General features: G+C 64.8%; 60 protein-coding genes and 1 pseudogene (2 of these 61 running past the window's edge). 39 read left to right on the top strand and 22 right to left on the bottom strand.

All coding sequences use genetic code 11. The features are described from left to right. The 4 genes from LQG66_RS09060 to LQG66_RS09045 all read left to right on the top strand — a co-directional run. On the top strand, positions 1 to 7 hold the end of the coding sequence (locus LQG66_RS09060) for a winged helix-turn-helix transcriptional regulator (RefSeq protein WP_231325582.1). 371 nt of this gene lie to the left of the window's left edge; the window shows 7 of its 378 coding nt (coding positions 372-378); the start codon falls outside the window, past its left edge; the stop codon is at positions 5 to 7. A gap of 57 nt (positions 8 to 64) precedes the next feature. Next, positions 65 to 1459 carry a DegQ family serine endoprotease gene (locus LQG66_RS09055; protein ID WP_231325580.1) on the top strand — a complete coding sequence of 465 codons (1395 nt, stop codon included), beginning with the start codon at positions 65 to 67 and terminating at the stop codon, positions 1457 to 1459. Next, positions 1456 to 2790: a replication-associated recombination protein A gene (locus tag LQG66_RS09050; protein ID WP_231325578.1), complete on the top strand. Its 1335-nt coding sequence runs from the start codon at positions 1456 to 1458 to the stop codon at positions 2788 to 2790. Before LQG66_RS09055 ends, LQG66_RS09050 begins: the two co-directional genes overlap by 4 nt. Positions 2791 to 3013: 223 nt before the next feature. Beyond that, positions 3014 to 3664: an HAD family hydrolase gene (locus LQG66_RS09045; RefSeq protein ID WP_231325576.1), complete on the top strand. Its 651-nt coding sequence runs from the start codon at positions 3014 to 3016 to the stop codon at positions 3662 to 3664. A 53-nt stretch (positions 3665 to 3717) separates the two neighbouring features. Here the strand turns inward: LQG66_RS09045 and LQG66_RS09040 are convergent, their stop codons facing one another. Further along, entirely contained in the window at positions 3718 to 4938 is a 1221-nt protein-coding gene (locus LQG66_RS09040; RefSeq protein WP_231325574.1) for an MBL fold metallo-hydrolase, read from the bottom strand. 182 nt (positions 4939 to 5120) lie between these two features. Continuing rightward, positions 5121 to 6068 (bottom strand): alpha/beta hydrolase, encoded by a 948-nt coding sequence (locus LQG66_RS09035; RefSeq protein WP_231325571.1) that lies wholly within the window; start codon positions 6066 to 6068, stop codon positions 5121 to 5123. A gap of 105 nt (positions 6069 to 6173) precedes the next feature. On the opposite strand from LQG66_RS09035, the gene LQG66_RS09030 reads away from it, so the two are divergent. Beyond that, entirely contained in the window at positions 6174 to 7577 is a 1404-nt protein-coding gene (locus LQG66_RS09030; protein WP_231325569.1) for an RluA family pseudouridine synthase, read from the top strand. Between the two features lie 15 nt (positions 7578 to 7592). Here the strand turns inward: LQG66_RS09030 and LQG66_RS09025 are convergent, their stop codons facing one another. Both LQG66_RS09025 and LQG66_RS09020 read right to left on the bottom strand, forming a co-directional pair. Next, positions 7593 to 7766 carry an RNA polymerase sigma factor region1.1 domain-containing protein gene (locus tag LQG66_RS09025; RefSeq protein ID WP_231325566.1) on the bottom strand — a complete coding sequence of 58 codons (174 nt, stop codon included), beginning with the start codon at positions 7764 to 7766 and terminating at the stop codon, positions 7593 to 7595. A 179-nt stretch (positions 7767 to 7945) separates the two neighbouring features. Continuing rightward, positions 7946 to 8386 (bottom strand): hypothetical protein, encoded by a 441-nt coding sequence (locus LQG66_RS09020; RefSeq protein ID WP_231325564.1) that lies wholly within the window; start codon positions 8384 to 8386, stop codon positions 7946 to 7948. An 87-nt stretch (positions 8387 to 8473) separates the two neighbouring features. Here LQG66_RS09020 and LQG66_RS09015 point away from each other — a divergent pair, with 87 nt between their 5' ends. The 6 genes from LQG66_RS09015 (at position 8474) to LQG66_RS08990 (ending at position 14068) form a co-directional block, all read left to right on the top strand. After that, a complete protein-coding gene (locus LQG66_RS09015; protein ID WP_231325562.1) occupies positions 8474 to 9256 on the top strand; it encodes an ATP12 family chaperone protein in 783 nt (260 codons plus the stop codon). 61 nt (positions 9257 to 9317) lie between these two features. After that, positions 9318 to 10955, top strand: coding sequence for a flagellar hook-length control protein FliK (fliK, locus tag LQG66_RS09010; protein WP_231325560.1), 1638 nt, complete (start codon positions 9318 to 9320; stop codon positions 10953 to 10955). Then, positions 10952 to 11245 (top strand): EscU/YscU/HrcU family type III secretion system export apparatus switch protein, encoded by a 294-nt coding sequence (locus LQG66_RS09005; protein WP_231325558.1) that lies wholly within the window; start codon positions 10952 to 10954, stop codon positions 11243 to 11245. Before fliK ends, LQG66_RS09005 begins: the two co-directional genes overlap by 4 nt. A gap of 100 nt (positions 11246 to 11345) precedes the next feature. After that, positions 11346 to 12170, top strand: coding sequence for a class D beta-lactamase (blaOXA, locus tag LQG66_RS09000; RefSeq protein ID WP_231325556.1), 825 nt, complete (start codon positions 11346 to 11348; stop codon positions 12168 to 12170). Positions 12171 to 12240: 70 nt separating this feature from the next. Next, positions 12241 to 12492, top strand: a complete 252-nt coding sequence (locus LQG66_RS08995; protein ID WP_231325553.1) for an EscU/YscU/HrcU family type III secretion system export apparatus switch protein — start codon at positions 12241 to 12243, stop codon at positions 12490 to 12492. Between the two features lie 457 nt (positions 12493 to 12949). Next, on the top strand, positions 12950 to 14068 hold the full coding sequence (locus LQG66_RS08990; RefSeq protein WP_231325551.1) for a sulfotransferase family 2 domain-containing protein: 1119 nt from the start codon (positions 12950 to 12952) through the stop codon (positions 14066 to 14068). Between the two features lie 45 nt (positions 14069 to 14113). On the opposite strand, the gene LQG66_RS08985 is transcribed toward LQG66_RS08990, so the two are convergent. The 3 genes from LQG66_RS08985 to LQG66_RS08975 all read right to left on the bottom strand — a co-directional run bounded on the left by LQG66_RS08985 (position 14114) and on the right by LQG66_RS08975 (position 16969). Next, the gene (locus LQG66_RS08985; protein ID WP_345778941.1) at positions 14114 to 14599 is read right to left on the bottom strand and encodes a hypothetical protein; all 486 of its coding nucleotides are present in this window, start codon (positions 14597 to 14599) and stop codon (positions 14114 to 14116) included. Positions 14600 to 14713: 114 nt separating this feature from the next. Beyond that, positions 14714 to 15802 (bottom strand): dienelactone hydrolase family protein, encoded by a 1089-nt coding sequence (locus LQG66_RS08980; protein ID WP_231325547.1) that lies wholly within the window; start codon positions 15800 to 15802, stop codon positions 14714 to 14716. Between the two features lie 249 nt (positions 15803 to 16051). Next, positions 16052 to 16969 (bottom strand): AraC family transcriptional regulator, encoded by a 918-nt coding sequence (locus LQG66_RS08975; RefSeq protein WP_231327732.1) that lies wholly within the window; start codon positions 16967 to 16969, stop codon positions 16052 to 16054. Between the two features lie 66 nt (positions 16970 to 17035). Here LQG66_RS08975 and LQG66_RS08970 point away from each other — a divergent pair, with 66 nt between their 5' ends. The 3 genes from LQG66_RS08970 (at position 17036) to LQG66_RS08960 (ending at position 19288) form a co-directional block, all read left to right on the top strand. Then, the gene (locus LQG66_RS08970; protein WP_231325544.1) at positions 17036 to 17770 is read left to right on the top strand and encodes an SDR family oxidoreductase; all 735 of its coding nucleotides are present in this window, start codon (positions 17036 to 17038) and stop codon (positions 17768 to 17770) included. A 179-nt stretch (positions 17771 to 17949) separates the two neighbouring features. Then, on the top strand, positions 17950 to 18891 hold the full coding sequence (locus LQG66_RS08965; RefSeq protein ID WP_231327731.1) for a DUF4253 domain-containing protein: 942 nt from the start codon (positions 17950 to 17952) through the stop codon (positions 18889 to 18891). Between the two features lie 154 nt (positions 18892 to 19045). Beyond that, entirely contained in the window at positions 19046 to 19288 is a 243-nt protein-coding gene (locus tag LQG66_RS08960; RefSeq protein ID WP_231325542.1) for a type II toxin-antitoxin system Phd/YefM family antitoxin, read from the top strand. A gap of 802 nt (positions 19289 to 20090) precedes the next feature. Here LQG66_RS08960 and LQG66_RS08955 read toward each other — a convergent pair. After that, the gene (locus LQG66_RS08955) at positions 20091 to 20522 is read right to left on the bottom strand and encodes a DUF4260 domain-containing protein (protein WP_231325540.1); all 432 of its coding nucleotides are present in this window, start codon (positions 20520 to 20522) and stop codon (positions 20091 to 20093) included. A gap of 125 nt (positions 20523 to 20647) precedes the next feature. Here LQG66_RS08955 and LQG66_RS08950 point away from each other — a divergent pair, with 125 nt between their 5' ends. From LQG66_RS08950 to LQG66_RS08925, 6 genes and pseudogenes are all read left to right on the top strand, one after another. Continuing rightward, the gene (locus LQG66_RS08950) at positions 20648 to 22180 is read left to right on the top strand and encodes an acyl-CoA carboxylase subunit beta (protein ID WP_231325537.1); all 1533 of its coding nucleotides are present in this window, start codon (positions 20648 to 20650) and stop codon (positions 22178 to 22180) included. 89 nt (positions 22181 to 22269) lie between these two features. Further along, positions 22270 to 22533, top strand: coding sequence for a cytoplasmic protein (locus LQG66_RS08945; protein ID WP_231325535.1), 264 nt, complete (start codon positions 22270 to 22272; stop codon positions 22531 to 22533). Positions 22534 to 22673: 140 nt separating this feature from the next. Continuing rightward, entirely contained in the window at positions 22674 to 23123 is a 450-nt protein-coding gene (locus LQG66_RS08940; protein WP_231325533.1) for a hypothetical protein, read from the top strand. Positions 23124 to 23304: 181 nt separating this feature from the next. Further along, positions 23305 to 23994 carry an alpha/beta fold hydrolase gene (locus LQG66_RS08935; RefSeq protein WP_231325531.1) on the top strand — a complete coding sequence of 230 codons (690 nt, stop codon included), beginning with the start codon at positions 23305 to 23307 and terminating at the stop codon, positions 23992 to 23994. Positions 23995 to 24048: 54 nt separating this feature from the next. Further along, positions 24049 to 24364, top strand: a pseudogene (locus tag LQG66_RS08930) (EthD domain-containing protein). 142 nt (positions 24365 to 24506) lie between these two features. Further along, complete coding sequence (locus LQG66_RS08925) at positions 24507 to 24836, top strand: hypothetical protein (RefSeq protein WP_231325529.1); 330 nt, start codon at positions 24507 to 24509, stop codon at positions 24834 to 24836. A 72-nt stretch (positions 24837 to 24908) separates the two neighbouring features. Here the strand turns inward: LQG66_RS08925 and LQG66_RS08920 are convergent, their stop codons facing one another. Together LQG66_RS08920 and LQG66_RS08915 are read right to left on the bottom strand one after the other, a co-directional pair. Next, positions 24909 to 25913, bottom strand: coding sequence for an alpha/beta fold hydrolase (locus LQG66_RS08920; protein ID WP_231325527.1), 1005 nt, complete (start codon positions 25911 to 25913; stop codon positions 24909 to 24911). A 112-nt stretch (positions 25914 to 26025) separates the two neighbouring features. Continuing rightward, on the bottom strand, positions 26026 to 26724 hold the full coding sequence (locus LQG66_RS08915) for a helix-turn-helix domain-containing protein (RefSeq protein ID WP_231325524.1): 699 nt from the start codon (positions 26722 to 26724) through the stop codon (positions 26026 to 26028). 75 nt (positions 26725 to 26799) lie between these two features. On the opposite strand from LQG66_RS08915, the gene LQG66_RS08910 reads away from it, so the two are divergent. Both LQG66_RS08910 and LQG66_RS08905 read left to right on the top strand, forming a co-directional pair. Next, positions 26800 to 27114, top strand: coding sequence for an NIPSNAP family protein (locus tag LQG66_RS08910; RefSeq protein WP_231327730.1), 315 nt, complete (start codon positions 26800 to 26802; stop codon positions 27112 to 27114). 45 nt (positions 27115 to 27159) lie between these two features. Further along, positions 27160 to 27975, top strand: coding sequence for an isocitrate lyase/PEP mutase family protein (locus LQG66_RS08905; protein WP_231325522.1), 816 nt, complete (start codon positions 27160 to 27162; stop codon positions 27973 to 27975). 103 nt (positions 27976 to 28078) lie between these two features. Here LQG66_RS08905 and LQG66_RS08900 read toward each other — a convergent pair whose 3' ends face one another. Further along, complete coding sequence (locus LQG66_RS08900) at positions 28079 to 28393, bottom strand: hypothetical protein (protein ID WP_231325520.1); 315 nt, start codon at positions 28391 to 28393, stop codon at positions 28079 to 28081. Between the two features lie 199 nt (positions 28394 to 28592). Further along, the gene (locus LQG66_RS08895) at positions 28593 to 29003 is read right to left on the bottom strand and encodes a hypothetical protein (RefSeq protein ID WP_231325517.1); all 411 of its coding nucleotides are present in this window, start codon (positions 29001 to 29003) and stop codon (positions 28593 to 28595) included. Positions 29004 to 29158: 155 nt separating this feature from the next. On the opposite strand from LQG66_RS08895, the gene LQG66_RS08890 reads away from it, so the two are divergent. From LQG66_RS08890 to LQG66_RS08880, 3 genes are all read left to right on the top strand, one after another. Further along, positions 29159 to 29803: a trimeric intracellular cation channel family protein gene (locus LQG66_RS08890; RefSeq protein WP_231325515.1), complete on the top strand. Its 645-nt coding sequence runs from the start codon at positions 29159 to 29161 to the stop codon at positions 29801 to 29803. A gap of 315 nt (positions 29804 to 30118) precedes the next feature. Continuing rightward, on the top strand, positions 30119 to 33610 hold the full coding sequence (locus LQG66_RS08885; RefSeq protein ID WP_231325513.1) for an indolepyruvate ferredoxin oxidoreductase family protein: 3492 nt from the start codon (positions 30119 to 30121) through the stop codon (positions 33608 to 33610). Between the two features lie 36 nt (positions 33611 to 33646). After that, positions 33647 to 34246: a hypothetical protein gene (locus tag LQG66_RS08880; protein ID WP_231325510.1), complete on the top strand. Its 600-nt coding sequence runs from the start codon at positions 33647 to 33649 to the stop codon at positions 34244 to 34246. A 51-nt stretch (positions 34247 to 34297) separates the two neighbouring features. On the opposite strand, the gene LQG66_RS08875 is transcribed toward LQG66_RS08880, so the two are convergent. Together LQG66_RS08875 and LQG66_RS08870 are read right to left on the bottom strand one after the other, a co-directional pair. Next, on the bottom strand, positions 34298 to 35275 hold the full coding sequence (locus LQG66_RS08875) for a sensor histidine kinase (RefSeq protein ID WP_231325508.1): 978 nt from the start codon (positions 35273 to 35275) through the stop codon (positions 34298 to 34300). An 88-nt stretch (positions 35276 to 35363) separates the two neighbouring features. Continuing rightward, a complete protein-coding gene (locus tag LQG66_RS08870; protein ID WP_231325505.1) occupies positions 35364 to 36416 on the bottom strand; it encodes an alpha/beta fold hydrolase in 1053 nt (350 codons plus the stop codon). 155 nt (positions 36417 to 36571) lie between these two features. Between LQG66_RS08870 and LQG66_RS08865 the strand changes: the two genes are divergently transcribed. The 9 genes from LQG66_RS08865 to LQG66_RS08825 all read left to right on the top strand — a co-directional run bounded on the left by LQG66_RS08865 (position 36572) and on the right by LQG66_RS08825 (position 46947). Beyond that, positions 36572 to 37102 carry a DUF4262 domain-containing protein gene (locus tag LQG66_RS08865; RefSeq protein WP_231325503.1) on the top strand — a complete coding sequence of 177 codons (531 nt, stop codon included), beginning with the start codon at positions 36572 to 36574 and terminating at the stop codon, positions 37100 to 37102. An 812-nt stretch (positions 37103 to 37914) separates the two neighbouring features. Continuing rightward, positions 37915 to 39063 carry a thiolase domain-containing protein gene (locus tag LQG66_RS08860; RefSeq protein WP_231325501.1) on the top strand — a complete coding sequence of 383 codons (1149 nt, stop codon included), beginning with the start codon at positions 37915 to 37917 and terminating at the stop codon, positions 39061 to 39063. After that, a complete protein-coding gene (locus tag LQG66_RS08855) occupies positions 39063 to 39452 on the top strand; it encodes a Zn-ribbon domain-containing OB-fold protein (protein ID WP_231325499.1) in 390 nt (129 codons plus the stop codon). The genes LQG66_RS08860 and LQG66_RS08855 overlap by 1 nt, the downstream gene beginning before the upstream one ends. A gap of 349 nt (positions 39453 to 39801) precedes the next feature. Then, positions 39802 to 40662: a MaoC family dehydratase gene (locus tag LQG66_RS08850; protein WP_231325497.1), complete on the top strand. Its 861-nt coding sequence runs from the start codon at positions 39802 to 39804 to the stop codon at positions 40660 to 40662. Positions 40663 to 40785: 123 nt separating this feature from the next. Further along, positions 40786 to 41664 carry an SDR family oxidoreductase gene (locus LQG66_RS08845; RefSeq protein ID WP_231325495.1) on the top strand — a complete coding sequence of 293 codons (879 nt, stop codon included), beginning with the start codon at positions 40786 to 40788 and terminating at the stop codon, positions 41662 to 41664. Positions 41665 to 41782: 118 nt separating this feature from the next. Further along, entirely contained in the window at positions 41783 to 42736 is a 954-nt protein-coding gene (locus LQG66_RS08840; protein WP_231325493.1) for a dihydrodipicolinate synthase family protein, read from the top strand. Between the two features lie 2 nt (positions 42737 to 42738). Next, a complete protein-coding gene (locus LQG66_RS08835; RefSeq protein WP_231325491.1) occupies positions 42739 to 43542 on the top strand; it encodes an NUDIX hydrolase in 804 nt (267 codons plus the stop codon). A gap of 111 nt (positions 43543 to 43653) precedes the next feature. Then, complete coding sequence (locus LQG66_RS08830; RefSeq protein WP_231325489.1) at positions 43654 to 46335, top strand: PAS domain S-box protein; 2682 nt, start codon at positions 43654 to 43656, stop codon at positions 46333 to 46335. Positions 46336 to 46485: 150 nt separating this feature from the next. After that, positions 46486 to 46947, top strand: coding sequence for a hypothetical protein (locus LQG66_RS08825; RefSeq protein ID WP_231327729.1), 462 nt, complete (start codon positions 46486 to 46488; stop codon positions 46945 to 46947). A gap of 15 nt (positions 46948 to 46962) precedes the next feature. Here the strand turns inward: LQG66_RS08825 and LQG66_RS08820 are convergent, their stop codons facing one another. Next, positions 46963 to 47346 carry a VOC family protein gene (locus LQG66_RS08820; protein ID WP_231325487.1) on the bottom strand — a complete coding sequence of 128 codons (384 nt, stop codon included), beginning with the start codon at positions 47344 to 47346 and terminating at the stop codon, positions 46963 to 46965. Between the two features lie 241 nt (positions 47347 to 47587). Between LQG66_RS08820 and LQG66_RS08815 the strand changes: the two genes are divergently transcribed. The 4 genes from LQG66_RS08815 to LQG66_RS08800 all read left to right on the top strand — a co-directional run bounded on the left by LQG66_RS08815 (position 47588) and on the right by LQG66_RS08800 (position 49961). Then, positions 47588 to 48259, top strand: coding sequence for a hypothetical protein (locus tag LQG66_RS08815; RefSeq protein ID WP_231325485.1), 672 nt, complete (start codon positions 47588 to 47590; stop codon positions 48257 to 48259). A 285-nt stretch (positions 48260 to 48544) separates the two neighbouring features. Further along, complete coding sequence (locus LQG66_RS08810; RefSeq protein WP_345778940.1) at positions 48545 to 48859, top strand: hypothetical protein; 315 nt, start codon at positions 48545 to 48547, stop codon at positions 48857 to 48859. A gap of 158 nt (positions 48860 to 49017) precedes the next feature. Next, on the top strand, positions 49018 to 49428 hold the full coding sequence (locus LQG66_RS08805; protein WP_231325481.1) for a DUF3775 domain-containing protein: 411 nt from the start codon (positions 49018 to 49020) through the stop codon (positions 49426 to 49428). Positions 49429 to 49514: 86 nt separating this feature from the next. Next, positions 49515 to 49961, top strand: a complete 447-nt coding sequence (locus tag LQG66_RS08800) for a host attachment protein (RefSeq protein ID WP_231325478.1) — start codon at positions 49515 to 49517, stop codon at positions 49959 to 49961. A gap of 85 nt (positions 49962 to 50046) precedes the next feature. On the opposite strand, the gene LQG66_RS08795 is transcribed toward LQG66_RS08800, so the two are convergent. Then, positions 50047 to 50241: a hypothetical protein gene (locus LQG66_RS08795; RefSeq protein ID WP_231325476.1), complete on the bottom strand. Its 195-nt coding sequence runs from the start codon at positions 50239 to 50241 to the stop codon at positions 50047 to 50049. 217 nt (positions 50242 to 50458) lie between these two features. Continuing rightward, positions 50459 to 50644: a hypothetical protein gene (locus LQG66_RS08790; RefSeq protein ID WP_231327728.1), complete on the bottom strand. Its 186-nt coding sequence runs from the start codon at positions 50642 to 50644 to the stop codon at positions 50459 to 50461. Positions 50645 to 51251: 607 nt separating this feature from the next. On the opposite strand from LQG66_RS08790, the gene LQG66_RS37390 reads away from it, so the two are divergent. Continuing rightward, positions 51252 to 51491 carry a GCG_CRPN prefix-to-repeats domain-containing protein gene (locus LQG66_RS37390; RefSeq protein ID WP_425601298.1) on the top strand — a complete coding sequence of 80 codons (240 nt, stop codon included), beginning with the start codon at positions 51252 to 51254 and terminating at the stop codon, positions 51489 to 51491. Between the two features lie 72 nt (positions 51492 to 51563). Here the strand turns inward: LQG66_RS37390 and LQG66_RS08785 are convergent, their stop codons facing one another. The 5 genes from LQG66_RS08785 to LQG66_RS08765 form a co-directional block, all read right to left on the bottom strand. Then, positions 51564 to 51776, bottom strand: a complete 213-nt coding sequence (locus LQG66_RS08785; RefSeq protein ID WP_231325474.1) for a hypothetical protein — start codon at positions 51774 to 51776, stop codon at positions 51564 to 51566. A gap of 136 nt (positions 51777 to 51912) precedes the next feature. Further along, positions 51913 to 52479 (bottom strand): acyltransferase family protein, encoded by a 567-nt coding sequence (locus tag LQG66_RS08780; RefSeq protein ID WP_231325472.1) that lies wholly within the window; start codon positions 52477 to 52479, stop codon positions 51913 to 51915. 71 nt (positions 52480 to 52550) lie between these two features. Then, entirely contained in the window at positions 52551 to 52829 is a 279-nt protein-coding gene (locus LQG66_RS08775) for an acyltransferase family protein (RefSeq protein ID WP_231325470.1), read from the bottom strand. 964 nt (positions 52830 to 53793) lie between these two features. After that, positions 53794 to 54030: a LysR substrate-binding domain-containing protein gene (locus LQG66_RS08770; RefSeq protein WP_345778939.1), complete on the bottom strand. Its 237-nt coding sequence runs from the start codon at positions 54028 to 54030 to the stop codon at positions 53794 to 53796. Continuing rightward, positions 54027 to 54533: the 3' portion of a TIGR02677 family protein gene (locus LQG66_RS08765; RefSeq protein WP_231325468.1), read on the bottom strand. The gene runs 384 nt beyond the window's last position; 507 of the gene's 891 nt are visible here — the last part of the coding sequence; its start codon lies off the right edge, out of view; it ends in the stop codon at positions 54027 to 54029. The genes LQG66_RS08770 and LQG66_RS08765 overlap by 4 nt, the downstream gene beginning before the upstream one ends.

The following is a 54533-nucleotide window of genomic DNA, read 5'->3' as shown; positions in this document are numbered from 1 at the left end:
GGCCTGAGCTTGGCCGCATCGGCCGTTCCGCCTATATCCAGGGCGACTTATTCGAGGATTCTTCATGACGTCGATTCGTACCTTCGCGGTATTGCTGCTGTCCCTGCTGGCCGCCTCTCCCATCGCGGCGCAGGAGCGGCGCGTGCCGCAGTCCGCGGCCGAGCTGCGGCTGTCCTATGCGCCGATCGTGCAGCGGGTGCAGCCGGCGGTCGTCAACGTCTATGCCGCCAAGGTGGTGCAGAACCGCAATCCGTTCCTCGACGATCCGGTCTTCCGCCGCTTCTTCGGCCTGCAGGGCGGACCGCAGGAGCAGATGCAGCGCTCGCTCGGCTCGGGCGTCATGATCGATCCGTCCGGTCTCGTCGTCACCAACGTGCACGTCATCGAGGGCGCCGACGAGGTGAAGGTGTCGCTGTCCGACAAGCGCGAGTTCGAGGCCGAGATCGTGCTCAAGGACAGCCGCACCGATCTCGCGGTGTTGAAGCTGAAGGGGACGCGCGAGTCGTTCGTCACGCTCGACCTCGCCAATTCCGACGATCTTCTGGTCGGCGACGTCGTGCTGGCGATCGGCAATCCGTTCGGCGTCGGCCAGACCGTGACCCACGGCATCGTCTCGGCGCTGGCGCGCACCCAGGTCGGCATCACCGACTATCAGTTCTTCATCCAGACCGACGCCGCGATCAATCCCGGTAATTCCGGCGGTGCGCTGGTCGACATGACCGGCCGTCTGGCCGGCATCAACACCGCGATCTATTCCAAGTCCGGCGGCTCGCAGGGCATCGGCTTCGCGATTCCGGCGAACATGGTGCGCGTCGTCGTGGCGTCGGCCAAGAGCGGCGGCAAGGCCGTGAAGCGTCCTTGGCTGGGGGCGCGGCTGCAGGCGGTGACGCCGGAGATCGCCGAGAGCCTTGGCCTGCGGTCGCCGACCGGCGCGCTGGTGGCCTCCGTCGTGGCCAACAGCCCGGCGGCGAAGGCCGGCATCAAATCGTCGGACCTGATTGTCTCGATCGACGGCCAGACCGTCGATGATCCCAACGCGTTCGACTATCGCTTTGCGACGCGCCCGCTCGGCGGCACCGCGCAGATCGAGCTGCAGCGTGGCGGCAAGCCGGTGAAGGTCGCGATCGCGCTGGAGACGGCGCCCGATACCGGGCGCAACGAGATGGTCATCAACGGCCGCTCGCCGTTCCAGGGCGCCAAGGTCGCCAACATCTCGCCGGCGGTCGCCGACGAGCTGCATCTCGATGCCGACACTGAAGGCGTGGTCGTGCTCGAGCCGGGCGACGGCACCACGGCCGCCAATGTCGGCTTCCAGAAGGGCGACGTGATCATGGCCGTCAACAATCAGAAGATCGCCAAGACCGTTGATCTCGACAAGGCCGCGCGCGAGACCGCCCGCGTCTGGCGCATCACCGTGCTGCGCGGTGGCCAGCAGATCAACGTCACGCTCGGCGGATGAGTCCGAAGCGCCCCCAGCAAGGAGGGCCGAGCCTCTTCGCCGCGGCGGGGATGGAGCAGGATGCGCCGCGGCCGCTGCCGGAGCGGCTAAGGCCGCACAAATTGTCCGACGTCGTCGGACAGGATCACATCCTGGGCCCCGACGGCGCGCTGACGCGCATGCTGGAGACGCGCACGCTGGGCTCGCTGATCTTCTGGGGCCCGCCGGGCACCGGCAAGACCACGGTGGCGCGACTCTTGGCCGACGCCACCGAGCTGCATTTCGAGCAGATCTCGGCGGTGTTCTCCGGCGTCGCCGATCTGAAGAAGGTGTTCGATGCGGCGCGCGCCCGCCGCGAGACCGGGCAGGGCACGCTGCTGTTCGTCGACGAGGTGCACAGGTTCAACCGCGCCCAGCAGGATTCCTTCCTGCCGGTGATGGAGGACGGCACCGTCGTGCTGGTCGGCGCGACCACCGAGAATCCGTCCTTCGAGCTCAACGCCGCTCTGTTGTCGCGCTCGCGCGTGCTGGTGTTCCATTCGCTCGACGCCGCCGCGATCGAGCGGCTCTACAGCAACGCCGAAGCGGTCGAGGGCCGCAAGCTGCCGCTTGACGACGAGGCGCGCGCCGTGCTGATCCGCATGGCCGATGGCGACGGCCGCGCCGCGCTGACGCTGGCCGAGGAGGTGTGGCGCTCGGCGCGCAAGGACGAGATCTTCAATGCGGTGCAGCTGCAGGACATCCTGCAGCGCCGCGCGCCGATCTACGACAAGTCCGCCGACGGCCACTACAACCTGATCTCGGCGATGCACAAGTCGGTGCGCGGCTCGGATCCCGACGCCGCGCTGTACTACTTTGCCCGCATGCTCGACGCTGGCGAGGATCCGCTGTTTCTCGCCCGCCGCATCGTGCGCATGGCGGTCGAGGACATCGGCCTTGCTGATCCCCAGGCGCTGGTGATCGCCAACGCCGCCAAGGACGCCTATGATTTCCTCGGCTCCCCCGAAGGCGAGCTCGCGATCGCGCAGGCCGTGATCTACGTCGCGACCGCGCCGAAATCCAACGCCGCCTACAAGGCCTTCGGCGCCGCCAAGCGGGTCGCGAAAGAGGGCGGCTCGCTGCTGCCGCCGAAGCACATCCTCAATGCCCCGACCAAGCTGATGCAAAGCGAAGGCTACGGTACCGGCTATCAGTACGACCACGACGCCCCCGACGCATTTTCGGGGCAGGACTATTTCCCCGAGGCCCTCGGCCGCCAGCAGTTCTACGACCCGCCCGAACGGGGCTTCGAGCGCGAGATCCGGAAGCGGCTGGATTACTGGGCAAAGCTCAGGAAGGAGCGGGGCGGGTAGTTCTGTTGTCACCACCGTCATTCCGGGGCAAGGCCGAAGGCCTTGAACCCGGAATCTCGATCTTGTTTTGCGTTCATTCCTCACAATCTCGAGATTCCGGGTTCAATCGTCAACACGTAGCCGCTTCGCGCCTCCGCATTGACGATTGCCCCGGAATGACGACAGAAATTCAGATCCTTGTGACGGAGTATTTGGCCGGCAGCGTTGGCCGAACGGATCGAAGATGAGAGCCTATCTGTTTGATTTGGACGGCACGATAGCAGCCAACGAGGTTTTGAAAGCGCGGGCCTTGGCTCAGGCGTGCGCAACCTATGGAGCGAAAGCCGATCACTCGATCTATGCTGACGTCATGGGAGAGGATTGGCCCACGGTCACTGGCCATTTTCTCAAAGCGTACGATCTCAGACCTGCATTAGACGGATTCAATGATCGCTTTCGTGGCTTCTATCTCGACTTCATCGAGACGGAAATATTCGAAACTGACGGAGCCAGACAATTCATTCTTGAAACGCGGACGAGCGGCATCAAGACCGGAGTGGTCAGCTCGGCGGCGACCTGGATGGTCGAGACGGTGCTGGCGAAGCTCGGTCTGCAGGATTCCTTCGACGTGATCATCACTCAGGACCACGTCGCCCATCATAAACCCGATCCGCAGGCCTATCTCTTGGCGCTGTCCCAATTGCAGGTGAGTGCGCGCGATACCCTCGTCTTCGAGGATTCGTCAGCAGGAATGAGAGCAGCGAACGCAGCGGGCTGCGACTGTGTCATCGTTCGCCATGCCTTCAACAGAAAGCACGACTTCTCCGACGCTGTTCGCGAGATTGAGAGCTTCAGCGAGATTCTCGGAGCGGCGGCGAAGGGCTGGCATTCGTAGGGAGCAGGGACCTGTCGCGATGGTGACGTCGCTGCGGCTGCACGGGCACGACGTTAAGCCCTGAAAATGACTCGCGTCCCAGTGTTGATCCGAATGAGCTTGCCCGGCATGTCTTGTTCGACGAGCTTCGCGAACAGATCACCCGTGCAATGCATGGGCAGAACGAAGTCGGGATTGATTTGCTTGATGGCCGCTACTGTTTCTTGAACGTAGCCATCCCTCTCTGGGGCAAGATGGAAGCCGCCCATGACGGCATGGATCTTTTCGACGCCGGTCGCGGCGATGGCTTGCCGCAACGTGTTCACGATTCCTCGATGACCGCAGCCCGTAAACACGACGAGTCCGCGCCCTCTGACGTTGACGCACGGAATCAAGCTGAAGTCATCGGGGATCGACTTCGCCGTGCGCTTCGCCTCGGGCATTTGCTCCGGGAAGCAACCGTAACCGTCGGCGAGGCCCGCGCTCATGCGCGTCGGTGCAGTCACGTGCTCGAAGGTTCGCTGCCCAATGGGGCCTGTCGCAACAATATGACCAGCGATGAGCGTCGGGCGATCGGCAAACACGACCTTCACGCCTGCGTTCTGAAGCGCGTTCCGATCAAGCGCACCAAAGTTGTATGATTGCGGGGGCGTAAGCGGGACGACGATCTCCCGGGTACAGAACGCCTCTTCCCCACCCAAATAGAGCGCAACTCCCGACCTGAATTGCCCTTTGTTGGCGCCCAGAAAACCTGCCATCCCTCCGAAATGATCGTAGTGACCGTGCGTCAGCAACATGGCATCGAGCATGTCGGGCCGAATTTGCAGGAGGGCCATGTTGTTCATCAGTGTTTCCGGGGTATATCCGAAATCCACGAGCACGGAACGCTGCTCTGTCCCGGACTGCGTCTGGAGTAGCGCGGAAACGCCCCATTCGCTTTCCAGGACGTGGCGCGGAGGTTTGTCTGTGAGCCCCAACGAAAACGGCTGCACGTCGACATTTCCGATACGTGCAGGCGCCGCGAAAACCTGCTGAAAACTGTCCGTGATCACGCGAATCGAGAGTGAGTCGACTTCGGGCATTGCTTCGGTGAGCTTTTGAGCACGGGCGGGTCTTGCGCCGCCGATCAAACTTCCGATGGTGGCCCAGAGTGCGGCGGCACCCATCCCGCAGAGCGCATCTCGCCGGTCAACAGCGCCACTCGAACAATCCGGAACGGGGCCTTCGTCGGCACGGAACGGCCCGCGTCCTGTTGTCGAGGGCCAGGGAACACAAGTGCAGCCGCGGAAGAGCATGTCACCCTCCTCGAAGGAGTGCTGTCACCACACGCGCCGAAACGAGCCAGAATATCAATCAACATCGAGGAGAAGTGTTGACCTGGATCAAGGCGTGTCGATCTGGCGCGCATCGACCTTTCCGCAACGGGCAATGTCCGCTGTGCCATGCCGGGCGTCGTCAGCTCTTCATGCTTTCGTTGCTACTTCCCGCCCTGCACGAACTCCACAATTTCCCGCGTCAGCCGGTCGTCGTCGGTGTTGATGGAATAGACCTCCGACATATGACTGTGCTGCGGCAGCATCACGCTGCGGGCGCAGCCCGTGGGCCGCTTGCAGGCGGCCTGCTTCAGCAGGGCGTACTGCTCGACGAAGCGCGGCAGGTCGAGCTCGGCGGAGGCGATCAGCAGCGGCAGGGTCGAGGCCTGTAGGCCTGATAGCGAGGAGCGCTCCTTGAAGCGCGAGGGATCGGTGCCGAAATAGGCCATCTCCTGATCGCCGAGCGGTGTCGCGGTCAGATCGTAGATGCCGGAGACCAGGATCGCGCCGGCCAGCCCGCCGCCGGCGACCTTGTGGAATTCGGAGTGTGCCACGTAGCTTGCGACATGCACGGCGCCGGCCGAATGTCCCATCAGGTAGATGCGCGCGGGATCGCCGCCGTTCTCGGCCGCATGGGCTGTCACCCATTGTACGGCGCTGGCGATGTCCTCGACGCCGGCAGGCCACATGTATTTCGGCGCCAGCCGGTACGTGATGTTGACGCCGATGTAGCCGTTCTTCACCGCCCACAGCATGATGTTGTCGTAGAACGGGCTGTCGGGCGTGCGGCGGCGATCGCCGCCGATGAAGGCGCCGCCATGCACGAAGATCAGGATCGGACGCGGCGCGCCGGCGCTGTCCGGCGTGAACAAATCGAGCAGGTTGCGTTCCGCCGGGCTGTAGCGCACATCGCGCTGGACCGTGACGCCGGCGTAGGGTTCCCTGGCTTGCAGCGGCGCGTAGATCGCTGCGGTCTTCGGCGGGTCGATCGCCCGGCCGATCTCGATCAGCTTCCAGGCGATGTCGTCAGGCATCGGGCTTTGTTGGGCCTGCGCGGCACTCAGCGTCAGCGCGGTCGCCACGATCGTCAGGGCCACTCTCGTCAGCGTCATTCCGTCAGCTCCGATCACGTCCGATTCGCGGGGGCTAGGCCTCGCCGGGCCGATTTATCGCGATTTCGCCGTGACTGGCAGGGCCTTTTGCGATACGCACCTCGCATGAGCCGCCGCATCAAGCGAACCCAGACCAGATCCGACCGCCCGACCGACCGCCGCAACAGCGAGCGGCCGAAGGCTGAGGCTGCCCGCAGCGCAGGCGCGCCGGCGAAGCGTGAGTCTGCAAAGCGTGGGCCGGCGAAGCGTCCGGACGGCGATCGTCCGCGGCGCGAGCGTTTGGCCGGTGAGCGCGAGGCGGGGCCGCGCGGCGAAACCGGGCGTGGCAAGGGCGAGCGCGTGCGCGCCCCGCGGGCCGAGCGCGAGGATCGTCGCGACAGTTTCGAGCCGCGTGAGCGGCCGCAGGCCAAGCGTGCCGGTGGCAGCGGCAGGCCGATGCGCGGTGCGCCCGAGCGCAGCGAACGACGCGAGCCGCCCGCACCTGCCAGGAAGCCCGAGCCCGAAACGCCGGTGCTGCCGACCAAGGTGCAGACCGTCGTCGTCACCGCCGACGAGAACAACATGCGCGTCGACCGCTTCCTCGAAGCGCGTTTTCCCGGCCTGTCGTTCTCCCACATCCAGCGCATCGTCCGCAAAGGCGAACTCCGGGTGAACGGCAAGCGCGCCGACTCGAAGGATCGGCTGGAGGAAGGCCAGAGCGTGCGCATCCCGCCGCTCAAGCTCGACGCGCCCAAGGTCTCCGGGGCGTTGTCCGAGGCCGAGCAGAAGACGCTCGATAGCCTGAAGGCGATGACGCTCTATGAGGACGACGACGTGCTCGTCCTCAACAAGCCGGCCGGGCTCGCGGTGCAGGGCGGTTCCGGCATGACCCGCCACATCGACCAGATGCTGGAGGTGATGCGCGACGCCAAGGGCCAGAAGCCACGGCTCGTACACCGCATCGACCGCGAGACCTCCGGCTGTCTGCTGGTCGCCAAGACCCGCTTTGCCGCGACCCATCTGACCGGCGCGTTCCGCCATCGCTCCGCACGCAAGGTCTATTGGGCGCTGGTGGCCGGCGTGCCCAAGCCCAAGCAGGGCCGCATCTCGACCTATCTCGCCAAGGAAGAGAGCGAGGACGACACCATCATGCGCGTCGCCGCGCATGGCGACGAGGGCGCCAGCCACGCCGTGACCTACTATGCCGTGGTCGAGGCGTCCGCCAACAAGCTCGCCTGGGTGTCGCTGAAGCCGGTGACCGGGCGCACCCATCAGCTGCGCGCGCACATGGCCCATATCGGCCATCCGATCGTCGGCGACCCCAAATATTTCAACATCGAGAACTGGGCGCTGCCCGGCGGCCTGCAGAACCGGCTGCATCTGTTGGCGCGCCGCATCGTCATCCCGCATCCGCGCGGCGGCGTGATCGACGCCACCGCGCCGCTGCCGCCGCACATGCTGCAGTCGTGGAACCTGCTCGGCCTCGAGCACGACCGCTTCGACCCGATCGAGAACGCGCCGGAGGAGTGAGTCGGTTCGGAGCGCTCAGCCTCGCTGTTCGACGAGCTGAATGCCTGCGTCCCGTAGCGCGCAGAAGATGTCTTCGATATCCTCGGGCTGCCTGTCCGACCCGCACAGCGTATTCAACTCGTCGAAGGTAATCTCGCCATCCTGCTCACTCATGGCGATTGCCCGGCGAATGATCTCCGATACCGTCATGCTCATCCTCCTTTTTTGGGGAGCCTCTACCTAAAGGGAGGAGGATCGGTTTCCGCAGCATGTAGCCCGCATGAGCGAAGCGACATGCGGGTTCATTCGTACGGCTCGTGAGACCCCGGATATCGCTCCCGCCTTCGCCCGTTGGGCTGCGGCGTCCGCTCATCCGGGCTACGCGACCCTCAGTTCCGGAACTGCTCCAAAAACAGCCGCAGCGAATCGTGCGGGGTCTCGACGTCGAGGATGACCCAGCCGTCGGACCCCTTGACGACGATGAAGTTCATGGTGACGCGGCGGCCCTGGTTGTCGAAGCTGGCGGCGACATAGGTCTTGTCGAACTGCTTGCGCAGGATCGAGATCGCGACCGGACCGAGCTTCCAGTGCGGGCTCTGCACCAGGAAATCGTACGGCTCGCGCCGCGGCGCCGTCCACGCTTTCGCCAGGCTCGGATCGAAGAACTGCCGTGCCGCCTCCGCCGTCCGCGGCAACCCGCCGGAGAACTCCGGCGCGCCCTGGCCATAATGCGCATAGACGTTGCGCACCAGCGATTCCGGCGAGCCGAAGCCGGCCGCGGCCTCGAGGGTGCTACCGAGCAGGACGAGGGCGGAGAGCAGGGGACGCATCGGCAGCTCGCATTTCGGGCGGACAGGGTCTATCTAGCCCGCAAACAACGGATCCCGTGTGATCATCCCTTGAGAGGGCTGGAATTTATGCGTGAACTTTTCGACGAGGTGGCCGGCCGATCGCCGCTCGATCCGCAGGAATCGGCGCGGCAGGCGATGCGCGCGCCGCTGCGCAAGCGCTTCTACAAGGAGGCCGGCACGGCCGAGGCCGAGGGCGGCTTCCACGTCACGCTCGACGGCCGGCCGATCCGCACGCCCTCGGGGCGCGTGGTCACGATTCCCGCCAAGGAGCTCGCCGAGGCGGTTGCCGCGGAGTGGCAGGCGCAGGGCGAGAGCATCGATCCGACCAAGATGCCGCTGACACGGTTCGCCAACAGCGTCGTGCAGTCGGTCGTCGACCGCGCCGAGCTGGTCCGCGAGGACGTCGCCAAATACCTCCAGTCCGATCTCTTGTTCTATCGCGCCGGCCATCCCGAGGGGCTGGTCGCGCGCGAGGCCGCGCATTGGGACCCAGTGCTGGATTGGGCCCGCGACAGTCTCGGCGCGCATTTCATCCTGTCCGAGGGCATCAGGCACGTGACCCAGCCCGACGCCGCCGTGCAGGCGGCGCGGGATGCGCTGCCGACCGGCGCCTGGACGCTGGCCGCGGCGCATGTGGTGACCACGGTGACCGGCTCCGCGCTGCTCGCGTTGGCGCTGGTGCACGGCGTGGGTGACGCCGACCAGGTCTGGGCGGCGGCCCATGTCGACGACGACTGGAACGCCGAGCAGTGGGGCGCCGACGAGGAGGCGATGAGCCGCCGCGCCGCCAAGAAGATCGACTACCAGGCGGCCGTCCGCATCCTTCGGGACGTCGACGCAGCGCACTGAGGCCGGTTAACGCCGGGTTTAGGGCAGCCCGCTAGGCTATGCACGTAACCCGAGTACGCGCATGGTCCAGAGTGTCACCCCGTCGCCTTCCGTGAGCGCCGTCCGCGGCGTCGGCAGCTCGCCGGCCGGACCCACGCTGCAGGCCGCAACCACGCTGCAGGCCGGTGCGCTGCTCAGCGCCAGGGTGCAGCAGGTGCTCGCTGAGAACCTGGTGCAGGTCGCGATCGGAAACCTGTCGCTGGAGCTGGCGAGCGATCTGCCGCTGCAGGCCGGCCAGAGCGTGCAGGTCGCGGTGTCGCAGACGCCGCAGGGGCTGCAGCTCGCGATCGTCGGGCAGGGCGGTGGCGCTGCCGCCGGATCGACCGGCACCAGCACACCGGCCGCCACCGTCGTCGACGTCACCGGACGACTGGCGCCGGCGCTGCCCCCGCCGCAGGATCCGCTGACCGGGCTGGAGCGCCTCGCGCTGTCGATCGCCAGCGAGGAGGCGGCAACCCGCCAGGGCAGCCAGGGCCAGCTTTTCGCCGATCTGCAGGCCGTCGCAGACTCGCCCAGCCTGCCGCCGGCATTGCGCGCCGCGGTCGCGCAGGTGCTGGCGCAGCAGACGCCGCTGACGCCGGCGCTGACGCCGGAGGATGTTCAGACCGCGGTGCAGAGTTCCGGCCTGTTCCTGGAATCGTCGCTCGCCAATGGCAGCGCGGGTGCCGGCGCGCCGGATCTGAAGGCGGCGCTGATCGTGCTGCGCCAGACGCTCGCGTCGGTGCTGCAGACCGTCGATCCCGGCACCACCGCGTCGACTGTGCCAGCAGCCGGCGGCTCCTACGCCTCGGTGCTGTCCGAGGCCGGCCGCGCCGCCGCCGCCCAGCAGCGGACCGCCGCGCCCTCGCTGGTGCCGGACATCGAGATCGAGCTGCCGCCGCAGCCGTGGCCAACGGGTACGGCATCGGCCAGCCTGACCGGCGCGGCGCTGATCGCGACCCTGACCCAGGCCAAGGCGCAATCGCTAACGCCGGGCGCGGTGCTGGCCGTGCTGCAGGAAGCCCAGCAGCAGATCCCGCGCGCCGGCGGCCTCATTCCCGGACGCGGCATGACGAATGGGCGCGGCGACGTGGTCGTCCGCACCAACACGCCGCCCCCGCCATTCCGCGGCGGCGCGCCGATGCCGCAATCGGTGGCGACGCCGACGCTCGGTCCGGACATGCCATTGTCGGCGATCGCGCACCGCCTGCTCGATGAGACCGATCAGGCGCTGTCGCGCCAGACCTTGCTGCAGGTCGCCTCGCTGCCGGATCGCCCCGACGCGTCAGGCCCCCGCACCGACCCCGCGCAGCCGCGCTGGAACTTCGAGATCCCCTTCGCCACCCAGCAGGGCACTGCGATGGCGCAGTTCGAGATCTCGCGCGATGGCGGCACGCAGTCGCCCGATGCGGCCAAGCGGACCTGGCGGGCGCGCTTCTCGCTCGATGTCGAGCCGGCCGGCCCCGTGCATGCGATGATCAGCTTCAGCGCCGAGCGCACCTCGGTGCGGATGTGGGCCGAGCGCCCCGTGACCGCCGCGCGGCTGCGCGCCGGGCTCTCCGATCTCAGCCAGGCGCTCAGCCGCGCCGAGCTTTCGCCCGGCGATCTCGTGGTGCAGGACGGCGCGCCGCCGGCCGTGATGCCGCCCAAGGCCGGCCATTTCCTGGATCGCGCGCTATGAGCATCGACGTGAAGGCCACAACGAAGACTCAGGCCAAGACCCAGCTCGCCGTTGCGCTGCATTACGACAAGGGGCACGGCGCGCCCCGCGTCGTCGCCAAGGGCAAGGGTACGATCGGCGCCAAGATCATCGAGGTCGCCAAGGCGCACGACATCCCGATCGAGGAGAACGAGGTGCTGGCCGGCGCGCTCTCCAATGTCGAGATCGGTGACGAGATCCCAGAGGAGCTCTACAAGGCCGTCGCCGAGGTGCTGGTGTTCGTGCTCAACCTGTCGCGACCGGCGCGCTGAGCGGCGCGCAGCGCCACAGCCCGATTTTGTGATCTCCGTCATGCTTCGATCGCGATCGCCCTGTGATAGGGAGATCGCGAGACTGACGGAGAGACCCGCAATGCCCCTGATCACCCGCCGTCGTGCGCTCGGCCTCATGGCCGGCGCGAGCATGTTGCCGCCGCGCGCCTTCGCCCATGTCGCGCCTCAGCGCAGCGAGATCCGCGGTGCGCTGGCGAAGTACTTCACCGATGACGGCACCAAGGGGACCTTCGTCGCCTACAAGGTCGAGGACTATCTCGTCATCGCCAGCGACACCGAGCGCTCGGGCGAGGGGAAGCTGCCGGCCTCGACCTTCAAGATCGCGAACTCGCTGATCGCGCTGGAAACGGGCGTCGTCGAAGATCCAGACAAGGACGTGTTCAAGTGGGATGGTGTCGTCAGATCGATCGAGGCCTGGAACAAGGATCACACCTTGCGCAGCGCCATCGCGGTGTCGGCCGTGCCGGTGTATCAGGAGATCGCGCGCCGCATCGGCCCCGAGCGCATGCAGAAATTCCTCGATGAGCTCGACTACGGCAATCACGACATCGGCGGCGGCATCGATCAGTTCTGGCTCACGGGAGCCTTGCGCATCGATCCGGTGCAGCAGGTCGACTTCGTCGATCGTCTCCGCCGCGGCACGCTGCCGATGTCGAAGCGCAGCCAGGATCTGGTGCGCGACATCATCCCGACCGTCAAGGTCGGCGACTCGCTGATTCATTTCAAGTCCGGGCTGCTCGGCGCAGAGCGCGGCGAACATACGCTCGGCTGGATGGTCGGCTGGGTCGACAAATCAGATCAGCCGACCGTGTTCGCGCTCAACATGGATTGTCCGGAGCAGCGTCACGTTGCCGACCGCATGACGCTGACGCAAGCCTGCCTGAAGGACACCGGCGCGCTGTAGAGCCCTGGTGCCGTAAGGTGGGCAAAGGCGCATTGCACGCCTATCGTTGTTGACGGCAGCATCGCGCGCCGTGCCCACCCTACGGAACTGCATTGCGACAAGGGGCAGGGCGCGCCCGCATGTCGTCGCCACGGACAAGGGCACGATCGGCGTCAAGATCACCGAGGTCGCGAAGGCCCACGACATCCCGATCGAGGAGAACGAGATGCTGGCCGGCGCGCTCTCCGATGTCGAGCTCGGCGACGAGATCCCGGAGGAGCTCTACAAGGCGGTCGCCGAGGTCCTGGTGTTCGTGCTCAACCTGTCGCGGCCGACGCGCTGACCGGCGCGCAGCGACGAGCTCGATTTTGTGGCTGCCGCCATGCTTCGATCGCGATCGCCCCGTGATAGGTAGGGCGAAGCACGGACGAAGCGACCAGCAATGCCTCTGGTCAGCCGCCGCCGAGTGCTTGGCCTGATGGCCGGCGCCAGCATGTTGCTCGCACGCGTATCAGCCCATGTCGCGCCTCGGCGCAGCGAGATCCGCAAGTCCCTGGTGAAACGTCGGCGCGCTGTGATGCGACGGTGCTGCTTACGATGGGGGCGTGCATGGCGCGTCCTATCTCCGTCGGCAGAGCCATCGCCTTTTTTGAACTTGATAAGTCATGCGTTCGGCCGATTGCGGCCGACGGCGCGTTCGGACAGGATAGCTGTACTAAGGCCAATGATAGTTCCTCCCGCGTGATCTTGCTTCAGCAGATCGGGTGAAGCGTTGGGAGGCATCGCGTGAGAATCTTGTAATGCGTATTCGCTTGGACGTTCTTCCTTCACTGCTGATAATTATGGTACGGCGCGCCATCCGTCGTCTCAGACGGAAGATCAACACGCTCCGAAACGTGATGGTCAGGTTGGGTTTGGCTAGGACGGACGTAGGTGATGTCCCTCGACGATGGGACAAATACAACACCATCATTGACGCTTTGGCGGCGCAGGTCAGCGATCTTCGAAGACGTTCTGCCGAGCAGAAGGTGGCTTTTGAGGCTCTGGCGGTTGAAGCCACCGAACTCCGCAAGGGGTACGACGGCTACCGTGGAGCCTATGAAAATTGCTGCGGCGAGTTGGCTTTGGCGAAAGATCGGCGGCGGCGCCTGCTGAACAGTCTGGAAAAATCCAGAAACGATGAGCGAATTCTGCCAAACGGCTTGGCGGGGCGTCAGCTCTGTTTCATGCACATCGGGAAGACGGCGGGCACCTCGCTTCAACATGCATTGTTCGAAGCCATGAAGGGCACGGCTATCTTCCACGAATCGTTGGAAAACTTTGATGAAGTTTCATCTTCTGAAATATCGCTCAACGATCTCGTGATCGGACATTTCAACTATCAGCATACGGCTAAATTGCGTCCCGATCGTTTCCTGCTCACGTTCCTGAGAGACCCGGTCGAGCGTGTGATATCAAGTTATTATTTTTTGAGAACGGACTCACCGATATCCTCCTACAGCAGGAGGGCGATCGAAATCGCCCAAGGGACCACTCTGACGGAATTCTTGAAATGCGATGATCCGGCGGTCCGGATGGTGACGGAGAATTACCAGGCCAAGGCCATCGCTCGTGACGTCAGGCCGGAGTACCAAGCTGCAATCCGGGATCTGCGCGGAGAGGCCGAACGAAATTTGTCGAGCTTCGACTTCGTCGGCATCGTGGAACATTTCAATGAGGCCGTAGCCTCCTTGTCGTTGATGGTCGGTATCGATCTGACCGCGAAACGCCTCAACGTGAATAAGATTCGTGCGTCTGCCCCGCCTGTTTCATCGTCTGACATCGAGAGCATCAGGCAATTGAATGCCGTGGATCTGGCGCTGTATGACAAGGCGCGAAGTCTCTTCGAGCGACGCAGGGCTCTTTCTCTGCAGCACTGAGGTGCGTCTCACGGAGATCGGTGCGCGCTGACTTCGGTGCGTCGCTCAGCGCCGCGATAGCTCCAGATCGACGCCGGTGATCTCCGTGCCCGTGGGCCGGATCGAGACCGTCTGACGGCGGCCGCTGGTGGTCAGCGACAGGCCGGCTGAGAAGGTCTGGCCGCGCGCCTGCGCCTCGATGCGATTGCCCGACGCCCGGCCTTCGATCGTGCCCGAGGCATTGTGGCTGGCCTCGGTCCATTGCCCCGAGATCTCGCCGCCGCGATAGGCGACGTCGCTGGAGAGATCGATGTTGTAGCTGTCGCTGGCGCAGCGGATGTTGAGGCGCAGCTGCTCGCCGGCGCCGCCGACGTCGTAGGCGGCGCGGCAGCGCAGCCGCTCCTGGTTGCCGTCGGAGGTGCTCAGCACGCCGCCGCCGGTCCAGGAGCCTTCCAGGCCCCGGAACGGCGAGGCGGGCGCGGCATGGGCCGCGCTCCCCGCGGCGAGGGCGGTCAGCAGGATGGGGATCGCAAGGCGAGAGGCGCGCATCATCGGGCTCCATGTCATCGTTGAAATGTCATCGTCGAAAATCGTGCGACAACGCAGGAACACCTGATACGTTCGATGTGTCACATCAAGAATTGATCCAAATCGTTCTGTTTTTTGTCACGACAATTTGAGCAGCGTGCGCAGGAAATCCGTCACAGCCTGGCGCGCGGCTTCCGCCGTCGCCGGATTGCCGCCGACATGCGGATCGAACTCGACGCAGGCGTCCTGATAGGTGAAGGGCTGCTGCGTCTCGGCATTCATCAGCATGCCGCCGTCGCCTTCCCGAATGCGGCAGTTGCGCACGGTCTGCGCTTTGGTGGCGACGGCGACCATGTTGGCGCCGAGCAGGCCGAGATCGAAGCCGTGCGGCGAGTCCGGATATTCCGTCAGCTCGACGTCGCGCCCGGCTGTCTTCAGCCGCTCGACGAAGGCCTTGCAGGTCCGCACCGGATTGTAGTCGTCCGGTCCGCCGTGGAAGATCCGGATCGGCCGCGCCACCACGTCGGTGTCGCCGAGATAGGTCGTGGCGCAGTCCGGATAGAACGGAATGTAGGCGGCGAACCGCAGCCCCGATGTGTTCCAGCGCTTGTGGAAGCGTTCCAGGCTCGCGTACAGCGCCGCCTGTCCGCCGCGCGAAAACCCCATCAGCACGATGCGCTCAGGATCGACGCGCGGATGCTTCGCCAGCACGTCGAGCGCGTGATAGATGTCAATGATCAGGTTGAGCCGGCCGAGCTGGGCCTGGTTGGTGCTGGTCGCGGTGATGCCGCGTCCGGTGAAGCCGTCGATCACGAAGGTCGACACACCCATCCCGTTGAATGTGCGCGACCAGGCCGCGATGTTGGCGCCGACGCCGCCCGAGCCATGCATCAGCACCACCACCGGCAGCCGTCCGCTACCTTGCGCGACGCGCAGCTCGCCGGCGACGGTGACCGGCTTGCCGTTGTCGTCGCCTGACAGGAACTGCCGGTCGGACAGCGTGAGCGAGGGGATCGGATACATCTCGATCCGCGCCGGGGTGTCCTTGGGGATGCCTTGTGCGACGGCGCTGGTGGCGCTCGACAACAGTCCGAACGTCGCGAGCATCATCACGGCCGCCGCTGCGATCACGCGCAGGGGATGCTGGCCGACGCGGCGTGTTGGTGTCAGACTGAAACGAACGCACGCGGCAAGCACCGCCGGTGCGGCACCAATGTGTCGCTCCATGACCGTCCTCCTGGCTTGCCGCTTGTTGCGCGGCTTTGGAACCGAGTAGAACGAGGGAACGCGATACTGTCAAACGGCCTCGCGCGTTGCGCCGACGGACGTTCGGTGGACAACGCGGAGCATGGTGCGCCGCGGAAGCGAGAGGCGTGCCGAACCTGGTTGAGAACCCCGCACGCTGATCGCGCCGCCTTCACCGAGATTCCTGCCGTTAGCGTCATTCAGGCCGAGGTGGTCGCGGTCGAAGACCGCTCACCTGTGCTCTGCTTTCGGCGAATAGCCGAAGGTCCGTTTGAAGGCATGGCCGAAAGCGCTCTGAGAGAGATACCCGACCTCGCGGGCGACGCTCGCGAGGTTCGTCTCGCGTTCGCTCAACAGCTGCCGCGCCAGCAGCATCCGCCAGGAGGTCAGATAGTCGAGCGGAGGCTTGCCGACGCGGCGCGCGAAGCGAGCCGAGAAGGCCGATCGCGACATGCCGACCCGCGCCGCCAGCGCGGCGACGGTCCATGGATGCGCGACCGCGCCGTGCATCAGTCGAAGGGATTCCCCGATCGGACGATCCGCAAGAGCCCCGATCCAGCCGACGCAGGCCTCGCCGTGCTCGGCAACGTAGGCACGGATGGCCTCCACGAACAGGATCTCGGCAAGTCGCGTGGTGACGAGCGATCCGCCGATATGCTCCCGGCCAGCCTCGGCATCCAACAGATCGAGTGTCCGAGATACGGCGGCGGCCGAACCCGATGTCTTCTCGATGTGCAAAAAGCGGGGAAGCGCGTCGAGCACGAAGCTGGCTTCGGCACTCGCGAAGGTGATGCTTCCGCCGATCATGATGGTGTCATCGCCACCCAATCGGACGACATCGCAGCCAGGCTCCGCGTACAAGGCGGCGCCGTCGGTCGGCTCGATGTCGGGATGGCTCGCCACCGCGTGAGTCGAGCTGCCGATGAGGAAGACGTCGCCTTCCGCCAATCGTCGTGCAGGCTCGCCGGGCAGGATCATCCAGCATGCCCCGCGCAGAACGGCGACGAGCTTCAATCGCTGTCTCTCGGGGAAGGCGAGACCCCACGCACCGGTAGCCTCAAGACGGGTTCGTCCGCCGCTGCGCGCCCCCAGGACGGTCAGCACATCCGATAACGGATCAGCGCGAGATGTGGACGAACGCGACAACATCATGGTCGAATAAGCATAGATCCTCCAGCCCCGATTGCCTAGGTCTCCTCAAACAGGAGGCCAGCCATGAGCATTGCGAACAAAGTCGTCATCATCACGGGAGCAGGCAGCGGGATAGGTCGGGCCACTGCCATTCATCTTGCATCGCAAGGCGCCCGTGTCGTTCTGGGGGCGCGACGGGAACAGCTTATTGCTGTCCTCGTTGCTGACATCGAGGCCAATGGCGGCAAAGCCGTTTATCGCAAGACCGATGTCACGAAGCGCGACGATCTCGTGGACCTCGTCGACCTCGCATGCGAGCGGTTCGGCCGCCTCGATGTCATCATCAACAACGCCGGCGTCGGCCCGCTGTCTCGTTTCGATGCGTTGCGTGTCGACGAATGGGAGCAGATGATCGACGTCAATTTGAAGGGGGTACTGTACGGCATCGCCGCGGCGCTGCCTGTGTTCGGCCGCCAGCAGAGCGGACACGTCATCAATGTCGTCTCCACCGCAGGCCTCAAGATTTTGCCGACGATGGGCGTCTATGCGGCGACCAAGAACGCCGTGCGCACGCTCAGCGAAGCCCTTCGACAGGAGTCGGGACCGAACATCCGGGTCACCGAGGTCTCACCTGGAATGATCCGGACCGACTTCGCCGGCTCGGTGAAGGACGAGGCAGTGCAGGCAGCGCTGCGGGAGCGATTGGCCGCCATCGCCATCCCTGCGGAGTCCATCGCCCGTGCCATCGCCTTCGCCATCGAGCAACCCGCCGACGTCGACGTCGGAAGCATCGTCGTGCGGCCGACGGCGCAGGAATAGCGATTGCGATCCGGTAAGGTCGTGTCTGTGATTGAACCATGCGTCACGGAGCATCGCGGGCGGCAACTGGCGGTTCTGCGCTCTGGAAAATTGAGCGGGCCCTCGCGCGTGCCTCGAAACTGGCTCATAGCGCCTGCCATGATCCATTCAGGTCGGGCAGCACGACGAAGGGCTTGGCGATGCGGCGGCGGGACATCTTGAGAGGGCTGTTCGCCGGAGCGCTGGGGGCGGCCATGCCATGGAGAGCGCGAGCAGTGACACCGGACGAGATCGCACAGAACTATCAGCGACAAGCGATCGAGAGGTTTCCGCTCAAGCTGGTCGAGACCACGGGCGATAATGCGCTGGCGAAATGGCAGGAGCTGAAAGCCGCCGGGCAGGGAATCCCGGTCGTGCTCGGAGGTGAAGACGAGCATCACTCGTTGGGCAATCTCCTGACGCCCTTTGGTCCGAACGGACCCTATGGCCCGCCGCTACGGTCGGTCGAAGAGATCCTGCAAAAAGCAGCAGAGATCAGGTTTCCCGATGATCTCGCCGCGCGCAACGTGGCCGGCCACCAGGCCGCGGTCCAGCACCTGAAGGATCTTCTCGCGGCAAAACCGGACATGCCGCTGCCGGTGATCACCGAGACCAAAGACGGGAAGACCCGAACCCTGACACGCGACGAGACCATCGCGGCGATGGTCAGAGACAGGCATGAGCCTCCGATCGGCGAATGGCCGGACAGGCCGGAGACGGGGTGGGGCTTGTCGGTGGCGGAGGATACTCGCACAGGACAGCCGCTTCAGAAGGTCATCATCGGTCTGGCGCCGACCGATGACTGGACGACCATTCCGGCTCTTCTCCGCTGGGGCGATTGGAACGGCTGCCCCAAGCCCGAAGAACATGTCGCTGCCCTGCGGAGCTGGCGCGACCGCTATGGCGCGGAGCTCGTCGGCATGAGCGCCGACACCATCAATTTGCGGGTGGCAAGCCGGCCGAAGACGCGCGAGGAAGCGCTCGCGCTGGCGCGGGAACACTACGTGTACTGCAACGATATCATCGACCAGGGAGCGGAGACCTTGAGCGCTCTTGCCGCCGCGCTGATGGCGAATGACTGGTGGTACTTCTGGTGGGATTGAGGACAAGCCGCGTGGACTTCGTATGTCGATGACAGTGCACTCAATCGACAGAAGAACCTTGGATCTTCATCGTCAAAGATGGGCCTTTGCGGGGCGGTCTTGCAGAAAGCTGCACTTTCCGTGATATGACTACTGTAGTCACAGTGAGGTGGCCATGCGGGAAATCCAGCTTCGCGAGGCAAAGGCCAGCCCGTCTGCCGTGGTCGATGAGGCCATGGAAGGAAAGCCCTCGGTGATCACGCGCCACGGCAAACGCCAGGCGGTCGTCTTGAGCTACGAGGAGTGGGAGCGGCTTTCCCACGTTCCGACCTTCGGGCGATTGCTGATGGCCGCGCCACTCACGGCCGACGATCTGCCTGAACGAAATCCCGTTCCGGTCCGGGCCGCTAAATTCTGACGCCTTGTACCTCGTCGACACCAACGTCATTTCCGCCGGGTCTCCGGGACGGCCCGTGCCTCCCGCGCTGCTCGCCTGGATGGACGCGCAGTCGGCGTCATTGTTCGTGTCGTATGAATGCGTGCAGAGATCGAACCGAGCGTCCTTGATCTTATCATGAAGTCGTCGATCTGCCCGACGGGCAATCCGTGCATGTCTCTCATACCCAAACTGCTCGTCGTGCCAGTTTGTCGCGGACTCATCACTTGCACCGTCGGGCAAATCAGCTCCACATTTCCGCGCATCCCGGCCCGCCAAGAGGGACGTTTCGCGATCGTCACGAACGTCGGGCCGGGGATGCGGTGGGCGCGTCGCTCTGCAGCCTGGTCTCACGATCGGGCGGACGAACGGAGCGATGCGACGGTGAAATCGTGTGGTCCTGGCCTCCCGATGCTGAGGCCAAGTCGGTGGTGATGATGATCCGCTGACGACGGGGGCAATCAAGCCGGTCCCCGGGGAGAGCACGTATAAGCTGTCAAACCATCGCGCAGGGAAGGCCGGGATGTCCCCGCCGAACCTGTGGTCCTACCCCGTGCTTTTTCACTGCACGGGGGCCATGGGGGCGGCAGGCTCCCGGTCTTCCCTGCGCCTCTTCTTCCGAAGGAGAGGCCGAACTGATGCAAAGCCCGGGCGCAATCGGCCGCGGGATCGCTACGCCATGACCCTTCGCTACGACCTCACGTCTTTGACCGCCAGCCTGGCCGACACGCCGAGCAACGGCCGCCGCCCGGCGCCTCGGCAGAGTCGGCGTCGATCGGCCGGGTCACGCCGCGGCTCGCCCGATCCGGCCGAGATGGGTGAAGCCGAAGCCGTCGACGTATTTCAGTCCGTAGCCGGCGAGCCGGTCGACGCCGATATGGGCGAGCCAGATGGTGGCGATCTCGACGACGAGCGGCTGTCCGGCCACGAGTCCGATCGCGAGCAGGGCGGCGGGTGCGAGCGTGTTGTGGACGGCATTGTAGACCAGGGCGCCCACGCGCGGCCCGCTCAGATACCCGGCGAAGCTGACGTCGGGGGCCAGGAACAGCGCCGCGAACAGCCACCACGATCCGCCCTGGTGGGCATAGAAGGCCGCCGCTGCGGCCGCCAGCACCAGCCCTTCGAGCCGCAACAGCAGGCGCACGCCGCCCAGGACGGCGCCAGGGGATGCGCCCGCAGGCTCAGTGACCAGATTCGGTTGAGTGGCCATATCCATGATTCTGCTTCCAATTCCGAACTGTGGGAGAGCGGCCGGCACTGCCGAAAGCCGCTTTTCGCTTTCGAAATAGCCGTGTTAGAAGGCCGCCAACAGTCACGACATCGGGAACGGGCGGGAAACGCATGAAGGACATCCTGGACACCCTCGAGGAGCGCCGCGCGGGCGCCAAGCTCGGCGGCGGCGAGAAGCGCATCGAGGCGCAGCATGCCCGCGGCAAGCTGACCGCGCGCGAGCGCATCGAGCTGCTGCTCGACAAGGGCAGCTTCGAGGAGTTCGACATGTTCGTCGAGCACCGCTCGACCGAGTTCGGCATGGAGAAGAACAAGATCCCCGGCGACGGCGTCGTCACCGGCTGGGGCACGGTCAACGGCCGTAAGACCTTCGTCTTCGCCAAGGATTTTACCGTGTTCGGCGGCTCGCTGTCCGAGACCCATGCGCTGAAGATCACCAAGCTGCAGGACATGGCGATGAAGGCGCGTGCGCCGATCATCGGCCTCTATGATGCCGGCGGCGCCCGCATCCAGGAGGGCGTCGCCGCGCTCGCGGGCTATTCCTACGTCTTCCGCCGCAACGTGCTGGCCTCCGGCGTGATCCCGCAGATCTCCGTCATCATGGGTCCGTGCGCCGGCGGCGATGTCTATTCGCCGGCCATGACCGACTTCATCTTCATGGTGAAGCACACGAGCTACATGTTCGTGACCGGACCGGACGTCGTGAAGACCGTGACCAACGAGGTGGTGACGGCAGAGGAGCTCGGCGGCGCCTCGGTGCACGCGACGCGCTCCTCGATCGCCGACGGCGCCTTCGAGAACGACGTCGAGACCCTGCTGCAGATGCGCCGGTTGATCGACTTCCTGCCGGCGAACAACACCGACGGCGTGCCGGAATGGCCGAGCTTCGACGACATCGAGCGGGTCGACATGTCCTTGGACACGCTGATCCCCGACAATCCGAACAAGCCCTACGACATGAAGGAGCTGATCCTGAAGGTCGTCGACGAGGGCGACTTCTTCGAGATCGCCGACCTGTTTGCCAAGAACATCGTCACCGGCTTCGGCCGCATCGCCGGCCGCACCGTCGGCTTCGTCGCCAACCAGCCGATGGTGCTGGCCGGTGTGCTCGACTCTGACGCCTCGCGAAAAGCCGCGCGCTTTGTCCGTTTTTGTGACGCCTTCAACATTCCGATCGTCACCTTCGTCGATGTGCCCGGCTTCCTGCCGGGCACCGCGCAGGAATATGGCGGGCTGATCAAGCATGGCGCCAAGCTGTTGTTTGCGTACTCGCAGTGCACGGTGCCGCTGGTCACGATCATCACCCGCAAGGCCTATGGCGGCGCCTTCGACGTCATGGCCTCCAAGGAGATCGGCGCCGACATGAACTACGCCTGGCCGACGGCGCAGATCGCGGTCATGGGCGCCAAGGGCGCGGTCGAGATCATCTTCCGCGCCGACATGGCGGACCCCGAGAAGATCGCCGCACGCACCAAGGAATACGAGGACCGCTTCCTGTCGCCCTTCATCGCCGCCGAGCGCGGCTACATCGACGACGTCATCATGCCGCACTCCACCCGCCGCCGCATCGCGCGTGCGCTCGCCATGCTCAGAGACAAGAAGATGGAGATGCCGGCGAAGAAGCACGACAATCTGCCGCTGTGAGCAGCGGCATGACAGTGAGGGCGGGCCACGCCGTGTGGCTCGCCGACCGAACCTAAAAATTGATGGCAGCAGGAGCTGCCGCATGTCCGATGTCCCATCTGCCCGACGACCATCCGCTGAAGCTGGCGCATCGCCGCTCGATCCGGCACCGCGCCGAGATCGAAGCCAGCCGTCTCTGCGGCTGCTTCTTTTGCGAGCGGATCTTCGTTGCGCCGCTCATCATCGACTGGATCCGTGAGGACGACACCGCGCTCTGTCCGTTCTGTGGAATCGTCAGTGTGCTCGGAGACGCCTCTGGCCTCCCGATCACAGAGGATTTCCTCCAGGAAATGCGGATCGCATGGTTCTGCTAGGCCCGCGGCAATCTGGCACTTGGAGGGGCTGGCGTTAAGCTTACGGCTTAACTAACCTTTAACGATGGGTTTGCGGGAACCAGCCGGCGGGCCTAGCCTTATCGGTGTGCTGGTGGGTCGAGAAGAGTGGGTCGCGTATCATGGCTGACAGGACATCGGCGTTTCGGATTTCCAGAGTTGTCGTCGTCGTCGGGGCGGCCGTTGCGCTGATGCTTTCGGTCGAGGCGGCCGCGGCCCGGTCGGGCGTCGCCGCCGCTGCACCGGGGGTGTCGGTCCATGGCGGACCGCGGGCGCCCGGGGCGCGGCCGTTCATTCACCACCACCGCGGTCACGGCGCCTATCTGCCGGCTGTCGGCGCGTTCGCTTACGGTCCGGACGGCGAGTCGGTGCCGCAGCAGATCCCGGAGCAGACGTCGGCCGACATGCGTTACACCTATACCTATGACGTGCCGTGGGACTGGGCGCATCGCTATCCGCCGAACGTCGTGCCGTCCGACCGTCCGTATGTGTCGAGCTGTCCGATGCAGACCGTCACCGTGCCCGGACGCCACGGCGGCGAGCAGACCGTCAACATCACGCGCTGCTACTGAGGTCTTGAGCCAGCTCAATGCGAGCATCGGGATTGCGCGCTAGATTTTCAAGGATACCGACCGGCCTCGCTCTGCGGGGTCGCGAGGTTACGAGGCCCGGACTCCTAGGCACTCCGGGCCTCGTCGCTTTTTTGCTAGTCTCTCCACCGGCCGACCGCTGAGTCGGCGCTGGGAGGCCAGGATGATCTTACGTGTGTGCCTTGCGCTCATGCTGTCGGCGCCTGCGATGGGCGCCGCATTCGCCGACGAAACCGTCACGGTCGGTGGCTCGCGGGCGGCGCTGATCAGACCGGCCGCGGTGCGCGCCAGCGTGATCCTGCTGCCCGGCGGCGACGGCGCCATCAATGTCGGCGATCACGGCGACATCCATGGCCTGCTCGGCAACCAGCTGGTGCGCACGCGCAACGCCTATGCGGCGCGTGGACTGGCGGTGCTGGTCGCCGATTACGGCACCGATCTGAAGGCGGCGGTCGATTACATGGCCGCGATCAAGCGGCCGGTGACGGTCATCGCGACCAGCCGCGGCACCTTGCGCGCCGCTGAGGGCATCGCACGCGGCGCGCGGCCGGATGCACTGGTCTTGACCTCGGGCTTCCTCAGCCAGGAGTCCGGCAGCTCCTCGAACGCGATGTCGATCCTGGGCTCGCCGTCGGCCTTGCCGCGCACGCTGGTCATTCATCACACCGCCGATGCCTGCAGGTTCACGCTGCCGGCCGGGGTCGCCCCGTTCATCAGATGGTCGGGTGGCAAGGCGCGCGTGAAGTGGCTGTCGGGCGGCGCGGAGCAGGGCGATGCCTGTGAGGCGCGCGGCCATCACGGCTTCAACGGGCTCGACGGGCAGGTGGTCGGGCTGGCCGCAGGATTTCGCTGAGCGGCGGTTGTGGCCAGGTATCCGAACAAGACCAGCATGTCCGGAGGAAACGTGATGCCGTCAGCCGTTTGCGTCGTCCGCGCCACGGTGCCGGATCCTGCGCGACGGGATGCGTTCGATCGCCGGTACCGCGACGTGCATCTGCCCGATGCGATCAGGAGCTTTGGCATGCGCAAGGCGTGGCGGGTCCTGGAGCCTCACGGATGCTGCAGTGCATCAGGCGATGTATCAGTTCGACGACGTCGATGCGGTGGAGCAGGCGGTCAGCGGCGACGAGATGAAGCGGCTGATCGCCGACTTCAATCGCGATTGGCCGGATGTGACGCGCACGCGGGAGAGTTTTGTGCTGGCGCAGGCCGTCGACGGCTGACGCCGCATCGAGAAATGGCAATTATTGGGCGCGCCGCCGCGCGGGCTCCTTGATTTGCCGCGTCGTAGTTCAGCACACGTTCAGGTGAAGGGGCGAATAATTCCTCCGCGATTCTGGTTGGCAGACATCACGGAGGAGCGCGATGGAACGACGATATTTCCTGAAACTGGTTTTGGGTTTCGGCTGCGTGGCTGCGGCAGGTGCGGCGCTCCGTCCGAGGGAGTCGGTTGCCGCGCCGCTGCTGCCGTCGCCGCTGAGCGAAACGGCACCAGCAGCAAGCGGTCAGAAGGTCGAACGCGCGGTCGGCTCGCAGGACGAGGCCGACCGGCTCGCGCCCGAACAGGTGCGCTGGGGTCATCACGGACACCATGGCCATCACGGTCATCATTGGGGCTGGCGCCGGCGGCACTGGGGCTGGCACCATCACCACCGGCACTGGCGGCATCGTTGGCACAGGCGCCATTACTGGTAGCTGCGAGTGCAGCGGATGGTGGGCAGGGATGGCAGCCGTGCCGCGATCCCTGCCGTTGATCTTGTTTGCCCTCTACTTGCCGAGGAAGTCGAGCAGCAGCGCGTCGTACTTGTCCGGCGCGTCGAGGAAGACGAGGTGGCCCGCATTCGGGATCACCTCAGCACGACCATTTGGCATCCGGCTCGCGAGGGTCATCGCCAGCTCGGCGTTCTGTCCCATCATCGCCCTCAGCGCCTCCGGCGCATTGGGGCGTCCCGGCGCATTGTGATCGTCGGCGCCCATGATGAACAGCGTCGGCTGTGTGAGCAGCGGAATCTCGTGCACGACAGGCTCGCGATAGATCATCTGGTAGGAGCTGGCGAAGGCGCGCAGCCAGCGCGCATAATCGGCGCTGCCTTTGAGGTTGAAGCGGGCGTCGATGAACGGCGTGACCTGCTCGGGCGGCAGCTTCAACGCGTAGTTGGTTTCGAGCTGCCTGCGGTAGCCATCCGCCGTGAGCTTGTCCTCGCTCTCGATGATCTTCTCGGACGGGATCGGCGGCACGGAGAGCCGATAGTCTTCGAGGCCGATCGGCGCCGTCAGCACCAGATGCGCGACGCGCTCCGGGTACGCGCGGGCGACGCGCACGGCGAGCATGCCGCCCAGGGAATGCGCCACAACCTCCGCCCTGGCGATGCCGAGATGATCGAGCAGTGTAACCGTGTTGCGCGCCAGCGTGTCGAAATGCAGCTCACCCGACGGCTTGGAGGACTTGCCGAAGCCGATCTGGTCCGGCACCACGACGCGGAAGCCGGCCGCGGTGAGCGTCTTGATCACCGGCGCCCAGTAGCTCGATGGAAAGTTGCGGCCGTGCAGCAGCAGTACGGTGCGGCCGTTCGGCTGCGCCGGCGCGACATCCATATAGGCCATGCGCAGCTGCTCGCCCTCGTTCACCAGCGGCAGCAGGCTGACCGGGTAGGGATAGGGGAAACCTTCGAGATTGATGCCATAGGCTTCGCGCGACGGCTCCGCCGCCGGGGCGACGGCGGGCGCGAGCGCGAGCAGGGCGGCACACAGCATGACAACGAAACGGGACATCGAGACTCCAAGGCGGACGGGAACGAGATGATCGTCAACCGTCTGGCGGTGGCCGTTGTTCGCCTGTCGCGCAAGGCATGAACGCCGCGCTGCGATAAACAGCGCGTGATCGTCAGTCGCCGGCAGGTCCGAACAACGCCGTGAAATGCTTCTCGCCGGCGCGACTGAAGTTCACCACGCGGCTGCCCGGAGCGGAATCGCGCGCCGCCCATTTCAACTCGGCGAAGCGCTTCATCAATGCCGCGCCCAGCGTGCCGGCGAGATGATGGCGCCGCGCGCTCCAGTCGAGACAGGCCTTGCAGACGGGACGGCGGGGGTGGGTCAGCATTTCCGGCGAGATTCGCAGATGCCGCGCCAGGAAGCGCTCGCCTTCCTCGGTCAGCGCGATCTCCTGCTTGCGCCGGCGCACCAGCTTCTGCCTGACCATGCTGTCGAGCATCTGCACGCCGAGATCGCCGGCGAGATGGTCATAGCAGATGCGCGCGCGCCGCAGCTCCGGCTCCTTCGGCCCGGTGCGCACGCGCATGTGGCCGGCGCGCGCCGCAAGCCCGGCGAGCTTCTCGAGCAGGTCGGCGACATCGGGATCGGCGAGGCGGTAGTAGCGGTGGCGGCCCTGCTTCTCCGGCTCGATCAAGCGGCCGAATTCGAGCTTGGCGAGATGCGAGCTCGCGGTCTGCGGGGTCACGCCCGCTTCCTGTGCGAGCTCGGTCGCGGTCAGCGCGCGGCCCGACAGCAGGGCGGTCAGCATATTGGCGCGGGCGGGATCGCCGACCAGCGCCGCAACCATCGCAATGTCCGGGCCAGATTTCATAGTTCGATGCTAGACGAAGCATTCCCTCGGGGCAAGCGGATAGTGTCGATGATCCCAAGCCAACGCGAGGTTGTCATGACCATCACCGTCTTCATCCGTTATCGCATCGATCCGTTCAAGCGGGAGTTGTTCGAGGCCTACGCGCAGCGCTGGCTGTCGATCATTCCCCGCTGTGGCGGCAACCTGCTCGGCTATTTCATGCCGCATGAGGGCACCAACGACATCGCCTACGGCCTGATTTCCTTCGATAGCCTCGCCGCTTACGAGCGCTATCGCGCAACCTTGCGCGCCGACGTGGAAGGGCGAGCGAACTTCGCGCTTGCCGAGGAGCACAAATTCATTCTGGGCGAAGAGCGAACATTTTTGCGCAATGTCGTGGCGGTGCAATGATCGCCGCCTTATGCTGGTGCAACGAAAGACGCATGGGAGGATGACATGACGGTGACGATTGCGGACAAGCGCGCGGCATTTCGCAGGCTGCACGAGGCGGGCTGCTTCGTGCTGCCCAACCCGTTCGACGTCGGCACGGCGAAGATGCTGCAACAGCTCGGCTTCAAGGCGATCGCCTCGACCAGCGCCGGCTTCGCCTGGTCGGTCGGCAAAGCGGACACGAGGGTCGAGCTGGATGAGGTGCTGAGTCACCTGACGGCGCTGTGCGCGGCCGTCGACATTCCCGTCAATGCCGATTTCGAGGGCGGTTTCGCCGATGCGCCGGAGGGCGTGGCAGCCAACGTCACGCGTGCGGTCGCAACCGGCGTGGCGGGTCTCTCGATCGAGGACTCGACGGGCGACAAGGCCGATCCGCTCTATGAGCGCGCGCTTGCGGTTGCCCGCATCCGCGCCGCCCGGCAGGCCATCGATGCGAGCGGCGGGGACGTGCTGCTGACCGGCCGCTGCGAGGCTTTTCTCTGGGGCAAGCCAGATCTTGCCCTCGTGACCGATCGTCTCAAAGCCTATGCCGGGGCCGGCGCAGACTGTCTCTATGCGCCCGGGATCAAGACGATTGAGGAGATCACTGCGGTGGTGAAAGCCGTGGCGCCCAAGCCGGTCAATCTGCTGATCGGCGCCTCCGGCCTCTCGCTGGGGCAGGCCACCGAACTCGGCGTGCGCCGAATCAGCGTCGGCGGGTCGCTGGCGCGCATGGCTTGGGCCGGCTTCATGCGGGCGGCCAAGGAGATGGCCGAGCAGGGCACCTTCACTGAACTGGCCGGCGGCTATCCCGGCGGCGAGCTGAACAAGATCTTCGGGTGAGATCAGCCTGCGCCGCCAGCCTTCCAGCAGATCCTGATCTCGTCCACCTGTAGAAAAGCCGCGGACCCTGCCGCGGCTTTTCATTCTGATTCGCCAAAACTCCTTAGTAGCGATCCGTTCCGATGCCGACGCTCACGCCCGGGGCGCGGAAGCCGACGCCGCCGCGGTCTTCGTAGCCGCGCCGCTCGTAGCGCTCGCGCGGAGCGTATGCGTAGGAATCACGATCTTCGCCCTGAATGATGACGCGGCGTTCACTGCGCTCGCGCCAGCACCGGCCTTCCTCGTTACAGACCATCCGGACGTTCTGGATGTCTCGTTGCGGGACCGCCGAGGCTGCGGGAGAGATTGGCGCCGCCGAAGCGGCGGTTACGGCCAGCGTGCTTGCCGCGGCTGCAATAGCTATGGCGAGAGCTTTCATTAGTATCTCCTGGGGTGAGAGTGTCAGTGAGCCAATCGGTTCGCGCCGGTATGGTTCCATGGCGGCCCTCGCACACTTCGCCTAATTTGTTGGAGGATGGAGAACGGCCTTGTTGGAAGGGCGCTGCGGGCAAGCAAGAGAGCGGCGGGTGATCGCTCACCCGCCGCCCAATCGTGACGCTTGGTCGCCGACGGCCAGATTATTTGACGGTGTTGGTCTGGCCGCTCGGGGCCGCCGGTGCCGTCGTACGATCGCCCGCGGCGCCGGTGGTGACGCCAGGCGAGCCGTTGGACGTGCTGCCGCTGGGGGGCGAGGCCGATTGCGACGCCGGCGTGGTGCTCGCCTGATCGTTGCGCACCGACATGTTGTTCAGCCCGTAGAACACGGCGCCGAGCAGGAGCGCGATGCCCAGCGCATAGGCCGCGATGCGGCCGGTCGAGGCCGGACCGTTCGTGGGCTCGGGATCGGGCTGCAGCCGGCTGTCAAATGGCGGCGTGCGCTCATAGTCTGTGCCCGTCATTCCCGCCCCAGTGATGTCGGGACGTGGGGGCATGTCGGGACGGTTCATGCCGTCGGGATAACGTTCGTTGGGAAGCCGTTCGTTGGCCATCTCATCCTCCTCGTGATTGTCACCTGACAACCAGGGCAGCTCCGGGCCGTTCCGCGAAACCTCTGCAAATCCCAATCTGTACCGTTGTACGGCGCGCTAAGGTTCCTCGCGAACACTGCGATTCTCGTTCTCGTTGGAACTTCTGGAGCTCCCTGATGTGGAACCTGCCGCCGGCCGACAGCGTGTTGCATCTGTTGTCATGGCTCGCTCTGGCGGCGCAGGCGATGACCGCTGCGCTTGCGGCGGGACGCCGCAGCATGGATTGGATGGGTGTGTGCCTGCTCGGTGCCATCACCGCGCTCGGCGGCGGCACCCTGCGCGACGTGCTGCTCGGGCATTATCCGCTCGCCTGGGTCGAGCGGCCGTCCTACCTGCTGCTGACCTTGCTGGCGCCGTTCGTCACCATCGCGATGGCGCGGCTGGTTCACCGGCTGACGACGGCGTTCCTCGTGCTCGATGCCATCGGCCTGGTCGTGTTCACGATCGCCGGTTGCGACATCGCCTGGCAGATGAACGTCCCGTTCGGCATCGTCATCGTCGCCGGGATGATCACGGGCTGCGCCGGCGGGGTGCTGCGCGACATCCTCTGCAACGACGTGCCGCTGCTGTTTCGCGCCGAGCTCTATGCCAGCGTGTCGCTGCTGACGGGCCTGGTCTATGCGACAGGCCTGTCGCTCGGCATCGGCGGCGGGCTCTGGACGGCGGTGACCTTCGCGCTGGGGCTGTCGTTCCGGCTGCTCGCCATCCGCTACAAGTGGAACATGCCGCGCTTCGTCTTCACCGGGGAGGAGCGGGGCTGACGGGCCGTCGCCTGTCGCGTTGCACAATGAGCCTCAAGCCAGATTCGCGGGTTGCAACCGTCGGTAACCGTCCGCGCGTCGCATCCAAGCCATGGCGCGCATCATCCCATTTCGCAGGCGCAGCCCTTTTCGACACAAACCGCAAAAGCCGCAGCCTGCTGCCGCCACGAAATTGCGATTTCGGTTAGCTGCCCTGCGTCCGCGAGATTTGTGATGCGCAAGCTTCGAAAGCCGACGTAAAGTGTTGACAGATCGCGTGCTTCCGCCGGCGGGCGGGCCTACGCGCACCCCGACAAAGCACGGCAAGAGGGCGGAATGGGACTCAACGAGAGCGAGATCAATCTCGACCAGAAATACACCGCAAGCTCCGGCCATATCTTTCTGACCGGCATCCAGGCCCTGGTGCGGCTGCCGATGGCCCAGATCCGGCGCGACCGCGCCGCCGGCCTCAACACCGCGGGCTTCATCTCCGGCTATCGCGGCTCGCCGCTCGGCGGCTACGACCAGCAGCTGTTCTCGGCCCGCAAGCATCTCGAACAGTACAACATCAAATTCCAGCCCGGCGTGAACGAGGACCTCGCGGCCACCGCGATCTGGGGCTCGCAGCAGCTCGCACTGTCGCCCGGCGGCAGGTATGACGGCGTGGTCGGCATCTGGTACGGCAAGGGCCCCGGCGTCGACCGCTGCGGCGACGTGTTCCGCCACGGCAACGCCGCGGGCTCGGCCAAGAACGGCGGCGTGCTGTGTCTGGCCGGCGACGACCACGGCGCCAAATCCTCGACCGTGCCGCATCAGTCCGACCATGCCTTCATCTCGGCGCTGATGCCCTATCTCTATCCGTCCTCGATCCACGAGATGATCGAGATGGGCCTGCTCGGCATCGCGATGTCGCGCTATTCCGGCTGCTGGGTCGGCATGAAGGTGATCACCGAGACGGTGGAGACAACCGCCGAGATCAACCTCAACGACGAGATGACGCCGTTCGTCATCCCCCCGGATTTCGAGATGCCGCCGGGCGGCCTCAATCTGCGCTGGCCCGACGACCGCTTCGAGCAGGACCGCCGGCTGCAGGACTACAAGGGCTTTGCCGCGATCGCCTTTGCCCGCGCCAACAAGGTCAACCGCATCACGATGGATTCACCGAACGCCCGCTACGGCATCATGGCGTCCGGCAAGAGCTACGAGGATATCCGCCAGGCGCTGCGCGAGCTTGGGATCACCGAGGAGGTCGCTGCCAAGATCGGGCTGCGGCTCTACAAAATCGGCATGCCCTGGCCGCTCGAGCCGGAAGGCGTGCGGCAGTTCGCGGTGGGGCTCGAAGAGATCTTCATCATCGAGGAGCGCCGCGAGATCGTCGAGAACCAGGTCAAGCAGGAGCTGTTCAACTGGCGCGACGACGTCCGCCCGCGCATCGTCGGCAAGATGGACGAGCACGACAAGCGCTTCCTGCCGTTCGCCACCGAACTCTCCGTCGCCTCGCTCGCATCCTCGCTGACGGAGCGACTTCTCCGCCTCGACCTCAATCCCGAGATCAAGGCGATGCTGCGCGCCAAGGCCGACTGGTTCAACGGCCGCGACGCCTCGCAGATGCAGCTGGTCTCGCCGGTCGCGCGTACGCCGTATTTCTGCTCGGGCTGTCCGCACAACACCTCGACCAAAGTGCCCGACGGCAGCCGCGCGCTGGCCGGCATCGGCTGCCACTTCATGTCGCTGTGGATGAACCGCAACACGGAAACCTTCACCCATATGGGCGGCGAGGGCGTGCCGTGGGTCGGCATCGCGCCGTTCACCGACGAGAAGCACATCTTCGCCAACCTCGGCGACGGCACCTATTTCCATTCCGGCAGCCTCGCGATCCGCCAGTCGATCGCCTCCAAGGCCAACATCACCTACAAGATCCTCTACAACGACGCGGTCGCGATGACCGGCGGTCAGCGCCATGACGGCGAGCTGTCGCCGCAGCAGATCACCTTCCAGCTCCATGCCGAGGGCATCCGCGAGATCTATCTGGTCTCGGAGAATCCCGACGCGTATCCCGCCGACAGCATTGCGCCCGGCGTCAAGCTGGCGCATCGCGACGAGCTCGAGAACGTCATGAAGACGCTGCGCGAGACCAAGGGCGCCTCGGCGATCGTGTTCGTGCAGACCTGCGCCGCCGAGAAGCGCCGCCGCCGCAAGCGCGGTACGATGGAGGATCCGCAGCGCCGCGTCTTCATCAATCCCGCCGTCTGCGAGGGCTGCGGCGACTGCTCCGTGCAGTCGAACTGCATCTCGGTCGAGCCGCTGGAGACCGAGCTCGGGCGCAAGCGCGTCATCAACCAGTCCTCCTGCAACAAGGACTATTCCTGCGTGAAGGGCTTCTGCCCGTCCTTCGTCACGGTCGACGGCGGCAAGCCGCGCAGCCGCGCCCCAGCCGAACTCGGCGACATCGGCGTGATGCCGGAGCCCCTGACCAAGCCGTCGCTGGATCGGCCGTACAACGTCGCCGTCGGCGGCGTCGGCGGCACCGGCGTGCTGACGATCGGTGCGCTGCTCGGCATGGCCGCGCATATCGAGGGCAAGGCCTCGATGATCCTGGACATGTCGGGCCTCGCGCAGAAGGGCGGCGCCGTGCTCAGCCATGTCCGGCTGTCCGAGCACACGGCTGACGTGACCTGCTCGCGCATCGTCACCGGCACCGCCGATCTCGTCATCGCCGCCGACGAGGTGGTGGCCGGCGCGAAGGAGACCATCACGCTGTGCGACGCCGCGCGCACCCATGGCGTCATCAACAGCCATCTGATCCCGACCGCCGATTTCGTGCTCAACCGCGACTTCAACTTCCAGAACCGTAAGGTGACGGGCCTGCTGGAAACGGCGCTGCACAAGGACTCGAGCTTCCTCGACTTCACCAAGCCGGCCGAGGCGCTGCTCGGTGACAGCATCGCCACCAACATGATGATGATGGGGTACGCCTATCAGAAAGGCCTGCTGCCACTGTCGGCGGAGGCGATCGAGAAGGCGATCGCGATCAACGGAGTCGCGATCAAGATGAACACCGAGGCGTTCCGGCTGGGCCGCCTCGCGGTGGTCAATCCTGAGCGGCTCGCCGACATGATGACCGGCAAGGACGAGGCCGTGCCGCCGAAATCGCTGGAGGCGATGACGCTCGACGAGATCATCGCCCATCGCATGACGTATCTCACCGCCTACCAGAACGCGAGGCTCGCCAAACGCTACAGCAGGCTGGTCGACCAGGTGCGCGAGGCCGCCGACAAGGGCGGCTATGGCGAGGCGCTGCCGCGCGCGGTGGCGATCAACTACGCCAAGCTGCTGGCCTACAAGGACGAGTACGAGGTGGCGCGGCTGTTCTCGGACGGAAGCTTCGAGAAGCAGCTCCACGACGCGTTCGAGGGCGACTACAAGATCTCGTTCAACCTCGCGCCGCCGATCTTCAATTCCGGCCTCGACGCGCAGGGCCGGCCGAAGAAGAAGAGCTACGGCCCGGGTATGATGAAGGTGTTCCGGCTGCTGGCCAGGCTGAAGGGCCTGCGCGGCACGCCGCTCGACATCTTCGGCTATGCCGCCGAGCGCAAGATGGAGCGCGACCTGATCGCCGGCTACGAGAAGGACGTCGCGACCGCGCTGAGCCTGCTGTCGCCTGCCAATGTCGAGATCGCGGTCGAGCTGTTGTCGCTGCCCGACAAGATCCGCGGCTACGGCCCGGTCAAGGACAAGGCGGTGAACGATGCGAAGGCGCGCTACGCCCAACTCGCCGCCGACCTCGCCAGCCCGCCGCCGGCGCCACGGCAGATGGCGGCGGAGTAGGGCGTACATGAGGTAGGTCTAGTAGAGGCGTCAGCAATGCGCACGTGGCGCATGGGATTATTCGTCGCGTGGCTGGTTACCGCACCGCTGTCAGCGGGCGCGCATGAAGTCTCATGGCGGGGTGTCGGGCCGGTCCGGTTGGGCATGACCGTCGCCCAGGCTGAGCGGGCGCTGAAGGCGAAGCTCGGGCCGATCGCCCCGCCGTTCACCAAGGACTGCTATATCACGGGACGCAAGGACAGCAGGGAAAAGGCGCTATCCTACGTGATCGTCGACGGACGTATCGTTGTGATGACAGTGTTTCTCCGCGACTATTCAAAGCCGAATCCGCTTGTCGTCGACATCAACGGAATTGGCGTCGGCGCTACGGAAGCCGAGATCCGCCGCTCCTATCCGCATGTCAGGAAGGAGCTGTCGCCCGATTTCCGCGGCATCAGTGCGGAAGAGGCGGAGGAATTTGCACGGGAGCGCGCCAAGCAAGGGATCACCGAGCCGGAGCCGCCGCCGCATTACTGGATGATCGCGGAGAGCCCCGATCGCAAGCGGGCGATTGTGTTCGAGACGGAAGCCGGAAAGGTGCTTCACTTCAGTATCGGCTTGAAACCCGAAGCGGTGATGAACGAGCACTGCATATAGACAGCCATACACTGCGGATCAGTCACGCCGCGTGTACAACGGCTCTCACCCTCAATTCGCCATCCGCTCCCGGCTCACGCGCAGCGTCGCGACCAGGCCTTCGTCGGACCAGTCGAAGGCGATGGTGCCGCCGAGCTGGGCGTTCACGCTGTGATGGATCAGTTTGCTGCCGAAGCCTTCGGTGGTGTCGGCCGACTTCGGCGGCCCGCCGCGTTCGGTCCACGTCATCACCACCTCGTCGTCATGCGCCGTGCAGGAGACGTCCAGTGTGCCGCTCGCAACCGACAGCGAGCCGTATTTCGCCGAGTTGGTTGCGAGCTCGTGGATGACCAGCGCCAATGTCGTGCTTGAGCGCTCTCCGACATTCATCTTCGGCACCGACACGCGAATGCGGACGCTGGCGCCTTTCTCGTCGTAGGGGGCAAGCAGCAAGGAGACGAGATCGCCGAGCAGAGCCGCTTCATTCGTCTGGCCAGGCCGCGGACGTATCAGGTCCTGGGCACGTCCGAGCGCGATCAGCCGGCTGGCCAGCTCGTGGGCCATGTCCTCCTTCGTCGCCGCCGTACGCGACGTCATCTGCGTCAGCGCGGTCGCGATCGTCAGCAGGTTCTTGACCCGATGGCTCATCTCACCCGCCAGCAGCTCATTGGCTTCCTCGGCCTGCTTGCGCTGGGTCACATCGAGAAAGATGCCGAACATCAGCCGATCCGCGATGTCGGCGTCGTCGCCTTGGCCTCGTGCGGAAATCCAGCGGATCTCGCCATCAGCGAGAATGCGAAAATCGATCTCATACGCGCCGACGATCGCCCGCGTCGCTGAAAACGCCGATCTCACCCGCTCGAGGTCGGCGGGGTGAATGTTCCGGGACAGCACCTCGAATGTGATCCTGCTATTGGTCTTGGACACCTCCCACAGCTCATAGGCGCGCTCGTCCATCGTGATCGCGTCGGTATCGACATTCCACGACCACAAGGCCACGCCGGCTGCTTTGGTGGCGGCGCGCAGGTGCTTTTCGTGCCAGATCGGCATGCACGCGTCCTCGGCCCGCATGAGTTCGATCCCCCCATTTCGTCGCTGCTACGGATCCCGCAATCCCGCAGCCATGTCCGCGCTCAGACTACGCAGCCGCGGCGACTTCATCGATCGAGGACATGACGGCCTCGGTCGCCGTCTGATGGACCATGTGGCCGGCGCCGCGCACGCGGCGAAAGGTGCTCTGGCTGACGTCGTGATGAAGCCGTCTGGACTGCGCTTCGATGTCGATCAAGCGATCCTGATCGCCGGCAACGATCACGATCGGCATCTTCAGTTCACCGTACGCTCTCCTGAAGCGGAAAGCATCGGGAATCATGAGCGCGGCCTCCGCGGCAGAAGCGCGGATCTGCGACGGGCGAACCGCCATTTCCTTGGGGAAGCCGGCAAATTTCGCCGGAACCGACCGCGGACCGAACAGCTTGGCCATCAGCAGCGGCCACATCATGCGGCTGATCAAGGGTGAGATCGTGTAGCGCAGAATATCGCCCAGCAATGGAATGGCCGGAGCCGATCCGGCCACCACGTCAGACCGGAAGGTCGGATAATAGTAGCCGGAGGCGAGCACCATGCCCTTGACCATGGCCGGATGTTCGAGGGCGAGCGCCACGGCAACTGATGCTCCCCAGGAGTGACCCAGGACGAACGCTTCCGAGACGCCCAGGCGCTCGAGCGCGCTCTTGATCAGCCGGGCCTGCGCCGTCGGCGTCCACACGACGTTGCGCGGCCGGTCGCTGTCGCCGAAGCCGGGCCGGTCGAACGCAATGACACGGTAGTTCTGCGCAGCCAGGTCGATCAGGCCGCTGGAGGCGAAGTCCTGGATCATGCTGCCGTTGCCATGCAGCAGCACCAGCGGCACGCCCGTGCCGCGCTCGACATAGTGCAGCCGGACGCCGTCGACGTCCAGGAACCGGCCGGCAGGGGGATTGGCCTGTTCGGCAGACTTGGCGAGCCGGCGATTGACGAGCGCCGTCACGGCCAGGACGGCCGTGGCCGCAGCTGCGGCCAGCAGAAAGGGATGAGCCTTCGCACGCCTCAGGCCGCGACGCGCCATGGGCGCGATGGACGCCGATCGGCTGGCAAGGAGGCTCGGCGTTGAAGCTGCGAGCGTGCGTGTCGCGGTTCGGGCTGCAGTCATCGTCTGCCCTCATGGAAAGGCGTGCATGACGCCCGGAGGATCCGAGACATGATGCAGCGCAGGAGCAACGGCCGGTCACGCGCTTCGTTCCGTTGCGCCGGTCGCATGGTAAGAGCGGTCGCGGACGACCAGGACGAGCATTCCGTGATATTGCAATGATGGTGGTGGAGGACGCACGACATATGTACACGGCGCTCGACGTTGATCCGGAGAAACTCGACGAACGCGAACGGGCTTTTGTTGGCAAGATTCGCCAGTACGGCTGGTCCACGACCGATGTCGGAGCAGACGATGAAGGGCCGGGATTCGCTTATACGACCGGCTTCTGGTTGAAGTTCGGTCATCCCGAGCTGATCGTGTTCTCCCTCCCTGGCCAGACCGCACATGATACGTTCTGGCATTTCTATCGCGAGCTCGAAGCTGGACGACGGGTTGCTGTTGGCAGCTCAACACTCGATGTCTTCGAGAATGTCCCCGCTGTGCTGCTCCCGGTCGCCCAACGGCACTATCGCGATCACCTGGGATGGGGCCGCTGGTTCTACGGCGGTGATCGTTTCGAATGTCTGCAGTTGTTCTATCCCGATCGCGACGGACGCTTTCCATGGTCGCCCGAGGTATCGGTCGGCCTCCGGGCGGCCCAGCCCGATCTCACGGAGGGCAATTGGTTCGGCCTCTGCGCTCGCTAGTTTGGAAGTCAGAGGTTAAGACTCGCGGCATAGGCCCCATGCGTAGAATGCCCGTCGGGCAGATTTGGCTTTACGAAATTCAGAAACCGTGCTTTGATGCACGCATCCCGCCTCAATCGGAGGGGCGTTGCGCGCGATCGTCACGACACGCGAGGCGGGGTGCGATGGCCGCGAGGGAGCCGCAGCGTGTCTTCGGACGCGCCGACGAACGGCTTTGTCGCGGACGCGAAGTCGCAGCGTGCTGACACCCCGATGCTGGTGTCCCGCGCAATGCGCGAAAGCGCATTGTCGCTATGGTGGCCAACAAGCCCGGCGCACCAGGCAGACTGCGTATAAGCGTGAAGACCATCGCGCAGGGAAGGCCGGGTGTTCTCGGCTGCACCTGTGGTACCTGCCGCCTGCATTTTTTTCGCAGGCGGGCCGCAGGCGTCAGCCGACGCCTGGCCTTCCCTGCGCCCTCCGACTTGATGAGGGTGAGCGATACCAGCATGACCCGGGCAGAGATGTCGCGGGGCCGCGAGTGTGTGGCTGATGCGAGGTGCCGACCAACCACTCAGATGTCATCGCCCGGCTTGACCGGGCAATCCAGTACGCCGCGGCTTCTCGATTCTATCATTGCGGTCTCTGGAATACTGGATCGCCCGGTCAAGCCGGGCGATGACAGCGGGGGCGCTATCGCGCAACGTTGAAGTCTATGGCTGAGTGCGATCATCTCCACCGCGCGGAATATTTTCCCCGCTTGCCAAGCCTCATGCGAGGGTCCAAAAAATCTCCAACCATTCGGGACGAAACGACAGGAAGCGGAGACGGAATTGACCATCAAGGGCAAGGCCTACATTGCCGGCATCTATGAGCATCCCACCCGGCACGCACCCGACAAGTCGACCGCGCAGCTGCATGCCGAGGTCGCCAAGGGCGCGCTGGAGGATGCCGGGCTCGGCGCCAGGGATGTCGACGGCTATTTCTGCGCCGGCGATGCGCCGGGCGGCGCCTGGCCGATGGTCGACTATCTCGGGCTGAAGGTGCGGCACATCGATTCCACCGAGACCGGCGGCTGTTCCTACCTCATTCATGTCGGCCACGCCGCCGAGGCGATCGCCGCGGGCAAATGCTCGATCGCGCTGATCACGCTCGCCGGCAAGCCGCGCACCGGTCCGATGCCGCCGCGCGCCGCCGGCGCCGAGGCCGATTTCGAGCTGGCCTATGGGGCCACCACGCACAATGCCTATGGCATGTGCGCGATGCGCCACATGCACGACTACGGCACCACGTCGGAGCAGCTCGCCTGGATCAAGGTCGCAGCGTCGCATCACGCGCAGTACAATCCGCACGCGATGCTGAAGGAGGTCGTGACGGTCGAGGACGTCATCAATTCGCCGATGATCTCCGATCCCTTGCATCGCATGGATTGCTGTGTCGTCACCGATGGCGGCGGCGCGCTGATCGTGACCACGCCGGAGATCGCGAAGAGCCTGAAGAAGCCGCTGGTGCGCCTCATTGGTCACGGCGAAGCGATGAAGGGACCGCGCGGTGGCAAGGATCTCGATCTGACTTATTCCGCCGGCGTGTGGTCCGGCCCGCGCGCTTTCGAGGAGGCGGGCGTGACGCCGAATGACATCAAATACGCCTCGATCTATGACAGCTTCACCATCACCGTGCTGATGCAGCTCGAGGACCTCGGCTTCTGCAGGAAGGGCGAGGGCGGCAAGTTCGTTGCCGACGGCAATCTCATCTCGGGCGTCGGCAAGCTGCCGTTCAACACCGATGGCGGCGGCCTCTGCAGCAACCATCCGGTCAATCGCGGCGGCATGACCAAGGTGATCGAGGCCGTGCGCCAGCTGCGCGGCGAGGCCCATCCCAAGGTGCAGGTGCAAAACTGTGATCTCGCCATCGCCCATGGCACCGGCGGCCTGCTCGGCGTGCGCCACGCCGCCTCGACCTGCATTCTGGAGCGCGTGTGATGTCTGATCAGAAGAAGCTGCCGGCCCCCATCACCAATCCCGAGACCAAGGCGTTCTGGGATGCTGCCGCCGAGGGCAAGTTCATGATCAAGCGCTGCACCGCCTGCGGCGAGGCGCATTACTTCCCGCGTTCGATCTGTCCGTTCTGCTTCTCCGACCAGACGGTGTGGGAGCAGAGCGCGGGCGAGGGCGAGATCTACACGTTCTCGATCATGCGGAAGTCGCCGACCGGCCCCTACGCGATCGGCTACGTCACCTTGAAGGAGGGGCCGTCGCTGCAGACCAATTTCGTCGATTGTGAGTTCGATGCGTTGAAGATCGGCCAGAAGGTGAAAGTCGTGTTCAAGCCGACCGACGGCGCCCCGCTGCCGTTCTTCACGCCGGCGTAGTTGGGAGCTCCGATGCAGTTGGACGTCATTGCGAGCGCAGCGAAGCAATCCAGGGCGGTCTCCACGACTCTGGATTGCGTCGTCGCTTCGCTCCTCGCAATGACGACCGAGAATGAGCGCGCCCGTCGCCACACAAAAGGTACACCCTCTCCCCTTGCGGGAGAGGGGGGCAGCCGAAGGCTGCCGGGTGAGGGGTCTCTTTCCGCAGAGACGGTTGCGCTCGCGGAGCCAAGCCCTCACCCGAGCGAGTATGACGCTGGCGTCGGCGGAGCCCTCTCCCGCAGGGGGAGAGGGCGCAGCAACGGGCACCGTGCAACGACAAGAAAAGAAGCTCGAGAAGGAGCAGGGGATGCCGATCAACTACGATGAGCTGATGGCGATGAAGGCGATCGGGCAGCCATATGCCTATGGTGATCGCGAGGTGATGCTGTACGCCTATGGCATCGGCATGGGCGCCGATCCGATGGACGAGAAGGAGCTCGCCTTCGTCAACGAGGCCACCGCCGAGCCGCGGCCGCTGAAGGTGGTGCCGACCTTCGCCTCCGTCGCGGCCTGGGGGGCAGGGCCCGGGGACATGAAGCTCAACCGCGTGCTGGTCGTCGACGGCGAGCGCGACATCACCTTCCACAAGCCGCTGGCGACGGCCGCGAAGATCACCGCCGACTCCTCCGTGCTCGCGGTGTCCGACAAGGGCAAGGACAAGGGCGCCGTGATCCGTCATCAGACGATCCTGCGCGACGAGAGCGGCGCAGCGTTGGCGACGCTCGTTGCCTCGCGTTTCGCCCGCGGCGACGGCGGCTTCGGCGGTCCGTCCGGCGGCATCCCCGAGCCGCATCCGGTGCCGTCGCGTGCGCCCGACCGCGGCGTCGACATCTCCACGCGGCTGGACCAGGCGCTGATCTACCGCTTGTGCGGCGACCGCAATCCGCTGCACTCGGACCCTGAATTCGCGCGCCGCGCCGGCTTCCCGCGGCCGATCCTGCACGGCATGTGCACCTACGGCCTCACCTGCCGCGCCGTGCTGCAGACCTATGCCGATTACGACGCGTCAGCGTTCCGGCAGCACGCGGCGCGGTTCTCCTCGCCGGTGTTTCCCGGCGAGACCGTCACGGTCGATCTCTGGCAGGACGGCGACGTGATCTCGTTCGAGGCGCGTGTGAAGGCGCGCAACGTCACCGTGATCAAGAACGGCAAGACGGTGCTGGGTTGATTGTTCGCTGTCATTCCGGGGCGCCCGGAGGGCGAGCCCGGAATCCACCACGATCGGGAGTATGGAATCCGGGCTCATCGCTGCGCGATGCCCCGGAATGACGGCTCCACGGAGGAGGCACAGATGGGACTGCTCGACGGCAAGGTGGCGCTGATCACGGGGGCGGGCGGTGGGCTCGGTGAGGCCTATGCCAAACTGTTCGCGCGCGAGGGCGCGGCGGTCGTCGTCAACGATCGTGGCGGCCCGCGCGACGGCTCCGGCTCCGACCTGTCGATGGCCGAGCTGGTGGTGGCAGCAATCACGGCCGACGGCGGCCGCGCGGTTGCCAACGCCGCCGACATCTCCACCATGGCCGGCGGGCAGTCGGTGTTCGACGATGCCATCCGCCATTTCGGCCGCGCCGACATCCTGGTCAACAATGCCGGCATCCTGCGCGACCAGACCTTCGCCAAATCCAGCGAGGCCGACTGGGACAAGGTGATCCAGGTGCACCTCAAAGGCACCTTCTGCTGCACCTTGCCCGTGTTCCGCTGGATGCGCGACAACGGCGGCGGCGTCATCGTCAACACCTCGTCGACCTCAGGCCTGATCGGCAATTTCGGCCAGTCCAATTACGGCGCCGCCAAGGGCGGTATCTGGGGCCTGTCCAACGTGCTGGCGATCGAGGGGCGCAAGTACAACATCCGGGTGTGGACGCTGGCGCCGGGCGCGCTGACGCGGATGACCGCGGATCTGCCGCGCTACAAGGAAAATCCGGGCGCGGCGCTCACGCCCGAAGGCATTGCGCCGGCCGTGCTCTACATGGTCAGCGACCTCTCAGGTGACCAGACCGGCAAGGTGCTCGGCGTGTCCGGCGCGCGCGGCGTGCGCGAGATGCGGATGATGGAGATGGAGGGCTGGAAGCCGCAATCGTCGGCCTGGAACGCCGAGGACATCGCAGCCCACGCAGAGGAGATATTCTTTTCGGAGGCCGACATTCAGAAGTCCGCCCGACGGTTTTGATGTATTCAGGTCGTCGTTCCGGGGCGCTCGCGACAGCGAGCGAACCCGGAATCTCGAGATTCCGGGTCTCGTCCTTCGGACGATCCCGGAATGACGGCAGAGAGATTGGAGACGAATGATGAAGCTCACACCTGACGCCAAGGGCACCTTCGCGATCGCGCCGACGCCGTTCCATGATGACGGCCGCATCGACGAGGCCTCGATCGACCGGCTGGTCGATTTCTATGCCGAGGCCGGCTGCGACGGCATCACGGTGCTGGGCATCATGGGAGAGGCGCCGAAGCTGGACGCCGCAGAATCCGAGCAGGTTGCAGTGCGCTTTGCCAAGCGAGCCAAGAACCTGCAGATCATCGTCGGTGTCTCCGCGCCGGGTTTTGCGACCATGCGCGCGCTGGCGCGCGCCTCGATGGATGCAGGCGCTGCCGGCGTGATGATCGCGCCGCCGCCCAGCCTGCGCACCGATGATCAGATCACGGGCTATTTCAAGCAGGCCCAGGAGGCCATCGGCGACGACATTCCGTGGGTGCTGCAGGATTACCCGCTGACGCTGAGTGTCCAGTTCACGCCCTCCGTGATCCGCAAGATCGTCATGGACAGCCCGTCCTGCGTGATGCTCAAGCACGAGGACTGGCCGGGCCTGGAGAAGATCTCCGCGTTGCGCGCGTTCCAGAAGGACGGCTCGCTGCGGCCGCTGTCGATCCTGTGCGGCAATGGCGGCCTGTTCCTCGATTTCGAGATGGATCGCGGCGCCGACGGCGCGATGACCGGCTACGCCTTCCCGGAAATGCTGGTCGACGTCGTCAAGCTGTCGCAGGCGGGGAAGCGCGATGCCGCGCACGATCTGTTCGACGCGCATCTGCCGCTGGTGCGCTACGAGCAGCAGCCGGGCGCAGGGTTGGCCGTGCGCAAATACGTGCTGCAGAAGCGTGGCGCGATTGCCTCCAGCGCCCAGCGCAAGCCGGCGTCCGGCATCAGCGCGGCGGCCAAGGCCGAGGTCGACTATCTGTTGTCACGCGTGGCGCGCTACGACGCCCGCGCCAATCTGCAACCTCGTGCCAGCGCCGCGGAGTGACCATGGCTGACGCTGCCGCCGTCCGTCCCGCTTCGACCGTGCTGCTGCTGCGCGACAGCGCAGCCGCACGCGAGCTCGAGGTGTTCATGATGGTGCGTCACCATCAGATCGAGTTCAACTCGGGGGCCCTGGTGTTTCCGGGCGGCAGCGTCGACAAGGGCGACCAGGAGATTGCCGGGATGCCCGAGCTCTATTCCGGCGGCGACGGTGTGGCGGCCGAGGCGCTTGGCTTCCGTATCGCCGGCATCCGCGAGACCTTCGAGGAGAGCGGCATCCTGCTGGCGCGGCCACGCCGTTCGGACACGCTGATCGATGCCGCCGCTGCGCGCCAGATCGAGGCCGCGCATCGGCTGACGCTGTGCGAGGGCAAGGTCAGCTTCCTCGAGGTCATCGAGACGCACGGCCTGGTGCTGGCGCTCGATGCGCTCGTGCCTTACGCCCACTGGATCACACCGGAGGGCATGCCGAAGCGCTTCGATACCTGGTTCTTCCTGGCGGCGGCGCCGCCGGACCAGCTTGGCGCCCATGACGGGCGGGAATCCACCGACTCGGTCTGGGTTTCGCCGCGCGAGGCGCTGGTGGGCGGTGAGGATGGCCGCTTCAAGCTGCCGTTTCCCACGACCCGCAACCTGATCCGGTTGGGCCAGCAGCCATCCGTTTCGGACGCGCTGGCGGCGGCGCAGGGCATGGACATCGTGACGGTGATGCCGGTCATGACCAGGACCGCCGATGGCGGCCGCCAGCTGCGCATTCCACGCGAGGCCGGTTATGACGGGGAGGTTTTCGAGTTCGGCGCGGCGGGTTAACCGCGCGGGTCTTTTTTGACGTTCGCCGTTGAACTGACGCAACTTGTTCTTTATTTGTTCCTTTGGCCGCGCGGCGGCTCGGATATAGTGTGGTTCCGACCCACGGATCCCATGAGTAGACCAGCAGCGTTCGGCGCAATTTGCAGTCGCCTCCGATCGATGACGATCGGACAGATGATCTTTGGCAGCTTTCTGCTGCTGTTGGCCGTGATCACCGCCACCAGCATGGCGAGCGTGATCGCGATCCGCCACATCGATTCGACCTTTGCCGAATTGCAGCGGCTGCAGGGCGTCGGTGATCTGGCCGAGGAGATCGACCGGCGCATGAACGAGCTGCGGCTCGCGGCGCGCGACTTCGTCACCGATCCCGCTTCGCGCTCGGACCGGGTGATGCAGGCCGCCACCGAGCTGAGCGCACTCTTGAAGAAGACGCGGCTTCAGCTCGCGCCCGAACAGCAGGCGACGATCGACGGCGTCGCACAGCGCCTGACCAACTATCGGGAGGGGATCGACCGGATCAGTGCGCTGATCGCGCAGCGCTCCGAGCTGCTGTCGGGCTTGCCGGCCGTGCGCGAGAGCTTCGAGGAGACGATTGCGGGTGTGACCGAGCGCGGCACGGCACGGGCGCTGTTCCAGGTCCAGAACCAGATTGGCGCGGCACTGTTGGCGCGCGACCCCGCCGGCGCCGAGCAGGCGGCTCGCACGATGCGGGCGATGCCGATCGAGGACAGCGCGCTACGGGGCGCAGCGGATCGTTATGCCGAGGCGATCATCGCCATCGCAGGCACGGAGGACGAGATCGCGCGGCTCGACAAGGAAGTGCTGGGCATCGAGGGGCGCTTGATCGGGCGCGTCACGGAGCTGCTGCGCGCCTTGAGCGCCAGCCAGGGCAAGGTGCTGTCGCGCGACTTCGCCCGCACGCTGGCCGAAACCAAATGGCAGAGCATCATCTTCGGAACCGCCGGCGTTCTGATCGGCATCTTTGCCGCGTCATTCGTGGTTCGCCGCACGGTGCGTCCGTTGGCCTCGATCGCACGCTCGATCCGGGCCTTGGCCGCGGGTGAGAAGGCCATGTCCATTCCCCAAACCGAGGTCCGGAACGAGATTGGCGATATCGCCCGCGCGGCAGAGGTGTTTCGGCAGACGCTGCAGGATGCCGACGCGGCGCGCGAAGCGGCCGTGCGCGCGCTCGCCGAGCAGCGGCTGGCCGAGGAGAGCTACCGCAAGCTGTTCGAGGCCTCGATCGACGGCATCTACGTCACGACGCCGGGCGGCCTCGTTCTGAACGCCAATCCGGCGCTTGCTCGCATCATGGGCTACGACTCGACGAGCGAGCTGATCCAGGGCGTGAACGACATCGCCGACACGATCTATGTCCATCCTCTGGCGCGGAAACGATATCAGAAGCTGATGCAACGCGACGGCATGGTGCGCGAGTTCGAGTACCAGGTGCGCCGGCGCAATGGCGAGATCCGCTGGCTCTCGGACAGCGCCACGGTGGTGCGCGACGAGAGCGGCGAGGTCGTCCGCTACGAAGGCGTCGTTCGCGACATCACGGATCAGAAGCGCGCCGAGGATGCGATCGCCGAAGGTCGGCGATTGCTGCAGCAGGTCATCGACACGGTGCCTGCGGTCATCAACGTCAAGGACCGCGAGCTGCGCTATGTGCTGATGAACCGCTACATGGCGGGCATCTTCAACGTCGAGCCCGAGGATGCGCTGGGGCGCACCACCGGCGAGCTGATGTCGCGCTACGGCGCCAGCAAGACGGACGGCAACGACAAGCGCGTGCTGGTGACGAAAGCCGGCCTCGGATTCTATGAGGAGGAATATCTCGATTCGTGCAGCGTCATGCGACAGTGGCTGGTCAACAAGCTGCCGCTGCTAGACGCCGACGGCGAGGTCGACAAGATCGTAACGGTGGCGCTCGACATCGGCGAGCGCAAGAAGAGCGAGCAGGAGATGCGCAAGGCCAAGGAGGCCGCGGAGACCGCGCTGCGCAATCTGCGCGAGACCCAGGCCTCGCTGATCGAGGCGGAAAAGCTTGCCGCTCTCGGCCGCATGGTCGCCGGCGTCGCCCACGAGGTCAACAATCCGGTCGGCATCAGTTTGACCGTTGCATCAGCGCTCGAGCGCAAGACCGAACGGTTCGGGGAGCAGGTGGCACGCGGCGAACTCAGGCGCTCGAGCCTCAATGAGTTCCTCGAGACGAGCCGCAATGCGGCGTCACAGCTCGTCGCCAATCTCAACCGCGCGGCCGAACTGATCCAGTCGTTCAAGCAGGTGGCGGCCGACCGCAACTATTCTGACCAGCGCACGTTCGATCTGGCCGATCTGACCGAGCAGGTGGTGATGAGCCTGCGCCCCGGCGTTCGTCGACAGAACCTGACGGTCAATGTGGATTGCCAGCCCGATCTCATCATGAACAGCTATCCCGGACCCTACGGTCAGGTGCTGACCAATCTGTTTCTCAACGCCGTCGCGCACGCTTTTCCGGACGGCCGTTCCGGGGTGATCGCGATCGCGGCACGCGAATCGGGCCGGGACAACGTCGAGATCATCTTTTCCGACAATGGCTGCGGCATGAGCTTGGACGTCCGCCGCCGTGCGTTCGATCCGTTCTTCACCACCCGCCGCGATCAGGGCGGCACGGGCCTCGGCCTGCATATCGTCTACAACATCGTGACCAATCGCCTCGGTGGCCGGCTCGATCTCGACTCGGAGCCCGGCGCCGGCACGCGCATTCAGATCATCCTGCCGCGCGTCGCACCGCTGGAGCAGGCGGCCGAGTAGGTTGGATATCTGCCACACCTGGCAATATGCCGTGTTGCTACGTGGTAGTCCGGATTGACTCTCACGAAGCCGCGATCGAATCAAATTCTGGCCCGGTTGATGCATCATCATCTGCGCACCCTGGGGTGGTGCAGGAGCCAGATGGACCAGATGGAAATGAGCAAATGGATCGTGTCCGGCGGCCATAAGCCGCATCAAGCTGATCACGCCGATCTCCGCAACCAAGGTTCGAGGCGGCAGGAGGCACGACGCTGGAAGCCTCCCATCCAGGTTACCGGCGCGGCGCTGCTGATCGCGCTCGCCGTGACACCCGCACTGGCGCGCGACCGCGGCCAGTACGCGAACTCCTCGCCGGAGATGAAGGCGTGGTTCGATGGGTTGCGCAGCGGCAAGGGACCGTGCTGCTCGGACGCCGACGGCAGCGCCGTCAGCGATGTCGATTGGGAGACCAGGAACGGTCACTACCGCGTCCGCATCGAAGGCGAATGGTTCGATGTTCCCGACGAGGCCGTCATCACCGAGCCCAACCGGGTCGGGCGCACGATGGTCTGGCCGATGCGCGGCTATCAGGGTCTGTCGATCCGCTGCTTCATGCCGGGGAGCATGACGTAGTCGGTGCGCGGTCGCTCAGGCGTATTTCTTGTCGCGCTCCAGCAGCTCGATGGAGATACCTTCGGGACCGCGGATGAAGCAGATGCGAACACCGGGGCGGATCGTGGTCGGCTCGGTCGTGAAGGTGACGCCCTTGGCCTTGAGCTCGGCGGCGACGATGTCGATGTCCTTCACGCTCAGGCCAAAATGATCGAGGCCCTGGTGTGGCGTCACGGGCGGATCACTGACGCCATCGCCAGGCTCGACCTTGGCGATGAACACGCTGGCGCCGCCGAGCCTGACGTCGATGCGGCCCGGATTGCGGACGATCTCACCGCCGAGAATGTCGTGGAGCCAGTTGGCGGTGGCTTCCGGGTCCGGGCTGCGCAGATGGATATGGTCCCAAGTGACGTTCAGCATCGTCGGACTCTTTCGGAAAGTGAACCGCCGGCATGGCCGCGGCGTTTTAGGTCTGCTGACATAGTGGCGGGCGCGCCTGTTTACCCACTCGGGATCGGCAACGCCAGTCCGGCAATCGCACCCGTCGTCGCGGCTGCCCTCCAATTGTCGGCTTTGCATGCAACCAAGGCGGAGTTCGACGATTGAAGCTTTCTGAAGCGAGTGTCCGATCCGCCACACCAGGGCAGCCGATGGAGCCGACATGAGCGCTGGTCTCTCTCGTTTGCTCGGGCGCCGGACTGGTGGCACGGCCCTGCGGAGCGCAGCCTCGCGCACCGCCGGCCCGGATCTGCAGTTGAGGTCGGCGCTGGTCGGACTTGTCGTGCTCGCCACGATGGTGTTGGGAACGGCCGCCTGGCTGACGGTGTCCGCGGACGATGGCGAGAGCGTCGATGGCAGCCTGCTGAGGCTCACGCCGGAGACGATGGCCGGAATGCCCGTCGGTGATGAGGACGGGATGGGGCTTTCGCGCGCGATCGTCGGCTCATCATCCCCGACTCCGGGCGGCAGCCTCATGGAAGCCAACGCAAGCATCGCCCCCGCCACGCAGCAGAGGATACAGGCCGCTGCGTCGGACCCGGTCATCTTGTCCGGCCTGCGTATCAGCTCCCAATCCTGGCAACGCGGGGGCCTCGGGTCGAAGGCGCTGGTCACGTTTACGGTGCGGAATGCCAACCAATTCGCGGTCAGGGATGTCGAGATCAGCTGCGCCTTCAGCCGGCGCGACGGAAGCCACGTCACGGACCGCAGACGTCTCGTTTCGGGGGAAGTGAGGTCGCGGAGCCGGAAGACGTTCGCAGCCGTCCACGTCGGATTTGTCAACGTTAATGCCAGCACGGCCAAATGCGCGCTGGTTGCAGCGGCGAAAATTTAGTTATGTCGCGCTAGTTACCCGCGGTCTTTGAACCTGAGCCGGACCACCGGGAACATACTGTCATGGTCCTCCGTTAGGTGGATGGTCGGCGCTGGTGTGCCGACGGAGCGGTAAATTATGCCCATTTTGCGTTACTTTCTTTTCGTCGGCGGAGCTCTGCTTGCGCTGTTGGTGCTTGCTGACGCTGTGCTTCCTAACGTGCAGTTGCCGGCGAGCTTCACCTCTGCATCGGATCTGCCCCCAATCCGCATTCAGTCCGCCCGCAAATGGCCGGAGCGGATCGTGATGGATACGTCGATCGCGATACCGGCTCCCGTGAAGCTCGCGAAGGTGGAGCAGCCTGCCCCCATTGCGGCTGCAGAGCCGGCCAAGGGCAGCGTCCGCGACGCCTATGCGCAGATGGCGGCCGTCGAAATCAGGCCTCAAGCTGGGTCTGCGAAGGCAGCCGAGAAGCCTCAGGGGTCCGCTGCGAAGCTTGCCGAGACCACCGCCAAGCCAACGGACGTCAAGAAACGCAAGGTTGCCAAGGTCCATCCTGGAAAGCCGATGATCCTGGTCGCCCAGCAGCCGCACTTCGGATTCTTTGCCTCGACGTGGTAGCCTGCGGTCGCGCGGCTGGCTGAGCCCGTGACACTCGCGGCCGCACGTCTTCGCGCCGCCAGACTGCCTTGATCTCGCGCAAAGTGCGCTCTCTCCGGAGCGCCTAGCGTCACCTCAATGGGACCGGGAGCGTTACCGGCATCCCATGGAGACGCTGCATGACCACCACACCCAATCTCTCGATATCGCCGGAAAAGGTCGCGTTCGTCGTAACCAAGGCTCATCAGTATGAAATGGAAGCGGCCGAGCCGGAATTGCTGACAGATCTGACGGATGATGACACGGCGCCGGCGACTGGTGGTCGCGGGGTGAACACGGACCGGTCGGAATTGGTCAGCTTCATCAAGGGCCTCAACGTCGACGAACAGATCGAACTGGTGGCGCTGATGTGGTTGGGCCGAGGTGACGGCTCGCTCGACAATTGGGACGAGCTTCGCGCGCAGGCGGCCCAGGCACATAACAACCGCACGGCAACCTACCTGATCGAGACGCCGATGCTCGGTGACTATCTGGAGGAGGCTCTGTCGGAGTTCGGCCTCTCCTTGGAAGATTTTGAAGAGAGCCTCTAGCTGGACGGGTCGAAGTTCTCCATTCGGTGGCGGAACTTCAATCTGCGCCCTGCATGAGGATCGCAAAGCGATGATGGAGTAAGCTCATGGACAAGATGAAGGTTGGGACCGGCGACTGGGTCGTCGTTTGCGATGGTCGCAAGGCGCTGATCCTCGAGAACATCGGTGACAGCATGTTTCCGAACCTGCACACCAAAGAGGTTCACGAGCACGAAGACGAGCGCACAAGCGCACAAGGGTCCGATGCGCCGGGGTCGGTGCAACAGTCATTCGGCCATGCCCGAAGCTCGGTGGAGCAGACCGATTGGCATGACCAGGCCGAGCGCGCGTTCCTCAAGCAACTCGCTGACCGCCTGCATCATGCCGTCGAGGCGGGTGAGACCAAGGCCCTGACAATGGTGGCTTCACCACGCGCGCTCGGTATGATCCGAGCCGATTATTCCGATGCGGTGCGCAAGGTGCTGCACGGCGAGGTTCACAAGGATTTGGTGAAGCTTCCGGTTTATGAGATCGAGAAACAGCTTCTGGCCTGAGCCGTCAGCACGGTGTTCCTCCCAGCATCGAGGTGCTAACGGACGATCGACAATCTCGTTGCAGCTGGCGTCGATGGCACCGAGATCAATGTGCGCTCTCAAACGTCTCGCCAGCTTCCGATGCGGTGGGTACCAGGCTCGCATCCTGGTGTGGAGCGCCTTTTTCGACGATCTCGTATCCACAATCGTCGAGCCAGGCGATGAGCCGGTCGGCCATTGCGTAATCCCAGGTAGGATAGGAGCGGGCGATGACTTGACGGGGCGTGAGCTTGCGAGGCATTTCGTAACCTTTTGCTTCTGAATGTCGTACTTCAATGACGACGTCTGGTATTGCCTGTTGAACCCGGGAAGGAAGCACTGGTTCCTGGGCAAACCTGCCGCTTCATACGTGAGGCTCCTGCGTCGGACAGGTGATGCTTCTTCCAAGCACTCTGCTACACCGCGCAATCTAGTTCCTGGATCCGGTTCCCCGACCAATGCGTGAGGCCGCAACTGCCTCAGCAGGCGCTGATTGTTTGAGATCCAGGCTCTTCCGCGACACAAGCTGCGGCAAGGGCTTGCTGCTTTTCAACGATCACGTACCCGCAATCATCGAGCCATGCGATCAATCTGTCGGCCATGGCGTAATCCCACGTTGGATAGGATCTCGCGATGACTTCACGTGCCGTGAATTTTCGAGACATGATACCCGTCCGCCCCTGATTCCCTGCAGATCCGCCCCACCTGTGTCGAGCGGTCCATCGCTCGCCAGCAGTTCGCGCGGCTGACGCCTTCATCCCAGTGAGCAGCCGTTGTTTCGACTGCTTTTCTCCCCACACGCGTAGACCGTGTCCGTAGAGTTTCGCTTTTTTGCGATGGAAGTTGGCCTTTTGCGTTACAGTCCATTTCGGTGCGCAGGAGTGACTTTTACCTTTCGTCGCCTCCATCTCCCCCCGGTTCGTTCCAAAAATGGTGAAAGCCTTCTCGCCGCAGTTGAACTGCCGCCATTTCGAGGCGTGGGGTGTGGCGGCGGCGGGCAGACAACAAGGCGGACCCATGACGGGGGGCGCGGTTTTTCGTCACAGCGTGAACCAGAAATCTGAGACGAGGCTGCAGCTCGGGTGGTGCAGCTGGTCGGGCTCGGAACCCTCCGACCTACGTCGGCGGCCTTTGCAGCTAACTCGGCTGGCGAAAGAATTTTCCGAAGCGCTTCGTGCCGCCTCATTCCTGGAACAGAGCGATCCGTCCGCGGTTCTCAGACGCGCGTCGCCTGAGTCACTGGCGGCGTGGCGCGCGGACAGGAGATCGACGATGAGGCTGATGCTTTTGGTCGTGCTGCTGACGGGCTCGTCGGCAGGAGTCGGGGCGTCCTTCGCCAGCGAATATTGCGGCCCAGGGTGTCATGTCGCGCCCAACGGTGGCTGCGTCGTGAATGGCTGGGAAGCGGGCGCGCCGGTGTGGAACGAGTGCCCCGCCGGCTCCCGGCCGAGGCCGCCATGCGGAGCGGCATTCAAATGGAGCAGACGTGCGCAGGCCTGTGTCATCAAATGAACTGCCGACGTCGGCTACCCGCGTCAGGCCAGACGGCGATGGACGCCTGTGAGTTCAGCTGATCCGTCGAATTCAGATGTTGGACTGAATGTCGGACGCCGGCGACGCCGTCTCGATGTCCAGGGTAAATAGCCGCTGATCATCGCCTCTATCGGAATGGGCCAGGACTTGCTCGAGCAGCGCGATCACGGCGTTCGTCCGATCCTGAGCGTTGCTGTCGTCGTAGCTCGTGGCGGCCAGGATCGAGCCGTTAGCTTCACACATCGCCTTGATCTGAATTATCATCGCTGCATCTCGCGCCGTGATCGGATGACTGAGCGTGGGGCAATCCTGTTAAATTCGCGCAAAATGTTCCGAATAAAACACCGGTAGTTTCACACCTCGAGGCCGGCCAGGTGGCGTGCGTCTCACGACATGAAGGTCAGGTCGGCTTGGCGTGGATCACATCGCGCGGAGCGCTCGCGCCGAAAGCCCTCCGTAACCATGTTCGCGAGGGCACCTCGATGAGCACGTACGTGGTCCAGGCAACCGCCGTTGCAATTGCAACGAACAGGCCGAGCCTAACCACAAGCTCGATTGCTCCAGGGTCGTCGGTCTTGCCGATCATCGCGATTCGAATGAGGAAGGGATGCAGCAGATAGATCGAATAGCTGCATTCGCCGCCGATGATCATCGCGCGCGAGGACAGGCTGCGGGCGTGGCCGTAGCGGCTGGCAGCGATGAAGGCGATCGAGAATCCCGTGATCTCGATGAGGCGCACCGTGAGTTCTATCGCGAACGACCAGCCGGGGAGGCGCGGCTGCAGAAAAAGCAGAATAGGGGCGCAGACCAGGCCCGCCAAGGAAAGCCAGAACAGGGCCGCTACGCCCTTGCGCTCGCGGAGGCCGATCTTGGCGCATGCGCGGTTGTTGTAGATCATGGCGGCGAAACACCCAGCCAGGAACTGCGCCACATGCAGGTAGGGCGAGTAGTAGGTGAGCCACTGCATGCCATTCTGCTCGAGGCTCGGAACGGTGGCTTTCAGCGCCGCGTCGCCGACGGTGAAGAACGCGACGATTGTCAGGGCAAAGGCCAGAATGTTCGGCGGGCAAAGCGCGCCACCACGAATTCGCGAAGGGCAACTCCGAGCGGCTGTGACTGGAAGCGCGCGGCATAGTTGAACCACAGGACGAATCCGCTCAGCACGAAGAACATGGTCATGCCGATGCTGCTGACCTGCGCGATCAGCTCGGAAAGCCAGCCGTGCGCCAGTGACGGAGCGCCATGTCCGACCGCCACTGTTACGGCGGCGACGAAACGCAGGCCGGTCAGCGAGCCGATGAAACGTTGGTCATTCACGTTGACAAATCACCCTGGCGCGTCGTGGAAGGACGGGAAGGTGGCGCCGTCGCTTTCGGTTGTAGAAACCGCGGCAGCCCCGGGCAATCCCCGCAGCTATTGCGTGGAGATACCCGCAACAGGGCTCTGGAAGCGGCCCGCGGGCAGATCGAAGCTTCGGGATGTTTTCCGGCTGTTCCAACGAAGGGGACATTGTCGCGTAAGGCCGTAGGGGAGGACGGCCGCTGGCGCGCTCGGAGGGATTCGAACTGAATTCCTAAGAGCTTAATTTATTTGCATTATTTTGCAAGAGTGTGGTTCGAGGGACAAATCGTGGGACGGGTCGTTCTGTCTTGCAGTTATCAACAAGCTTCTTGCTCAAAGGTTGGTGCGCCGAACAAAGCGCGGATTGCAGGGAGGGCGCTGTTTGTTTCCAGTCGATCGATCGGTCGCCTCCAATCGCCACAGCTTCTGAAAGCGATTAGCCAGCAGCGCGCGGCCACTCGCTCTTCCGCTGGTATCATCGATCGCACGACTTGGGCCAGCCACAGGCGCATCCGGCGCGAAAGCTCCAGAAGCAGCCCTGTGATCAGCCGACCTTGGGCGCCGCTTGCATTTACCCGCCTCTAATGCTGCAAGCAGATGCTGTGAGCGGGAGAACATCGATCAGTTGTGTTGATTTTGCTGCGGTTTTACTACGTTACGTTCAGGTCATTTCTGGAGCGAAACTGGTCTGGTCACATTATCCGCATGGCGAAGTTGCCAAGAGGGATGCAGTCGCTGTCGAGGGGGCTTTTCGCGTTAGCTGACTTAGCGGATTTTGATTCCGCCATTCGAAGGTTCGATCCCTCCCAGGTTTCGGGGCCGACGCCGGTCTCTCGACGTCTCAAGACCTGGTGGTTCTAAAAGTTGCCAGGCGTCGTGAGCCGACTTCTTTCCGCATCCGCTACGCGATCTCTTTCACTCGGCCGGTGAATGCATCTCGTCAGCTCTCGCGGACGAGCGAATCGCGGAACGCCCCGACGGCTCCTGACAGGCGTTTGTCCTTCCTGTGCAGCATGAACCAGCGCCGGTTCAGGGGAAAGCCTTCCACCGGAAGAATCACCAGCCGTCTTGTTTCGACCTCGAGTTCTATGGTCTGAGCCGGAACGATACCGATCCCGAGGCCGGCCTGCTTGACTGCTTCATTTGTACTCAGCTCGCACCCCGGTCGGTAAGTCACGCTGTGATCGGCGAGGTATCGCTCAACGGTCTGAGCTGTTCGCTCTGGGACCGCTCGCCGTTCGACCCGCCGACGAACCACTTTCGCAGGCCCTGCCACCGCTCGTCCCACATCTTCAATTCGGCTTCGTAGGCCGCTTGCTCTTCGCCCGGAGGTGCGTTGCGTGCCTGACGGCGAGCGACAGACTGGAGCATCGCGTCGATGCGCAACTGAAGGGCATTGATGTCTTCCGAAATCGCACCGCTTCGGCTAACCAGGTCGCCGACGAATTGGCGGATGTAATCGATGAGACGCTGCTTGTAGTTCAGCACGGCGTCCACGTCGCCGTCCTGCAAATCGACACCGCGGAGGACACCGGCCATGAAGGCGCGCGCGGTCTCGGCCATGTTGTTGAACACGGTCATCAGACCGTTGAGGGTCTCGTAGATCTTGGCGACGTCAGGGTCGTTGCCCTGGCCGAGGTGTATCAGCGTAAAGAGGCTTTTGCCGATGTCTTCAAGCGC

Origin of the sequence: Bradyrhizobium ontarionense (genome assembly GCF_021088345.1) — a bacterium.
GTDB lineage: Bacteria > Pseudomonadota > Alphaproteobacteria > Rhizobiales > Xanthobacteraceae > Bradyrhizobium > Bradyrhizobium ontarionense.
This window is presented reverse-complemented; position numbering and strand designations above follow the sequence as displayed.

Coding starts and splice junctions, on each gene's coding strand:
- LQG66_RS09055 (WP_231325580.1), top strand. CDS start 65: ATGACGTCGATTCGTACCTTCGCGGTATTGCTGCTGTCCCTGCTGGCC.
- LQG66_RS09050 (WP_231325578.1), top strand. CDS start 1,456: ATGAGTCCGAAGCGCCCCCAGCAAGGAGGGCCGAGCCTCTTCGCCGCG.
- LQG66_RS09045 (WP_231325576.1), top strand. CDS start 3,014: ATGAGAGCCTATCTGTTTGATTTGGACGGCACGATAGCAGCCAACGAG.
- LQG66_RS09040 (WP_231325574.1), bottom strand. CDS start 4,938: ATGCTCTTCCGCGGCTGCACTTGTGTTCCCTGGCCCTCGACAACAGGA.
- LQG66_RS09035 (WP_231325571.1), bottom strand. CDS start 6,068: ATGACGCTGACGAGAGTGGCCCTGACGATCGTGGCGACCGCGCTGACG.
- LQG66_RS09030 (WP_231325569.1), top strand. CDS start 6,174: ATGAGCCGCCGCATCAAGCGAACCCAGACCAGATCCGACCGCCCGACC.
- LQG66_RS09025 (WP_231325566.1), bottom strand. CDS start 7,766: ATGACGGTATCGGAGATCATTCGCCGGGCAATCGCCATGAGTGAGCAG.
- LQG66_RS09020 (WP_231325564.1), bottom strand. CDS start 8,386: ATGCGTCCCCTGCTCTCCGCCCTCGTCCTGCTCGGTAGCACCCTCGAG.
- LQG66_RS09015 (WP_231325562.1), top strand. CDS start 8,474: ATGCGTGAACTTTTCGACGAGGTGGCCGGCCGATCGCCGCTCGATCCG.
- fliK (WP_231325560.1), top strand. CDS start 9,318: ATGGTCCAGAGTGTCACCCCGTCGCCTTCCGTGAGCGCCGTCCGCGGC.
- LQG66_RS09005 (WP_231325558.1), top strand. CDS start 10,952: ATGAGCATCGACGTGAAGGCCACAACGAAGACTCAGGCCAAGACCCAG.
- blaOXA (WP_231325556.1), top strand. CDS start 11,346: ATGCCCCTGATCACCCGCCGTCGTGCGCTCGGCCTCATGGCCGGCGCG.
- LQG66_RS08990 (WP_231325551.1), top strand. CDS start 12,950: ATGCGTATTCGCTTGGACGTTCTTCCTTCACTGCTGATAATTATGGTA.
- LQG66_RS08985 (WP_345778941.1), bottom strand. CDS start 14,599: ATGATGCGCGCCTCTCGCCTTGCGATCCCCATCCTGCTGACCGCCCTC.
- LQG66_RS08980 (WP_231325547.1), bottom strand. CDS start 15,802: ATGGAGCGACACATTGGTGCCGCACCGGCGGTGCTTGCCGCGTGCGTT.
- LQG66_RS08975 (WP_231327732.1), bottom strand. CDS start 16,969: ATGTTGTCGCGTTCGTCCACATCTCGCGCTGATCCGTTATCGGATGTG.
- LQG66_RS08970 (WP_231325544.1), top strand. CDS start 17,036: ATGAGCATTGCGAACAAAGTCGTCATCATCACGGGAGCAGGCAGCGGG.
- LQG66_RS08965 (WP_231327731.1), top strand. CDS start 17,950: ATGCGGCGGCGGGACATCTTGAGAGGGCTGTTCGCCGGAGCGCTGGGG.
- LQG66_RS08960 (WP_231325542.1), top strand. CDS start 19,046: ATGCGGGAAATCCAGCTTCGCGAGGCAAAGGCCAGCCCGTCTGCCGTG.
- LQG66_RS08955 (WP_231325540.1), bottom strand. CDS start 20,522: ATGGATATGGCCACTCAACCGAATCTGGTCACTGAGCCTGCGGGCGCA.
- LQG66_RS08950 (WP_231325537.1), top strand. CDS start 20,648: ATGAAGGACATCCTGGACACCCTCGAGGAGCGCCGCGCGGGCGCCAAG.
- LQG66_RS08945 (WP_231325535.1), top strand. CDS start 22,270: ATGTCCCATCTGCCCGACGACCATCCGCTGAAGCTGGCGCATCGCCGC.
- LQG66_RS08940 (WP_231325533.1), top strand. CDS start 22,674: ATGGCTGACAGGACATCGGCGTTTCGGATTTCCAGAGTTGTCGTCGTC.
- LQG66_RS08935 (WP_231325531.1), top strand. CDS start 23,305: ATGATCTTACGTGTGTGCCTTGCGCTCATGCTGTCGGCGCCTGCGATG.
- LQG66_RS08925 (WP_231325529.1), top strand. CDS start 24,507: ATGGAACGACGATATTTCCTGAAACTGGTTTTGGGTTTCGGCTGCGTG.
- LQG66_RS08920 (WP_231325527.1), bottom strand. CDS start 25,913: ATGTCCCGTTTCGTTGTCATGCTGTGTGCCGCCCTGCTCGCGCTCGCG.
- LQG66_RS08915 (WP_231325524.1), bottom strand. CDS start 26,724: ATGAAATCTGGCCCGGACATTGCGATGGTTGCGGCGCTGGTCGGCGAT.
- LQG66_RS08910 (WP_231327730.1), top strand. CDS start 26,800: ATGACCATCACCGTCTTCATCCGTTATCGCATCGATCCGTTCAAGCGG.
- LQG66_RS08905 (WP_231325522.1), top strand. CDS start 27,160: ATGACGGTGACGATTGCGGACAAGCGCGCGGCATTTCGCAGGCTGCAC.
- LQG66_RS08900 (WP_231325520.1), bottom strand. CDS start 28,393: ATGAAAGCTCTCGCCATAGCTATTGCAGCCGCGGCAAGCACGCTGGCC.
- LQG66_RS08895 (WP_231325517.1), bottom strand. CDS start 29,003: ATGGCCAACGAACGGCTTCCCAACGAACGTTATCCCGACGGCATGAAC.
- LQG66_RS08890 (WP_231325515.1), top strand. CDS start 29,159: ATGTGGAACCTGCCGCCGGCCGACAGCGTGTTGCATCTGTTGTCATGG.
- LQG66_RS08885 (WP_231325513.1), top strand. CDS start 30,119: ATGGGACTCAACGAGAGCGAGATCAATCTCGACCAGAAATACACCGCA.
- LQG66_RS08880 (WP_231325510.1), top strand. CDS start 33,647: ATGCGCACGTGGCGCATGGGATTATTCGTCGCGTGGCTGGTTACCGCA.
- LQG66_RS08875 (WP_231325508.1), bottom strand. CDS start 35,275: ATGCCGATCTGGCACGAAAAGCACCTGCGCGCCGCCACCAAAGCAGCC.
- LQG66_RS08870 (WP_231325505.1), bottom strand. CDS start 36,416: ATGACTGCAGCCCGAACCGCGACACGCACGCTCGCAGCTTCAACGCCG.
- LQG66_RS08865 (WP_231325503.1), top strand. CDS start 36,572: ATGATGGTGGTGGAGGACGCACGACATATGTACACGGCGCTCGACGTT.
- LQG66_RS08855 (WP_231325499.1), top strand. CDS start 39,063: ATGTCTGATCAGAAGAAGCTGCCGGCCCCCATCACCAATCCCGAGACC.
- LQG66_RS08850 (WP_231325497.1), top strand. CDS start 39,802: ATGCCGATCAACTACGATGAGCTGATGGCGATGAAGGCGATCGGGCAG.
- LQG66_RS08845 (WP_231325495.1), top strand. CDS start 40,786: ATGGGACTGCTCGACGGCAAGGTGGCGCTGATCACGGGGGCGGGCGGT.
- LQG66_RS08840 (WP_231325493.1), top strand. CDS start 41,783: ATGAAGCTCACACCTGACGCCAAGGGCACCTTCGCGATCGCGCCGACG.
- LQG66_RS08835 (WP_231325491.1), top strand. CDS start 42,739: ATGGCTGACGCTGCCGCCGTCCGTCCCGCTTCGACCGTGCTGCTGCTG.
- LQG66_RS08830 (WP_231325489.1), top strand. CDS start 43,654: ATGAGTAGACCAGCAGCGTTCGGCGCAATTTGCAGTCGCCTCCGATCG.
- LQG66_RS08825 (WP_231327729.1), top strand. CDS start 46,486: ATGGAAATGAGCAAATGGATCGTGTCCGGCGGCCATAAGCCGCATCAA.
- LQG66_RS08820 (WP_231325487.1), bottom strand. CDS start 47,346: ATGCTGAACGTCACTTGGGACCATATCCATCTGCGCAGCCCGGACCCG.
- LQG66_RS08815 (WP_231325485.1), top strand. CDS start 47,588: ATGAGCGCTGGTCTCTCTCGTTTGCTCGGGCGCCGGACTGGTGGCACG.
- LQG66_RS08810 (WP_345778940.1), top strand. CDS start 48,545: ATGGATACGTCGATCGCGATACCGGCTCCCGTGAAGCTCGCGAAGGTG.
- LQG66_RS08805 (WP_231325481.1), top strand. CDS start 49,018: ATGACCACCACACCCAATCTCTCGATATCGCCGGAAAAGGTCGCGTTC.
- LQG66_RS08800 (WP_231325478.1), top strand. CDS start 49,515: ATGGACAAGATGAAGGTTGGGACCGGCGACTGGGTCGTCGTTTGCGAT.
- LQG66_RS08795 (WP_231325476.1), bottom strand. CDS start 50,241: ATGCCTCGCAAGCTCACGCCCCGTCAAGTCATCGCCCGCTCCTATCCT.
- LQG66_RS08790 (WP_231327728.1), bottom strand. CDS start 50,644: ATGTCTCGAAAATTCACGGCACGTGAAGTCATCGCGAGATCCTATCCA.
- LQG66_RS37390 (WP_425601298.1), top strand. CDS start 51,252: ATGAGGCTGATGCTTTTGGTCGTGCTGCTGACGGGCTCGTCGGCAGGA.
- LQG66_RS08785 (WP_231325474.1), bottom strand. CDS start 51,776: ATGATAATTCAGATCAAGGCGATGTGTGAAGCTAACGGCTCGATCCTG.
- LQG66_RS08780 (WP_231325472.1), bottom strand. CDS start 52,479: ATGCAGTGGCTCACCTACTACTCGCCCTACCTGCATGTGGCGCAGTTC.